Origin of the sequence: Nonomuraea sp. NPDC049784 (assembly GCF_040659615.1) — a bacterium.
GTDB lineage: Bacteria > Actinomycetota > Actinomycetes > Streptosporangiales > Streptosporangiaceae > Nonomuraea.
Window position 1 is genome coordinate 57,672 of record NZ_JBFAMX010000005.1, and the last position, 43,155, is coordinate 100,826.

Consider the following 43,155-nt stretch of genomic DNA (forward strand, 5'->3'; position numbering starts at 1 on the left):
CTCCTCGACCCGGACGTCGCGCTTACCGTGCCAGGTGACTGCCTTCATGGTGTCTCCTTACGAAGGGGGCACACAAATGCGGCATACCCCCACATAGCGCATCAAACGGCTCTCGCCGCGAACGCCCTCGCGACCCCGCGTCTCGACACACCCTGCCGTTGGGACTGCTGTGGCAAAAGAAGGCTCCAGCTACAAAAGACACTTTACACGCTGCGTATTGGATGAATAACTATTGGTAGTGAGCGTCTGACAGAAGGAGCCGCGCGGATGCCGGTGAGCTTCACTCAGCACAACGTCGGATCACGTGTTGACCGGCGCCTGGCCGGCTTCCTCGAGATCTGGCGAGCCCCCGTCGACGACCCCGACGTCAAGACGGCGTACCGGTTGCTGGCCGACTTCATCCTCTGCGGCGGCAAGCGCGTCAGGCCGCAGCTGTGTTACTGGGGCTGGCGCGGCGCCGGCGGCGGCGACAGCGAGGAGATCATCACCGCCGCAGCGGCCCTGGAGCTGTGCCACGCCGGTCTGCTCATCCATGACGACATCATGGACGGCAGCGAGGTGCGGCGCGGCCAGACCAGCGTGCACAGGAGCCTGGCGGGGCTGCACCGCGGTCCGGGCGCGGAGGCGTTCGGGCAGGCGGGCGGCATCCTGCTCGGCACGCTCAGCCTGGCCTGGTCCGACACGATGCTGGCGTCGTGCGCGGTGGAGCCTCACCGGCTGCGCGCCGCGCACCATGTGTTCGACGCCATGCGTACCGAGGTCATCAGCGGCCAGTACCTCGACATCCTCGCCCAGCTCCGCTCGGGCGCGAGCGTGGCCGAGGCCCTTACGGTGATCCGGTTCAAGACCGCCAAATACACCGTCGAGCGGCCGCTGCAGATCGGCGGCGCGCTGGCGGGGGCCTCGATGGAGCTGCTGGAGTCGTATTCCCGCTTCGGCCTGCCGCTGGGCGAGGCGTTCCAGCTCCGCGACGACGTGCTCGGCACGTTCGGCTCTGAGCCGGAGACCGGCAAGTCGGCGCTCGACGACCTGCGCGAGGGCAAGCACACGGTGCTCTTCGCGCATGCCGTGCGGAGTGCCTCACCCGCCCAGCTCATCCATCTCAAGAGCTGGCACGGCAACCCGGAGCTGACCGAGGAGCGCGCCGCGGAGGTGCGGGAGATCCTGCGCGACACGGGCGCGCTGGCCGAGGTCGAGGAAATGATCGAAGAACGCGTGCGCGAGGCCGTGACGGCACTGGCCGCGGCGCCGATCGAACCGGAGGCCGCCAAAGCGCTGGCCGTTCTGGCTGACCAGCTCGCGCACCGCACCAAGTAGGGGGTTCCCAGATGGGACGGGTACTTCTCGCGGCCCCGCGCGGCTTCTGCGCGGGCGTCGAACGCGCGATCAGCACCGTGGAAGAGGCGCTGAGACGCTTCGGCGCACCCGTTTACGTGCGCAAACAGATCGTCCACAACACCTACGTGGTCGACGACCTCACCCGGCGCGGCGCGGTCTTCGTCGAGGAACTCGACGAGGTGCCCGACGGATCGCTGGTCGTCTTCTCCGCCCACGGCGTCTCGCCGGCGGTCAAGGATGACGCGGGGCGGCGCGGCCTGCGGACGATCGACGCCACCTGCCCGCTGGTCACGAAGGTCCACAAGGAGGCCGTGCGCATGGCCGAGGCGGGCTACGAGATCGTGCTCATCGGCCATGCCGAGCACGAGGAGGTCGAGGGCACGTACGGCGAGGCCCCCGACCGCATCCACGTCGTGGACCCGGCCCGCCCCGGCGAGGTGTCGGCGAAGGGCCCGGTGAAGGGGCCGGTGAGCTGGCTGTCGCAGACCACGCTGGCCGTGGACGAGACCATGCGGGCCGTCACCGAGCTGCGCAAGCGCTTCCCCGACATGGTCGACCCGCCCAGCGACGACATCTGCTACGCCAGCCAGAACCGCCAGGAGGCGATCACCAGGATCGCCCCGCAGTGCGAGTTGGTCGTCGTCGTCGGCTCGGCCAACTCCTCCAACTCCCGGCGGCTGGTCGAGGTGGCGCTGGGCGCGGGCGCGGACACGGCGTACCTGGTCGACAGGGCCGCCGACGCCGACGAGCGGTGGCTCGACGGCGTGCGGACCGTCGGGGTCAGCTCCGGCGCCTCGGTCCCCGAGCGGCTGGTCGGGGAGTTACTCGACTGGCTCGCCGCCCGCGGATACACCGAGGTGGAGCCGGTGACCCTGGCCGAGGAGACCCGCACGTTCTCGCTTCCGCTCGAAGTCCGATCCACCCGCAAGCCCGGTTAGGTCCCATACCGAGATTGGTGGTGCAGCACGATGACCGAAACGACCAACTCAACAGCCCCTGAGACCCTCAACGGCCACGGACAGCTCAGCCTCAGCACCGAGGCCGCCAGGCAGCTCTCGACCACGACCAAGACGCCGCCGCAGATGCAGGAGATCACCTCGCGCTGGCTGCTGCGGCTGCTGCCGTGGGTGCAATGCTCGGGCGGCGTGTTCAGGGTCAACCGGCGGCTGACCTATGAGCTGGGCGACGGCCGCATCACGTTCAGCAACACCGGCTCGGATGTGCGGGTCATTCCCGCCGAGCTCACCGAGATTCCCATGCTGCGCGGCTATGACGACGCCGAGGTGCTGCAGGCCCTGGCCAACAGCTTCGCGCAGCGTGAGATCGAGGCGGGTGAGGAGATCGTCTCCGAGGGCCGTCCCATTGACCGGCTTGTGCTCATCGCCCACGGCCGTGTGGGCAAGGTGACCCGCGGCGCGTACGGCGACGAGCAGAGCCTCGGAGTCCTGGCCGACGGCGACTACCTCGGCGAGCAGGCGCTCACCGAGGGCGGGCGGTTCGCGTTCACCGCGCGGGCCAGGACGGCCACCACCGTGCTCACCCTGTCCAGGCAGGACTTCGAGCAGTTGGCCGAGCGGTCGCCCACGCTGCGCGAGCACCTGGACCGCTATCGTTCGAGCGAGGAGCACGCCCACAACGACTACGGCGAGGCGGCCATCGACATGGCGTCGGGCCACACCGGAGAGCCCGTGCTGCCCGGCACGTTCGTGGACTACGAGCTGAGCCCGCGTGAGTACGAGCTGAGCGTGGCCCAGACGGTCCTGCGCGTGCACACCCGGGTCTCCGACCTGTACAACCAGCCGATGAGCCAGCTCGACCAGCAGCTCCGCCTCACGATCGAGGCTCTACGCGAGCGGCAGGAGCACGAGCTGATCAACAACAGGGAGTTCGGCCTGCTCCACAACGCCGATCTCAGCCAGCGCATCCGCAGCCGCACGGGCCGGCCGACCCCCGACGACCTCGACGACCTGCTGGCCACCGTGTGGAAGGAGCCGGCGTTCTTCCTGGCGCATCCGCTGGCCATCGCCGCCTTCGGCAGGGAGTGCAGCAAGCGCGGCGTCTACCCGCAGTCCATCGACGCCTTCGGGCACAAGGTGCCGGCCTGGCGGGACATCCCGATCTTCCCGTGCAACAAGATCCCGATCTCGGACACGTACACGACGTCCTTCCTGCTCATGCGCACCGGGCAGGAGAACCAGGGCGTCGTCGGCCTGCACCAGACCGGCATTCCCGACGAGTACCAGCCCAGCCTGTCGGTCCGGTTCATGAACATCAACGAGAAGGCCGTCCTCTCCTACCTGGTCAGCGCCTACTACTCGGCGGCCGTCCTGGTGCCGGACGCGCTCGGCGTGCTGGAGGACGTCGAGGTCGGCAGGAACGGCTGACCGAGGGACCGCACACCTGAGGCCGGCACCACGCGCATCGGTGCCGGCCCGCGCACTGTGAAGGAGCGACCATGAGCCAGCCGTTCGAACTGCCGGACTTCTACATGCCGTACCCGGCGCGGCTGAATCCGCACCTCGAAGAGGCTCGCCTGCACTCCAAGCAGTGGGCGCGCGACATGGGCATGCTCGACGACCCCGGCGTCTGGGAGGAGGCCGACCTGGACGCCCACGACTACCCGCTGATGTGCGCCTACACCCATCCCGACTGCGACGGCGCCGAGCTGAGCCTGATCACCGACTGGTACGTGTGGGTCTTCTTCTTCGACGACCACTTCCTCGAGGTGTTCAAGCGCTCCGGCGACCTGCGGGGCGGCAAGGCGTACCTCGACCGGCTCGCCCGTTTCATGCCGATGGGCGATGACCTGAGCATGCCCGAGCCGACCAACCCGGTCGAGGCCGGCCTGGCCGACCTGTGGGTGCGTACGGTCCCGAGCAGGTCGGCGGACTGGCGGTCGCGGTTCGCCGAGAGCACCCGCAATCTGCTGAACGAGTCGCTCTGGGAGCTGGCCAACATCAACCGGGGGCGGGTGGCCAACCCGGTCGAGTACATCGAGATGCGCCGCAAGGTCGGCGGGGCGCCCTGGTCGGCCGGGCTCGTCGAGCACGCGGTGGGTGCCGAGGTGCCCGCGCGGATCGCGGGGACCCGTCCGATGCGGGTGTTGAAGGACGCCTTCGCGGACGCGGTGCACCTGCGTAACGACCTGTTCTCGTACGAGCGGGAGGTCGGGGACGAGGGCGAGCTGAGCAACGGCGTGCTGGTGCTGGAGACGTTCCTCGGCTGCGGCACGCAGGAGGCCGCCGACGCCGTCAACGACCTGCTGACCTCGCGGCTGCAGCAGTTCGAGCACACGGCACTCGCCGAGCTTGGCCCGCTGTTCGTGGAGTACGCGATCGACCCGATCAGCGCGGCCGGTGTGCTGGCCTACGTCAAGGGGCTGCAGGACTGGCAGTCGGGCGGGCACGAGTGGCACATGCGCTCCAGCCGGTACATGAACAAGCAGGCCGTCTCAGGCAGGCCGCTGGGCATGCCGTCGATCGTCAATCTGCTGGGGGCCAAGCGGCTGCGTAACTTCACGCACGTGCCGCACGAGCGGGTGGGGCCGTCGCGGATCCCCGACCTGTACGTACCCTTCCAGCTCAGGCTGTCCCCCCACCTCGACACGGCCCGGCGGCACACCGTGGCGTGGTGCAGGGCGATGGGGATGCTCGACTCGGGTTTGTGGGACGAGCGGCGGCTGACCGACATCGACCTGCCTCTGTGCGCCGCGGGCCTGCATCCCGACGCCACCCCTGAGGAGCTGGACCTGGCGTCGTACTGGCTGGCCTGGGGGACGTACGCGGACGACTACTTCCCGGCCGTCTTCGGCCGGTCGCACAACCTCGTGGCGGCCAAGATAGCGGTGGAGCGGTTCTCGGCGTTCATGCCGCTGGACGGCTCGCCCGCGCCGCCGCCCGCGAACGCGCTGGAGCGGGGCCTGGCCGACGTCTGGGCGCGTACGGCGGGGCCGATGCGGCTGGACGAGCGCCGCGAGCTGCGCGGCGCGGTGGAGAGCATGTGCGCGAGCTGGCTGTGGGAGCTGGCCGGCCACGTCGCCAACCACATCCCCGACCCCGTGGACTACGTGGAGATGCGCCGCCAGACCTTCGGCGCCGACCTGACGATGAGCCTGGCGCGGCTGCGGCACGGCAAGAGGATCAGCCAGGAGGTGTACGAGAGCGGCCCGATGCGGGCGCTGGTGAGCGCCATCGCCGACTGCGGAACGCTGATCAACGACATCTTCTCCTACCAGAAGGAGATCGAGTTCGAGGGCGAGCTGCACAACTGCGTGCTGGTGGTCCAGAACTTCTTCGACTGCGACTACGCGACGGCGCTCGGCATCGTCAACGACCTGCTGACCTCGCGGATGCGGCAGTTCCAGCACATCGTCGAGCACGAGCTGCCGGTCGTGTGCGACGACCTCGGCCTCGACGCGGACGACCGGCGAGACCTCGACGCGTTCGTGAACGAGCTGCGTGACTGGGTGAGCGGGATACTCAACTGGCACCGGCACTGCTTCCGGTACGACGAGGAGTCGCTGCGCCGCCACAACCGGCCGCCGCGGTTCCGGCTGGGCGGCCCGACGGGCCTGGGCACCTCGGCGGCCCTGCTCTCTACGCGGGCAGGTGATGCGCACGGGGCTCGTAGTACCAGCCCATCATGCGCAGCAGCCGGCGCTGGTACGGCGTGACGTTGTGCAGACGGATCCACCGCTGCGACGGCGGCAGCGTGGGCATAGCGAGCACGCGCAGGCCTGAGACGTCGATGAAGTTCAGCCTGCCGGTGTCGACGACGATGTACGCGCCCTGACGGCAACTCGCCAGGGCACCCGCGACCGCGGGGCTGTTGGTGGCGTCGATCTCCCCGATGAGCGCGACGGACGGCGGCCCGGGAATCGCGCACACCGTAATCATCAGCTGCCGGTCCTGGTAGAGCAGCCGGTCTTCGGCGCCGCTCACGCTTCTCGCACCCCCCAACACACACGCTCTGGGGGTCGTAATCCTGTCTCTGACGATTAACCAGAACCTAGGTTACACGAAGTATGTTTGGCTATGTTATTTTCGCCGGAAAATGACCGAATTACGGGGAAATTATGACGGCCCCGGCGTGGCCGTGCGCCTGGCGGGGCGGACCCGGATTCGGGCTCGCCGGCGCGGCTTGAGGGCGCTCCGGCAGGGTGGCCGCCACGGGGGGCGTCAGGCATGCGCACGCACTCCGAGGTGCAGGGACGGCCGCCGGGGCCTTCGCGCCAGGCGCGCCCAGGAGCTGCCGCCCTCCTCAACCGCTCAGTCGTCGAGGAGGCCCATCGTTGCGCGGGGTGGCGGCCGACGCCCTCGCGGCCGAGTACTCCGAGCAGGCCGTGGTAACACTCTCGCGGAGCGCACCAATTCCCGGCCATTGATCGCGACTCAGCCGGATATATACGACTAGTGCGGATTTGCCGCGAAATGACATAGCGACAACTGTCAGTTTACGGCCATATCGCCATCCCGTATGGCCAAAGCCCGTTTTATCGGCATAGGGGAGGAGGAATGCTGCCGATATCAATGGCCCAACGTGCACCAGCTTGACAGGAGCGCTGAATATTCCATGAATGGAGCACATCGGCTGCTGCCGATATCAATGGTCCTGGCGCAGGCGATTCTGCACGCCGTGCATTCCACGCCCGCGATGGCCGTGCGATCGGCCGGCGGAGACATCGCGGCGCGCTCGGCGATAGAGATGATCGGCGTCCCTTATTCGTGGGGCGGCGGCGGGGTGCACGGGCCCGGATTCGGGATCGGAAAGGGCGCCAAGACGTGGGGGTTCGACTGCTCGGGGCTCGCAGAATACGCGTGGGCGCGGGCCGGGGTGCGGATCGGCTCGACGACGCAGGAGCAGTGGCGTTCGGGGATCCGGATATCCAAGGAGGAAGTGGAGCCGGGGGATCTGGTCTTCTACGACAACGATTCAGGGAACCGGGGTCCTGAGCACGTCGGCCTCGTCGTGGACGCCACACGGATGGTGCACTCGCCGTACACCGGGGAGTCCGTACGGGTGGACCCGCTCGACCGGCGTACCTTCCTGGGCGCGGTCCGTCCGGGCGAGAAGGCCGTGAACAGCCACGGCCCCGCGGCCCAGGTGATCCTGCAGTGATCGACCCGGGTCACGGGGCGCGGATAGCTCAGTGCGCACCAAGCCCGTGCCGTGGCCTCGCGAATGTCCACGGCCCGTTCTTCTGGTTCACCTCAAAGTGCCAGGAAGGCGACCTTGGCCGGGCGGGCTCTGACTAGAGCGCCGCGATCGGCTTCCTGCCTACGCCACGTGAGGAGCCGTCAGTCGCTGTCGACCGTGGTGCCCAGGACGTTGGCGTTGATGTCGCTCACGTCGACCGGGAGGACCTGAATGTCCTTGACCGAGTCGTTCAGGAAGTTGTTCAGCGCGGTGAGGTCGTCGAGCGTGGACAGCTGGCTCAGGACGGTCCACCCACTGGTCTGCGGGTTGGGACCGACGTCGGCGGAGGCCGCGGCGGCGGAGAAGCCAAGAGCGGCGGCGGCGATTGCTGCACCGGCCAGAATGCGACGGATCATGTGTGCTTTCCTCCATGGATCGGCGCGGAAATTTCCAGCGCCATAGTCGTTTCTGCAGGGCTGTGAGGTGCCGGAAATAACAATCGCGGGAGGCGGCCAAAATCGCAACTCAAAAAGCTCTCGCGGAGGTCAAGGAGGTGCCTCGATTTCTTGGCACTCGGTTTTCACGCTCGTCAACGAAGCGCGGCGCATACACAACGAAACAATCCGGCGAACGAGCTTTGTTTTTACCGGCCGCACGCACGACGGGGTGGTCGTTCACCACTGTTTAGCAAATGATCAACCGAAAATGGAGAACCGCTCTTACGCCGGCGGGTGTAGTGGCGGTGCCCTCCGCGGGACGACGCCTGGAGCCGGCAAAGCGGTGAGGATGGCCGGCGAGTCGTCAATCCGGAGGAAGGTGAGCTCGGTGCGGGCGCGTATCCGCAAGACGGTCATGGTTGTCCACATCATCGTGTCCGTCGCGCTGCTCGGCGAGGTATGGGGCCTGGTCGTGCTGAATACGGCAGCGGCCCTGACAAAGGACACGGGACTGGCGCACGCGGCCTATCGGCTGATGCCCGACCTCGTCTTCGCGGGCGGCATACCGCTCAGCCTCACCGCATTGATCACCGGCATCGCACTGGGCCTGACCAGCCATTGGGGACTATTTCGCTATTACTGGGTGGCGGCCAAGCTCGTGCTGCTGGTGGCGGTGATCTGCGTGGGCATGTTCCTGTTCGATCCCGAGGGAATGGCGGCCGTCACCGCGGGCGGCGCCGCGGCCCCCGCCACTCGCCAGTGGGGCCAGATCGCCGCGCTCGCCACCCAGATCGCCATGTTGATGACCGCGACCACGCTGTCGGTGTTCAAACCCCGCCGCAAACTCCGGTGACGGCAGAGCGGGCGACGAGATACAAAAACGACTATGAACTCGGCCCCACCGCCCCTCGTCACCGCCACCCTGGACCGCGCCGCGGACTTCGCCTACTCCTGCGACCCCGCCGTCGGCCGCCTCCTCGCCACCCTGGCCGCCCACGTCCCTCCGCGTGGGCGCGTACTCGAGCTCGGGACCGGGGCGGGAGTGGGGCTCGCGTGGCTGGTGAGCGGGCTCGTGCCACGCACTGACGCGACGGTGACCACGGTGGAGTACGACGGTGAACGGGCTTCGCAGACCTCCTCCGGCGACTGGCCGCCCTTCGTGCGCTTCCTTACAGGGGACGCGCTGGAGTTGCTGCCCGGGCTGGGGACCTTCGACCTGATCTTCGCGGACGCGGTGGCGGGCAAGCAGACGGGCCTCGACCTGACGATCGCCGCACTCAACCCCCGGGGCATGCTGGTCGTGGACGACATGTCGCCGGCTCCGGGGACGGTCTGGGACTCGGAGTTCGCCGCCAAGCAGGACGCGGTCCGCCGGACCCTGCTCACCCACGAGCGGCTGGTCGCGGTGGAACTGCCGCACGGCTCCGGCGTCATCCTCGCCACGGCCCGCTAACGCACTCCACCCACACCGCCGCCTCGCCCCACCACACCCCACCGACGCGGCGCCCTGGGATGCGGGGTGCGGCCCGCGCCACCCCGAGGGCGCCAGGCTGAAAGAACGCCGCGCATGCCGCACACGCACCGCCACGCACCGTCGCGCCGACTGTCAATGGACAATCGTGGGAGGATACCCCTCATGGCAGAGATCGTCGGCGGGGGACGTCCGGTCAACGACGCCGAGCGGCGGGTGATCGCCTATCTGCGTGACCATGCGCCCGCCGACTGGCTGCTGCTGCACAACGTCGAGGTTCCGCGCGGCCACGACGTCTTCGAGTTGGACCTGATCGTGCTGACCGGCCACTCGATCGTGGCGGTCGACGTCAAGGGCACCAGGGGCCGCATCCAGGTGTCGGGCACGCGCTGGTTCCCGCCGCGCAGGGAGGCGTTCGGCTCTCCTGTGGCCAAGCTGCGCGGCACCGCCAAGGCGCTCAAGGGCCTGCTGGTGTCCAAGGCCACCCAGCTGGAGCGGGTCTACGTCGACAGTCTGGTCGTGCTCACCTCGCCCGACGCCGAGCTGGTCGACCCCGCGGGGCGCGACGCGGTCAACGTCACCGACCTGCCAGGGCTGCTGAAAACGCTGAGCGACGCCTCCAGGGTCAGGCGCGGGTGCAGCCCCGACGCGAAGCCGTACCGCACCGCGATTCTCGACGCGCTCAACCAGACGGTACGCCGCAGCACCGCACCGCCGAGGTTCGGCAACTGGGAGGTCGAGGAGCAGCTCGGCGGCGACACCAAAGTCACCGAATACCGTGCGTTCAACGTGACGCTGCCGGGCAGCGAGACCGTGCTGCTACGGGTCTACCAGGCCGACCCGCTGGCCGACAGCGAGGCGCGGGCGGCCGAGCGGCAGCGCATCGCCAACGCGTACCAGACGCTGGCCAGGATCCCGCCGCACCCATGCGTGGTGCGCTCGCGCGACTTCTTCGCCATCGACGACGAGAGCCGGTTCGTGCTGGTGCTGGACGACGTGCACGGCGAGGCGCTGCACCTGTCGGTGGGCACGGGCGCCCGGCTGAGCGTGATCCAGGACCTGCTGCGCGGGCTGGCGCACGCCCACGCCAACGGCGTCGTCCACCGCGCGCTGACCCCGGCCTCCGTGCTGGTCACGGACGACGGGCACGCGGTGCTGACCGGGTTCGACTATGCCAAGCCGGGGCCGCGTAACTACACCGTGGCCCACGAGCTGGGCAACGTGCTCGACGCACACTACGTGGCGCCGGAGTGCCAGGAGCGGCCCGACCGGATGACGACCGCCTCCGACGTCTACGCGGCCGGCGCCATCGCCTACCACCTGCTCACTGGGCGGCTCCCGGCCGGCCCCGACGCCCACGCCCCCGACGTGCCCGAGGTCGTACGCAGGATGCTCGACCACTCCCCGGCCAAGCGCCCGACCGCCGCCGAGGCCCTCGACGCCCTTGAGGGCGCGCCGCTCCAGGAGTCCCGCCTCAAGCGACTGGTACGTCGGCTAGTGTCCCGATCATGACCATACGCCTGCGTCCGGTCGAAGAGGATGATCTGCCCTTCTTGTACCGGCTCACGAGCGACCCCGGCAGCACGGGTGAGTTCCAGTGGTACGGCTTCCAGAACCCCCACCGCATGCGCGCGGGCTGGCAGGACAACGGAATGCTGGGCGACGACGGCGGCATCCTGATCATCGCGAACGGCGACGACAAGATCGGCTTCATGTCGTGGAGCAAACAGGTCGCCAACCGCGCCAGCTACTACTGGTCGATGGGGCTGATCGTGGCGCCGGAGCATCGCGGCCAGGGCCACGGCACCGAGGCGCAGCGGCTGCTCGTGCGCTACCTGTTCGACCACACGACGGCCAACAGGATCGAGGCGTCCACTGAGATCACCAATGTGGCCGAGCAACGGGCGCTGGAGAAGGCAGGGTTCACCCGCGAGGGCGTCATCCGCGGCAGCGGCTTCCGCGCCGGGGAGTGGCGCGACGGTGTGCGCTACAGCATGATCCGCTCCGACCTGGCGTCCTCAGGCGGGCAGGCTACGGCGTAGCGCGCCGGCGCCATCCCCGCTCTCGATCCGCCGGCCGATCAGCGCCTCGGCGGCGCGCAGGCGTGCCTGGTGGTCCGGCGCCGTCGCCGCGTAACAGCGAAGGGCCGGGGTCGCAGCGGAGCGAGCTGACGTACGTGCGGAGGTCGGCCTGGGCGGAGCGGGGCGGGCAACGCGGCCACAGCACCTCGACGAGCTGGTCGGAGCCGACCATGCGGCGCGAGCACATGGAAGGTGACCGACACGATCAAGCTCCTCGACGGAGATCCCGAGAGCTTCTGTATCGGTTCTGGACGATTCTTGTGCGGCTTCTCCAGACCCTGTTCTCAGAGATCCCACCGAAAGGATCACCCCATGAAGCTCAGCCGAGCAATGATCGCGGGCCTCGCGTTGGCACTCAGCCTCGGTACGGCCCCAGCCGCTGTGGCCGACCCCGTGCCGGAGTCGGATCAGGCACAGATCCTCGCGACGAATTTCCAGATGCCGTTCCCCTGCAACCAGACCTGGACAGGCAACTCCAACGCCAGCAGCGCGCACCAATCATGGGAGATCGACTTCAACCGGGGCAGCACCGCCGACGCCGACCTCGGCGACACGGTGGTGGCCGCCGCGGCGGGAACCGTGGTGATCTCCGCGCATCAGGGCTCGACGAACGGCTACGGCAACCTCGTCAAGATCGACCACGGTGGCGGCTGGGCCTCGTACTACGCCCACCTGAACACCCGTACGGTCAGCGAGGGCCAGTCAGTGTCGCAAGGCCAGCAGATCGGCACGGTCGGCAACACCAGCAAGCCGGGCAACAACATCTCGCCTCACCTGCACTATGAGGTACGGCTGGGGACCAGCTACCCCGGCAACATCCAGAAGGCCGTCTTCAACGGCGTCACGTTCGGCTACCCGCAGCAGACCATAACCTCGAAGAACTGCGGCAACCCCTACACCCCGTCGGCGGTCTGCGGCTCGGGCTACGACGTGATCGACTCGGCCACGCTCGGCAGCGACGGCGCCGTCTACCTGCTCTACAACAGCGCCAACGGCAACAACTGCGTCACCACGGTGAAGTACAAGAACGTCGGCACGGCCACCGCCACCACGGCCTACCTGGAAGTGCAGGGCAGCACGAGGAAGACGGACTCGGGCAACTACGGGTATTACGCGGGACCGGTCATCTCGTCGGCGGCCGGCAGCTGCGTCAAGTGGGGCGGCAAGGCCGGCTCCTCGACGTACGACAGCGCGTTCGAGCACTGCGGATAAGGAGGTAGGGGGCCGGGTGGGCACACCACTGTCACCCGGCCCCTTTACACGTGCGTGAACGTGTCCAATACGTCTATCACGTAGAGCGACGACTCGTCACCGAAACAGGAAACCGCGACCCTGCTGCCGACCCGCTGGCCCACGAGTGCCTCCAGCCAGCCATCGGGCACGGACCCCTCCTTCAGCGTGAACGCGCTGGGCCCGCCCTTCCGGTAGGAGGAGTCCACGACCGTCCGCGACGGCCAGGACGCTTTCACGTACTGGATCACCACTTTCGCGCCGGCCACGATCTCGTCCCCCGAGCCGTCGATGAGGACACGGGGCGGCGCGCCCGGCGCGAGGTCGGCCGGGATCACCGGCAGGGTGCGGCCGACGAGCCGGGCGTCGGGCGGGTAGCCGCCCAGGATGTCGAAGACCAGCACCAGCGTGTCCGCGGGCGCGAGGCCGGTCAGCGGCACGTTCGGGCCGAGCGCTTCGGACGCCGGGCTGACCAGCATGACCCGGCTGCCCGCCGGGCGGCCGATGAGCGACTGCCGCCAGGTCTCCGACACCTGCCTGCCGTCGAAGACGACCGCGGTGGGCTGGTTGCCGTCGTAGGTGCTCATGTACGGCCGGTTGCCCGACCACCGCCGGATGTCCACGTCGGCGAGCACCACGTCGCCTGGCAGCGTACGCCGGCCACTGCCCATCGACAGCACCGTGATCCGCGGCGTGCGGCCCGGCTGGCCCTTGGGTATGGCGACGACCGGCTTGGTGCCGAACGCACCCGTGACAACGGGCTGCGTGCCGTCCTCAGCCAGGCCACACGAGGTGGCGAGCATGAGCACGGCCGGCCAGAACAGACGCACGACTTCCTCCAGGCCCGGTTCATCAAGATCCATGTTCATCAAGGGCCGAACGTCTACTTGCCGCAATGGCCAAAAGGAAAGCTGCGGGACTCGCCATCTCACGACAAAGACGCGGGAGACTGGGGCCGTGAGCGAGCGCAGCGAGCGAACCAATAGACACAGCAGCTCGCTCACAGGGCCGACGCAGGAGGCCCTGTGAGCAAGCCGAGCCTGTCGCGCCGGGTCGCTGAGGCGGCCGAGATCGCGCTGACCACGCGGAAGTACGTGACGTTCATCGACGTCGTGACGGGCCTGCGCTGGCTGCACTCCAGGCATGTGGACACCTGGCGGCAGGGCCGGGTCGCCACGCTGTCCGAGCTGGCGGCCGTCGACGAGGACCGCCTGCTCACCACGGCCGCGCTGCTGAAGGAGTGGGCGCTGGCCAAGGGGCTCAAGCCGGTGGACGCGCCGTACATGGCCGGCACCCGCGACCGCCGCGAGCTGCGCTTCACCGCCGGGCACGGGCAGGAGCCGTTCCGCGTGCACTGGCTCTCCCCAGACCTCAGCGAGGCCAGGGTCCGCAAGCTCACCGAGCCCAAGGTGCCCGACCTGGTGGTGGTGGCCCCGCTCAACGCCTGGACGTGCGCCACGTGCGGCGACACAGGCCCTTACCTGATCATGGAGGACGACCAGCCCCACTGCCTGACCTGCGCGGACATGGACCATCTGGTGTTCCTGCCGTCCGGGAACGCGGCGCTCAGCCGCCGGGCCAAGCAGGAGAGCGGCCTGTCCGCGGTGGTCGTGCAGTACAACCGGCGGCGCAAGGTCTACCAGCGCATCGGCCTGCTGGTCGAGGAGGCCGCGCTGGCCGCCGCCGAGGAGCGGTGCCTGGCCGACGAGGAGGTACGCCTGCTCCGCCGCGAGCGCGACCGGGTCCGCAGGGCGGAGCAGGACGTCGAGTTCCAGGCCAGGATGGCGGCCGAGATCGCCAGGCTGTTCCCCGGCTGCCCCGAGCAGCGGGCCCAGGAGATCGCCGAGCACGCCGGACAGCGCGGCAGCGGCCGGGTGGGCAGGACGGCGGCGGCCAGGGCGCTCTCCGAGACCGTCATCACGCTGGCCGTCATAGCCTCGATCCGGCACCTCGACACCGACTACGACCACCTGCTCATGTCCGGCGTGCCCAGGATGGAGGCCAGGGACATGGTCAGGGGACGCATCGAGCGCAAGCTGGAGGAATTTCGCCGATGAGCGACTGGCACGACGTACGGGAAGAGCTGCGCGCATACGCGCTCGGGCTGCCCGAGACCCATGAGGACCACCCATGGGGCGAGACCGTCATCAAGGCGAACAAGAAGGTCTTCCTCTTCCTCGGCATCGAGGAGCAGACCGAGAAGTGGGACCCGAAGTTCAGCGTGAAGCTCCTGTCGGAGACACGCGGCCACGCGCTCACCGTCGAGGGCGCGGAGCCCACCAGCCACGGGCTGGGCAAGGCGGGGTGGGTGACCGTGCCGTTCCTGTCGGATCTGCCGGAGACGGACGTGCTGCTCGACTGGGTGGAGGAGAGCTACCGGGCCATCGCGCCCAAGAGGGCGGTCAAGGCGCTGGACGAGCGGCCGCCCAGGCTCAGGTGACCGCCAGGCGGGTGGCGTACCGCTCGTCGCGCCAGAGCTCCTTGTCCAGCACCTCGAGCAGCGTGGCCGCCGCGTCGTAGACGTCGGCGTAGCCGATGTAGAGCGGCGCGAAGCCGAACCTGAGGATGTCCGGCGCCCGGAAGTCCCCGTGCACGCCCCGGTCGATCAGCGCCCGCATCACCGGGTATCCGTCGGGGTGGCGGAAGCTCACCTGGCTGCCGCGTGCGGCGGGGTCAGCGGGCGAGACCAGCTCCAGCGCGTCGCCGACCAGGTCGATGAAGAGCGAGGTCAACGCCATGCTCTTGGCCCGCAGTTGGTCCATCGGCACCCGCTCCCACACGTCGAGCGCCGCCTCCAGCGCCGCGAACGACAGCACGTGCGGGGTGCCCACCGAGAACCGTCTGACGCCCTCCGCCGGGCGGTATCCGGGCTCGAACCCGAACGGTTCGGCGTGCCCGTGCCAGCCGGACAGCACGTTCTCGGCGGTGGCGTGGTGCCGGGGGTTGACGTAGAGAAACGCGGGCGCGCCCGGACCCGCGTTGAGGTACTTGTACGTGCATCCGACCGCGAAGTCCGCCCCCGAGACGTCCACCTCCAGGGCCCCCACGCTGTGGCACAGGTCCCAGACCATGAGCGCCCCGGCCTCATGGACTTGGGCGGTGACCGACGGCACGTCGTGGCGGGCGCCGGTGCGGTAGTCGACCTCCGACAGCAGCACCACGGCCGCGTCGTCGAACCGCCCCTCCGCGAAGTCGCGCACCTCGTAGCCGCCGAGCAGCCCGGCCAGGCCCTGGACCATGTAGTGGTCGGTGGGGAAGTTCCGCACGTCGGAGACGATCACCCGGCGCCCGGGACGCAGCCGCAGCGCCGCCGCCACCGCCTGGAAGATCGCGATCGAGGTCGTGTTGCCCACCACGACCTGGCCGGGGCCCGCGCCGATCAGCGGGGCCAGCCGGTCGCCCGTGGTCAGCGGCTGCGCGAACCAGCCGGAGTGGTTCCAGCCGCCGACGAGCTCCTTGCCCCACTCGTCCTCGACCGCCTGCCTCACCCGTTCGGCGGTACGGCGGGGCAGCGCGCCGAGCGAGTTGCCGACGAGGTAGACGACCCCCTCCGGCAGCACGAACTCGCCCCTGAAGCCCCTCAGCGGGTCGGCGGCGTCGAGGGCGAGGCACTGGTCCCGGTCCAAGGTCCACTCCTTTTGTGGTGGCATGGTGTCTATTACCCGATTCACGCCATTGTGCTACCCGGAGAACACCGCCCGCACGGAGCCCAGCCCCTCGACGCGTGCCTCGAACACGTCCCCGGGCCCGACGGGCACCACCGGGCCGAGTGCGCCGGTCATCACCACGTCTCCGGCCCGCAGCGCGTAGTCCGTGCGGCCCAGCCGGGAGGCGAGCCAGACGGCGGCGTTGAGCGGGTTGCCCAGGCACGCCTCCCCCGAGCCGGTCGAGACCTCCTGACCGCCCCGCGTCATCGTCATCGCCGCGGCCCGCAGGTCGAGCCCCATCAGCGAGACGGGCGTGCTGCCCAGCACGAAAGCGCCGGCCGAGGCGTTGTCCGCGACCGTGTCGGCCAGCGTGATGTCCCAGTCGGCGATCCGCGAGTCGGCGATCTCGATCGCGGGCAGCGCGAACTCCACCGCCCTGAGCACGTCGGCCACCGTGAACGGCCCGCCGGCCAGGTCCCTGCCGAGCACCAGCGCGACCTCGGCCTCGGCCCGCGGCTGCAGGAACCTGTCCACCGGCACGGGAAGCCCGTCGGAGTACGACATGTCCGCGAAGAGCATGCCGAAGTCCGGCTGGTCAATGCCGAACTGCTTCTGCAGCAACGGGTTCGTCACGCCGACCTTCCTGCCGGCCAGGCGCCGCCCCGCCTCGAGCGCCCGCCGCGTGTTGATCTCCTGCACGGCGTACGCGTCGGCCACCGTACTGACCAGGTCCCTGATCGGCCCGCATTGTTTGCCGGAACGCGTGGCCTCGGCCAGTCGGTCGGCGGCCTGGGTCCGCGTGTCCACGGCCTCGGACCATTCGTCATACATCGGGCTGCTCCAGTTTGATGGTGATCGTGGTGGGTTCGGAGTAGAAGTCGAGCGACTGGACGCCGCCTTCTCTGCCGATGCCCGACAGCTTCACGCCGCCGAACGGAGTGCGCAGGTCGCGCAGATACCAGGTGTTCACCCAGACGAGCCCGGCCTCCAGCCGCTGCGCCACCCGATGGGCGCGGTCGAGGTTGGCCGTCCAGAGCGTGGCGGCCAGGCCATAATCGCTGCCGTTGGCCAGGTCGATCGCCTCGGCCTCGCTGTCGAAGGGCGCGACGTGGCACACGGGACCGAAGATCTCCTCCCGGTTGAACCTGGACCATTCTGACAAGCCTGTCACTACCGTCGGTTCCACGAAAAATCCGGTATCGCGTGGATCGCCGAACGAGGGCACGCCGCCCCCTGTGAGCACCTTGGCTCCCTCCGAGCGGGCCAAGGAGTAGTAGGAGAGCACCTTCTCGCGGTGCTCCTTCGAGATCATCGGCTGCGGCTCGACTTCCTGGGCGCGGATCGCGAGCCGGGCGCAGAACTCCTCGAAGATCGGCCGCTGCACGTAGAGCCGCTCGGTGCACAGGCACACCTGTCCGCCATTGGTGAAGACCGACTTCACGGTGCCCTCGACGGCCCGGTCGAGATCGCAGTCCTCGAAGATCAGCCCGGCGTTCTTCCCGCCCAGCTCGAACGAGATCGGCTTGACCCGGTCGGCCGCCGTCCGCATGATCGCGCTGCCCGTCGCGGTGGACCCGGTGAACGTCACGGCGTCCACCCACGGGTGCTCGACCAGGAGCTGGCCGGCGGAGCCGTACCCGAAGATGATGTTGACGACGCCGGGGGGCAGTCCGGCGTCGGCGCAGATCCCGGCGAACACCGCCGCCGAGCCGGGCGTGTGCTCCGACGGCTTGACCACCACCGTGTTGCCCGCGACGAGCGCGGGCGCGAGCTTCCAGGTCATCAGCAGGAACGGCAGGTTCCACGGGACGATCACCGCGACCACGCCGAGCGGCCTGCGCACGGTGTAGCTGAGCATGCCGGACAGGTGGAAGGCGTCGTCCGGGCGCTGGGCGGCGATCTCGGCGAAGGCGCGGAAGTTCGCGATGCCGCGCGGGATGTCGAGCGTCCGGGTCTGGTCGAGCGGCTTGCCCGTGTCGGCGATCTCCGCCGTCACCAGGTCGTCGAAGCGGGACTCGATGCCCGCGGCCAGGCGCCGCATCCACCCGGCGCGCTCGCCGACGGGCATCGCCGCCCAGTCACGCGCCGCCTCCCTGGCCGCGCGCACGGCCCGGTCCACGACTTCGGGATCGGCCTCGTGCACCTGCCTGATCACCGCGCCCGTCACGGGGTCGTGGACCGCGAACGTCTTGCCCGCGCCCACCGGCTCGCCACCGATGAAATGGGTCAGCACGACACTCTCCTCTTCTCCCCCTGTATAGATCGCTGAGCGATTGGCGGACAACCGGGTGCTTCGGGACCTTTCACTCGTAATCGTCTCGCCGTAACGCGGCCCGCGCTATGAGCGAAGCTGTTGCACATGCGAACCAGAACCGATCAAGTCGCTGCCCCGGACGGCACCTTCGACGTCCATCTGTGGTTCCCCGACGCCGGGACCGGCCCCGGCATCCTCCTGGTCCAGGAGATCTACGGCGTCGGCCCCTACATCGAGAAGGTCGCTCTGGACCTGGCCTCGCGCGGCTACGTGGTGGCCGCGCCGGACCTCTTCTGGCGCCTCCACCCCCGCTGGCAGGGCGAGCACACCCCCGAGGGCACCGCGGCCTCGATCGAGCTGGCCGGCGGGTTCGACTTCGCGCAGGGCGTGGCCGACTGCGCGCTGACCGTCGCCCACCTGCGCTCGCTGCCCGAGGTGAGCGGTGGGGTGGGTGCGCTGGGGTTCTGCCTGGGCGGCTCGATCGACTACACGCTCGCCGCGCAGGTGGAGCTGGACGCCGTCCTGTCCTTCTACGGCTCCGCCGTGCCCGACTCGACCGGCCTCATGGACCGCATCGCGGCGCCCCTCCTGCTGGTCTTCGGCGGCAGCGACCCGTACATCAAGCGTGAGCGGGTGGCCGTCGTCGAGAAAGCCGCGGAAGGCAGGCGGAACGTGGTCGTGCACATCGAGGAGGTGGCCGGCCACGCCTTCCACAACAGCGAGGCTCCGATGTTCCACCACCCGGAGGCGGCCGGGCGCGCGTGGGAGGTGGCGCTCGCCTTCCTGTCCGGGCACCTGCCCGTGACCCTGTCCAGATAGACATCTTCCGGTACCCCTGGATGATCGCCATCATGGTCGGATGGCGCGCACGTGGGAATTGTGGGGAACCGTCATTATTGCTGGTACGTTTGCACTCCCCGTCGCCTTGCTAGCAATCTTGCTCCTCTCCCGCCACCGCGCCCGCACCGGCCATTCAGCACCCCTGCGCACGTCGATCGCCGACATCGGCATAGTGGTCGGCACGGCTCCGTGGATCTGGATGATCCTCACGCCGTCAAGTGGTCAGACAGGAGTCAGTCTCCTCCCGTTCACAGACCTGACGGACCTGGTCAGAGCGCCGTGGGAGGCGGTGTTCGTGCAGGTCGGGGGCAACCTGCTGGTGTTCGCCGCACTGGGCGCGCTGCTGCCGGTACGCAGCCGCGCAATGTCCTCGACGGCGCGCGTTGCGGCGGTCGCGGCCGCGTTTTCGGTCATCGTCGAGGTCCTCCAGTACGCCTTGCGTCTCGGCCGTTTCTCCTCCGTGGACGATGTCATCCTGAACACGGCAGGCGCCGTGATCTTCGCTTTGATTACTCGCCGCTGGTGGGCCGTTCGAATACCGGCCGAGACCGTTCCACAGTAACGGTCTGCTAAAACTCGGCTGAATTCACCACTGGGGCACGATCCGCTCAAAAGAAGCCCAGGACCAAGCTTTCTATCTGTGCGATCGTGGACAAGACGGGGCAAGTTCTCTGGAGACGCCACAACCTGGTTGGTGACAGAGGGTGATCAAAGTTGTCTGAATCCCCGGTACCCCACGAGCCCCCTATCTATCGCCGCATCGCCGACGGTCTCCGCGCCCGGATCCTGTCCGGCGAACTGCGCGACGGGGACCGACTACCGGGCGAGAACGCACTGATGGCCGAATACGCAATCGCACGAGCCACCGCCAGGCAGGCGCTTGCCGTACTGATCAACGAAGGGCTGGCGGTTCCCAAACGAGGTTCGGGGGTTTACGTGCGGCTGTTCAAACCGATACGCAGGCACGGCTCACGTCGCCTGTCACGAGAGCAGTGGGGTCAGGGCCGCGCCATCTGGGACGCGGACACACGGGGCCGGCCTTTCACGGTGGACCGGGTGGAGGTGGAGTTGGAGCGGGCCGGCGAGGAGGTGGCGGGCGTCCTGGAGAGCGGCGAGGTATGGGTACGCCGGCGCCGCTACTCGGTCGACGCCAGGCCCGTGCAGCTGGCCACCTCCTACTTCCCCGCGCACCTGGTAGAAGGCAGCGCGATCACCCTCGCGGACACCGGACCGGGCGGTGTCTACGCCAGGCTGAGCGACCTGGGCGTCCCCCCTGCCCACTTCACCGAGGAGGTGCGCGCCCGCATGCCGGGGCCGCGCGAGATCGCGCTGCTCGACCTGCCCGGCGGGACCCCGGTGATCGTGATCGCGAGGACCGCGTACACGTCCGGGGGGCTGCCGATCGAGCTCAACGAGATGGTGCTCGACTCGGCGGCGTACGTACTCCAGTACGACTTCGACGCCTAGTTCAAGACCATCTGTCAAGCGATAGGTTGACCTGACCGTCACGATCATTGAATTCTCTAGAGAGGTGCTCCATCTTCGAAGGAGATGGAACCTCGCCTGGGGGCCGGGAAAGGCGGACAGCGATGTCGTTTGATCGGCATCTTGCCGAGATCGCCCGGGAGTACCCCCAGTGGACCATCTGGCGGAGCGACGCGGGCCGCTGGTGGGCCACGAGACACCATCCGCTCAGCGCGGCGCAGCGCGCTGCCGGATGTGCGATGACCATCGACGCGGACGACCCGGACGGTCTGCGCGACCAGCTCCGGGATCAGGAGAGGCGGGCCCACGAGCGGCACCCGCGGCAAGCCGGGCCCGCACCTCCATGACGCGGGCCGTGGAGCGTTCCGCGGCCTGCGTCCACAAGCAGCCCGGTGCCGGGTCCAGCGTCTCGGCGGCTCCGGCACCGGGCCTCCAAAGCCAGGAGGGGCCACGAACGCGGAAGCCTCCGACCCTATCGGGGGCGGGGGCTTCCGCTCCGTGGCCCTCCAGGCGATTCCTCACCACGCGACCGCACAACCCGCTCTGCGCGCCCCCACGCCGCCCTCCCGGGCCGAACGCCGCTCTCCGGGACCGCGCGCCGCAAGAGCCGCGCCGCCCTCTCACGCGTGCGACCAACGCGCCGTCGCCTGTGCGCCCCCTCTAAGCGGCACCCACACGGGCGCCGGCTCGAGCTCGGGGTCCGCGCTCATGGCGAGGCGTGCAGCCCATATGTCCCCGGGTCGTGCGCGACGTGGGGTGGCCGGGCAGGGTTACTTGTGAACCTCGGACAGCCGAACGATGTGGACGTCGGTGTCGTCGGAGACGCCGCCCTCCTCCTTGGGCTTGTCCGCCTCGTCGTCCGTGTCCACGATGACCCGCACCTCGTCCTGGGGCGACACAGGAGACGTGGCCGTCTCGGGGATCAGCGGCCCGGCCGTCGACTCCTTGCGCATGAGGTCGCCGAGCACCGAGCTGACCTCGGTCAGCCGCCGCACGACCTCCGTGTGCGTGTTGGTCAGGTATTCGACCCGCCGCCCCGCCTGCTCGTCCAGCGCGGCGGTGCGCTGGCGCGCGGAGGCCAGCATGGCCTCGGAATCGCCACGCGCTCCCGACACCAGCTGGTCGGCCTGCGCGTTGGCGGACTGCAGGAGCTGCTCCGACTCGGCCTGGGCGGCCGCGATCAGCCGCTCCGACTCGCTGCGCGAGTCGCGCAGCAGGCCCTCGGACTCGCCGCGCGACTCGCGCAGCAGGTCCTCGGCCTCCGTGCGGGCGGCCGTGAGCTGCTCCTCCGCGTCCGTGCCCGCCTGGGCCAGCATCCGCTCCGCGGCCTGCGTCGCCTCGTTCACCCGCCGCTCCGCCTCCGCCTGGGCGGAGGTGAGGATCTTGTCGGCGGTCTCACGGGACGTGGTCACGAGCCGGTCGGCCTCCGACTTGGCCGCGTCGCGAACGCTGGCCGCCTCGGCCTCCGCGTCCTCCCGCTTGGCCGCGGCCTCCTCCTCGCCGAGCCGGAGAATCTGGGCGAGCCTGGGGCTGAGGTCCTCGTAGCTCTGCGGCGTCTCGACCATGCGCCGCCTGGCCTCCGCCAGCTCGATGCGGCCCTGCTCGGCCTGGTCGATGGCCCGGGCCAGCCGCTCTTCCAGGTCCCTTATCTGGTTACGGGTACGGATCATGTAGTCGTGGACCTGACGGCGGTTGTAACCGCGCATCACGACTTCGAAGGTGTCCTCTTGCATCAGATCAGGAATGCTCTCGTGCTGGTTCATCATGGGGGCTACCTAATGAGTGGTTTGCGTGAGGCGGGGGGAAAACTGCGGGTTGTGAGGGTCTGACGACGAGACGTCAGGAAACGACTTTCCTGCCATCTGCCCACGTCCGCAACCGGAACGCCACAGCCGGACCTGGAATTACGATGTCTCGGATGTACATTGCAGCATTGGATAACGGGGCAGTCCCAGACATACACCCCGAGGCGTACATAGCCCCTGGCGCCGTGGTGGTCGGCAGCGTTCGCGTGGGACGGGCGTCCAGCATCTGGTACGGCTCCGTTCTCAGAGGGGACGACGAGCGGATAGAGATCGGGGAAGAGTGCAACGTACAGGATCTGTCCTGCCTGCACGCCGATCCGGGCGAGCCCGCGATCCTGGAGGCCCGGGTCAGCCTGGGCCACAAGGCCATGGTCCACGGCGCCCATGTGGAGTCGGGCGCGCTGATCGGCATCGGCGCGATCGTGCTGGGCGGCGCCCGCATCGGCGCGGGCACGCTGGTGGCGGCCGGAGCGCTCGTCGGCCCGGGCAAGAGGATCCCGTCCGGCGTGCTGGTCGCCGGTGTGCCCGGGAAGATCGTGCGCGAGCTCACCGACGACGACCGGGCCTCCTTCGCCCGCACGCCGGACAACTACATGGCCAAGGCGCTCAGGCACCGGCAGGCGTCATCGCTTTGATCAGGACCTCGTCCGACACCGATGCGGTGTTGAGCGGGTCGGCGTACTCGGGCAGCTCCGGCCGGAAGAAGCGGACGAAGTCCACAGTCAGCTTCAGGTCGGGCATGCCCTTGATCTGCTTGGCGTTGGCCTTGGTCTCGTCCTTCTTGAGCAAGTTGTAGCTGTCCCAGTCGCTATAGGCGGTAACACCCCATTGGAGCACATCGGGGAGGTTGGACGGCCAGCGCCGGCCGACCTTCCACTTTCCGCCGTCCTCCCTGTAGAGGGCGACGAAGGCGCGGCCCACCCTGCCGAGCGCGAGGTCCACCCAGCCCGCCTTGACGGCCAGCTCCTGCGGCTTGGAGCTGCCGTCCTGGGTGTACTTCACCTCGACCTGGCCGCTCTCGTCGGCCGTGCCGGTGGTGACCGACACCCAGTTGGGCTTGGCGTACGAGCCCGGCTGGCGGGCCATCAGGCCGCCGAGCGAGAACTTCCGCTTGGGCTGCCCGCTCTTCTTGCCCTCGACCTTGACCCTGGCGTACATGAGGATGTCCCCTGCCAGCTCCTGGTAGACGAAGGGGCCGCGGAAGCCGTCGAACCAGGTCGAGGTCTTGGGCTCGAGATACAACGAGCCCTTCACGGTCTTGTTCACGTCGAGCTTGGCGATTCTGTCGACGTCCTTCTCCGTGTCGCTCAGCTTGGTCCACATCGACATGTCCGTGGCGTTCTGGAACTCCGTCGAGGCCCCGCCCACCTCACCCCCGGGCGTCGGCGGCTCGGCGTTGTCCAGCGTGAGCACGCCCGGCCCGGTCGGGGACGGTTGTGCGGACGTGGTCGTGCCGCAAGCGGAGAGCGCGCCGACGACCGCCAGCACCCCTGCTACCTTCGCCCTCATAGCCGACATTCTGCCGTGAAATACCGATGGATGATCGGAAGCTGCCCAGTACGATGACGCCCGTGCGACCTTGGGATGCGTTCACCTCCGCCGAGGCGGAGGTCCGAGCGATGGTCGCGGACCCGCGCTGGCAAGGGCTTTCCGTGCCCGATCGCGCCCACGTACTGGCGGCCAGAATTCTTGTGACCCCAGATGGCGACAGGTGGCTCTTCGGTGCTCACGCACGCTGGCACCTGCACGACCCGGCCGACGGCCGCTGGCACCTCGCGCCGCCTCCGAGGGGCGTACGGGCGCGCCAGGTACAGCACCCGGCGGCGGTGCTGCCCGACGTCGCGATCCCGCACGGGCCCGACTTCCACGCCGAGCCGGGCTCCACCCAGGCGTTCATCGGCCCTGACGTGTCGGAGGACCTCACCGAGCGGCTCAGGGTGCTGCTGCGGGCCAGTGGGCGCAAGTCGGAGCTGGACTACCCGCTGACGGCCTTCGACGAGATCTTCGCCTCCGACGTGCCGAGCACGGTGGCGGCCATCTGGGGCACGATCATGTGGTGCGCGTACGCGCCCGCGTTCGACGGCAACGAGCGGCTGATCACCGTGTTCGGCGAATATCTGCGCCGCTCGCTGCCCGGCGACGAGTGGGTGCGCTGGTTGCCCGCGCCGCCGCTGCTGGACCTCGTCACGCTCGTGTCCGAGCGGCAGGGGGCGGGCCGCCCGCGCGCCGCGCTGAGGCTCGCCGCCATCATGGCGGACACGGCCCAGATCCTGCTGTCCGACACCCGCTTCAGGCCGCGGGCGCTGGCACTCCTCACGATGGTGGAGCCCATGCTGCGCCAGCCGGACCATGGACACGACCTCACGGACGCGGAGGCGCTGCGCGCGGCGTGGCTGGAGCGTTGCCCGCGGCGGCTGTGCCGGGCCCTGCTCGTCGAGAACGACCCGGAGTCGCACTTCTCACACGCCGTCTACGACCTGATGGAGGCGCTGTCCTTCACGCCCGATCCGCCCATGGCCGCCGCCACGTTCCTGGCCGACCTGTCCGACTCCAGGGGGGCGCTGCCGGCCCGGCTGGACCACCGGCTCAGGCGCGCGTACGGGGAACTGGACCGCGCCGGACTCACCGGCACCTCCGCGAGCGAGTCGACCGAGCCCGACGGCTTCCCCGTGCAGGGCAGCGTGCTGACCAAGCCCGCGCCGGCGCTGGAGGTGGCGCCGCCCGATCGGACGAGCGCGGCGGCCGTGCTCGGGGCCGCGTACGCCACCGGCCTCGCGTGGGGCACGCTGACGGGGGCCAAGGTGCCGCAGGGTGGGCTGGCCGGGCAGACGGCACTGGTGCGCAGGCTCGTCCACGAACGCGACGACAACCACACAGACCACACCTAAACCACAAATAGCGTTATTTCACCCTTACTCCGCCTATATCGTTCTAACACTTGAGGTCACAGGTAATTCTCCGAATTGTGATCTCCGATTCGGAGAATGACCCCACTGGGGCCCCCGAGGATCGGAAAGGAATGACTCCGATGGGCCATGTCGCCGGAAGGGACATCGCCGTAACCTCGTAGAGGGTGTGGGCTGCGGAAGGAAGGACGACGCGGTGGGGCACGATGACCTGGACTCTCGGGTCCACGACCGTGTCGCGTTGGACGAGATTGCGCTCTACGCCGAGGTGCTCACGGCCGTGGCTGTCAGCGAGCGGCGGCTGACCTTGGACGAACTCGACGACGCGCTCGGATTGCGGACTTCAGCGAGCCGCTGAAGGATCAATCACGATTACTAGCCCCGGGAACCTAGTTAACTGGTTTCCGGGGTTTCCTATAACTAGTCAATCGCGCCGTACGGGTCCTTCTGAAGGAGGACTAAGAGCGGACGAGGCGCGCGATGGCCGCCGAGGCCTCCTTGACCTTCGCCTCGGCCTCCGGCCCGCCAGTGTTGATCGCGTCCGCCACACAGTGGGAGATGTGCTCCTCCAGCAGCCCCAGCGCAACCGCCTGGAGCGCCCGCGTGGCCGCGGAGACCTGAGTGAGCACGTCGATGCAGTAGGCATCGTCATCGACCATGCGCTGCAGGCCCCTGATCTGACCCTCAATCCGCCTGAGACGCGTCAGATATGCCTGCTTGTCTCCGCTATACCCATGCATGGCCTCTACGGTACCCGTAACCCGTTAGGGGTCCACAGGTAAGCGCTCAGCGGATGTCGGTGATGAGCTTCTCCCACTGCTCGGCCACCTCGCCGGCCGCGTGGCGCACCGCGGTGTCCAGCGCGCCCGCCGCGAGCGAGCGCCGCCTGCGCTCGTCGTCGATCAGCGCCAGCAGGGCCGCCGCGAACAGCTCCAGCTCGCCCTCGCTCTCGGGCACCAGCACGCCGTTGTAGCCCGTGGCCACGAACTCCTGCGGCCCCCTGGCCCCTTCGAAGGCCACCACGGGCACCCCGCAGCCCATGGCCTCGAGAACGGCCATGCCGAGGTCCTCGGTGCGCGAGGTGGTGGCCACGATCGACGCCTTGGCGAACTCGCCCGCCAGGTCGGAGGTCATGCCCATGAAGTAGACGTGGTTGTGCAGGTCGAGGTCGCGGACCAGCGCGCGCAGCCGCCGCTCCTCCGGGCCGCCGCCGTACAGCCGCAGCCGCCAGTCGGGCCGCTTGTCCGCCACGATCGCGAACGCCTGGATCAGGCGGTCGTACGCCTTGACCGGCACCCACCGCCCGCCGGCCGCCACGATCCTGTTGTCCATGCGCGAGCGCGGCCACGGGCCGCTGGGCAGCGCGTCCAGCACGGAGTGCACGGCGGGTCCGTCGGTGAGCAGCTTGCTCCACTCCTCGCCGGCCGACTCCGTGGCCGTCACGACGGCGTCCAGGCGCGGATAGAGACGCTTCACCGGCCCTGGCACGACGGGCCTGCCCCACTCCCTGGCGATCTTCAGGATCTCGCGCGGCGCATGCCTGGCGGCCTGGACGCCGAGCCCCGGCCTGGTCGTGATCAGCACGTCGGACTTGAGGTTACGCAGGAGTCGCCACAACGCCACCTCGGTGCGTACCTGCCCGCGCGGGAACAGGTGCCTGACGCCCGGCCTGGCGTCGATCACGCTGCGCATGGTCACCTTGGGCCCGACGGGGAAGAACGGCTTCTCCTTCTGCCGCCGGACGCTGATCACCTCGACGTCGTGCCGCTCGGACAGGGCGGTGGCGAGGTTCAGTGTTGCGCGTACGTCGCCCCGCATGGCGTACGCGGAGGCGAGGACCAGGCTGACCTTCATCCGCCCACCTCGATGCGCAGCTCGTCGTCCGCGGTGTAGCAGGGCCTGATGGGCACGCCGTCCACGGTGGCCGAGGGATAGTGCAGCCGGCGTCTCTTGCCGTCGACGTCGTCGAGCCGCGAGCCCATCTTGAGCGGCGTGGACAACCCCTCGACCTCCAGCGCGGGCTCCCAGGTGCCGGAGCCCACCTCGGCATCGGGGTCGGCCCCCACCACGTCCACGAGCGAAACGGCGGCGTGGAAGCGCACGCCCTGCACGGTGGCCGTGGCGCGGATCCGCGCGTTCGTCTGCCTGCGCTCCAGGGTCAGCATGGCCTCGTGGCGGGAGTCGTCGTCCTCGAGCCCCGTGTACGCCAGCAGGCCCGTCACCTCGAAACGCCCCTCCCTGAACCAGATCGCGCGCACCTCGGCCACCGGCTCGGCGTCTGAGATCTTCAGCGCCAGATAACCGTTGCGCGTTCGGTACGAGCGATAGGCGAGGGTCCGCCTGCACAAGGCGTACGCGTCGAGGTGGTCGAGCGAGAAGCCGGGATCGACGCTGCGCAGCCTGCTGCGCTTGCCGTCCCGGCGCAGGTAGGCGTCCCAGCGGCCAGTGGTGAGCTCCAGCGGCGCCAGCGAGACCGCGAGCGTGGCCTCACGGGCCCGTGCGCCTGGCGTGCCGAGTCGCACGTCGCGTTCCACCCCCGTGGTGCGATGCCTGAGCACGAGTTCGGTGCCGTCTTCCAGTGGTGCGTCGATGGCGAGCCGGAGGGCGAGGACGTCGGCCAAGGTGACTTCGGCGTCCGTGACGACGACGCCCATCACGAGCCCCCTCCCCGTCGAATAGAGCCATGCGACGTTGAGGTTACCGTGATTTTCCCGTTATGTGGATGCCGGATTACGGACACTTGGCTCGCTGACGTGGGAGATCCCCCACAGCAGCGGTGAGGGAGTCCGACAGCTGACGGTCAGGAAGCGCCCTTGACCGACTTGATCAACAGCTGGGCCACGTCCACGACTTCGAGGGACTCCTTGGCCTCGCCGTTGTTCTTCTTCTCGTTGATCGCGTCGCCGAGCATCACCATGCAGAACGGGCAGGCGGTGGAGACGGTGTCGGGGTTGGTGGTCAGGGCCTCGTCCACGCGCTCGGTGTTGATGCGCTTGCCGATGCGCTCCTCCATCCACATGCGCGCGCCGCCGGCGCCGCAGCAGAAGCCGCGGTCCTTGTGGCGGTGCATCTCCTGGGTCTGGACGCCCGGCACCTTCGACATGATGTCGCGGGGCTGGGAGTAGACCTTGTTGTGGCGGCCGAGGAAGCACGGGTCGTGGTAGGTGATCTTCTCCTCGATCGGCGTGATCGGGGTGAGCAGCCCCTCGTCCACGAGCTTCGACAGCAGCTGGGTGTGGTGCACCACCTCGTACATGCCGCCCAGCTGCGGGTACTCGTTGGCCAGGGTGTTGAAGCAGTGCGGGCAGGTGGCGACGATCTTCTTGACCCCGGCCTCGTTGAGCGTCTCGATGTTCTGCTGGGCCAGCATGTTGAACAGGTACTCCATGCCCAGGCGCCGGGCCGGGTCGCCGGTGCACGCCTCCATCGGGCCGAGCACCGCGAACTTCACGCCCGCGATGTGCAGCAGCTCCGCCACGGCCTTGGTGGTCTTCTTGGCCCGGTCTTCGAGCGCGCCCGCGCAGCCCACCCAGAACAGGTACTCGGTGTCCTCGGGCATCTTCTCGTCGACGACCTCGACCTCGAAGTCGAGCTCGGCGACCCAGTCCGCCCGCTTCATCTCGGACATGCCCCACGGGTTGCCCTTGTTCTCCAGGTTCTTCACCATCACTCCCGCCTCGGACGGGAACGACGACTCCACCATCACCTGGTAGCGGCGCATGTCGAGGATGTGGTCGATGTGCTCGATGTCCACCGGGCACTGCTCGACGCAGGCGCCGCAGTTGGTGCACGACCAGAGCACGTCAGGGTGGATCACGCCGTCCTCGCCGACCAGCGGCTTCTCCAGCAGCGCCAGCACGTCGGTGTCCTTGTGCTCGACGCCCTGCGAGGCCGCCAGCAGGTAAGGGGCAACCTGGAAGGCGTGGTCACGCTGGTCGAGGATGAGCATCTTCGGCGACAGCGGCTTGTCGGTGTTCCACGCCGGGCACTGCGACTGGCAGCGGCCGCACTCCGTACAGGAGTAGAAGTCCAGGAAGCCCTTCCACGTGGTGTCGGCGATCTTGCCGCGCCCGAGCCTCTCCGGGTCGAGGTCCTCGTCCTCGAAGTCGACCACCTTGCCGTCCACGCGCATCTCGGGCGCGCCGCCCAGGCCGTCGGGGCGGCGCGAGAAGAGCACGTTGAGCGGCGCGGTGAAGATGTGCAGGTGCTTGGAGTTCACCACGATGACCAGGAACACCAGCATGAAGCCGATGTGCAGCAGCAGCGCGATCTCCTCCAGCAGCGCGCTCTGCGGCAGCACGTTCCCCAGCCCCAGCGAGACGAACGCCCCGGAGAAGTAGGGGAAGTTGCCGTTGGCGGCCGCCGCGCCACGGGCGAGGAACAGCGTCCAGATGATGTTGAAGATCATGAACAGGACGAGCCACGCGCCACCCAGGTGCGAGCCGGAGAAGCGGGAGGTGCGGCCGAGCGTCTTGGGCGAGTTCTTGATCCGGATCACGGCGAACGCGATCAGGCCGAGCACACACGCGACCGCGATGAAGTCCTGCAGGAAGCCGAGCACACCCCACGTGCCGATCAGCGGGATGTGGAAGTCGGGCGTGCCGGTGATCGCGCCCTGGATGATCGCGCCGTACGCCTCGATGTAGACGGTGAGCAGGATGAAGAACGCCCACATGACGAAGAAGTGCGCGGTGCCCGACGGCGTCCACTTCAGCAGCTTCTTCTGCCCGAACACCTCGACGAGCTGCGCCTTGAGCTCGTCCGTGGCATGGGTCTTGGCGTACTCGATCCGCTCGGGCGCGGGAGGCCCCACTGTCGCGAGCTTGAACAGGAACAGCACCCTGCGGCCCGCGACGGCCACCGCCAGGACGGTCATCAAAAGCCCGATGATGGCTACCCAGACCACGGGTCCTCCCACAGACGACGTTGGCTGTCAGCGTACGGTCACCCGCTTCGCGGGTATCTCCCGAGAATCCTACCCGCGGGTAATATTTCCGGAATACGCGACATACCCTATGGTCACCGGGTTATGCAGAACAATGCTCTAGACGGCCAAGTACCTCTGAATGGTCGGCACGAGCAGCTCCACCAGCTCGTCATGGCTGGCGCTGGCCAGGGGCTCCAGCTTGATCACGTAACGCCCCATGATGACGCCGAACATCTGCGCGAACGCCGCCTCGATCCGCAGGTGCGGCACGCCGAGCCGGTCGGCCACCTGGTAGAGCAGCGCGTTGGTGATGAACTCACGGAACATCGTGACCGCCTGCTCGTTGGTCATGGCCGAGCGGATCAGGGCCACCATCGGCTCGCGCGTCTCCGGCGTGGCGGTGACCTTCAGTATCAGGTCTACGAGCCGCTCGGCGATCTCCTCGCGCGGCCCTTCGAGCAGCACCGCGATGACGGCGTCCGGAGTGATCGGCAGCTGCATGGCCGCCGCGAACATGCCCTCCTTGGTCTCGAAGTAGTGGTGTACGAGAGCGGGATCGACCTCGGCCTCGCGGGCGATGGCACGCACGGTGGCCTTGTCGAACCCCTTCTCCGCGAACACCTTCCTGGCCGCGGTGAGGATCTCCCCACGCGTGTCGGCCGCCCCCGGCCTGCGCCCGGGCTTGCGCTTGGTGGTCACCTGCCCACCGCCAGGTAGACCCGCATCGGCACGGGCAGCATGCCCTCGGGGAACTCCTCGCGCAGCTCCACGCGCTGCCGCTCGACCAGCTCGTCGGCGGACTCCGGCGAGAGCGCCGCCATGTAGGAGTGTGAGCGCAGGTCGAGCAGGAAGTGCTCGATGCCGACCAACCTGGTCCAGGGGATCCAGCGCTCCTCGATCACCTCGAAGGACGAGGCGATGGGCGGCACCGACCACTGCTCGACCGCGGGGCCGTAGTAAGTGGGCACGGCCTCCGCCAGGCGGGCCTCGTAGGCGGCCAGCCAGTCGGCCTGGGCCGCGTGGTTGAAGTTCCAGCAGCCCACGATGGCCCCCTCGGGCCGCAGCACCCGCCTGGCCTCGGCGATCGACGCCACCGGGTCGAGCCAGTGCCACGACTGCGCGTACGTCACCAGGTCGGCCACCCCGTCGGCCAGCGGAAGCGCGTTGCCGTCGGCCAGCACGGCCGCGACGGCGGGCGGACCGCTCTCCGAACGCGAGACCAGGCGGGCGAGCATCTCCGCGCCCGGGTCGACCGCGATGACGTGGGACCCGCGCGACCTGAGCGCACGCGTCATGATGCCGGTGCCCGCGCCGACGTCCACCGTGGTGGCGCCGGCGAGCTCGACGCCGGACACCTCGCCCAGCGCGCGGTACAGCTCGTCGGGGTAGCCGGGCCTGCCCGCGTCGTACGCGTCGGCCACCCGGTCGAACACCCTGGCCAGGTCCTTGATCGGCCCCATGTTCATGAGGAGGCCGCCAGGTGCAGCCGCGCGAACGCGAGCCCCTCCGCCAGATCGTCGATCCGTTCGGTACGGCTGGCCGCCTTGCGCGTGTTGACCTCCAGCACCACCAGCCCCGAGTAGGCGGTGTTGGCCAGGCGCTCCAGCAACTGGGCGCACGGCTGATTGCCCCTGCCGGGCACGAGGTGCTCGTCCTTGTTCGTCACGCCGAGGCCGTCGGCCAGGTGCACGTGGGCCAGCCTGTCGCCGAGCTTGACGGCCATCTCCATCGCGTCGGAGCCCGACACCGCCGTGTGCGACAGGTCGAGCGTGACCTGGGGGAAGTCGTAGTCGATCGGGTTCCAGTCGGGTGAGTAGGGCACCACGTCGTTGCCCCTGGCCCTGAGCGGGAACATGTTCTCGACCGCGAACGCGACATCCGTCTCATCACGCATCCTGGCCAGACCCGTCTCGAACTCCCGGGCGTAGTCACGCTGCCAGCGGAACGGCGGATGGACCACGACCGTCGAGGCGCCCAGGCGTTCGGCCGCCTTGTGCGCCTTGACCAGTTTGGCCCAGGGGTCGCGGCCCCAGACCCGCTGGGTGACCAGCAGGCAGGGCGCGTGAATGGCCAGGACAGGGACCTGGTAGTGCTCGGAGAGCCGCTCGATCACGTCGATGTCCTGGCTCACCGGGTCGGCGCCCACCATGATCTCCACGCCGTCGTAGCCAAGGCGCGCGGCCAGCTCGAACGCGTCAGGAGTGCGTTCCGGATATACCGAGGCGGTGGACAATGCGATCTTCGCATTGGGCACGCGGATGACATCAGCCACGCTGCCAGCCTAAGCCGGTGAAGCCGATCTGGCGCGAAAGCCCCTTTGGTGAGCCGCGTCCAACGGCTCGCCACACTGCGCTTACCGTTGGGGCATGCCACGGATAGCGAAGGGTGCGATCCCCAGCCCGAACATCTGGAACACGCCCCAGATCTACGAGCTGGAGAACCGCGCCGTCGATCCCGAAGGCGCGGCCGACGAGGCGATGCGCGCGCTGCGCCCCTGGGACGGCGGCACGGTGCTCGACATCGGCTGCGGCACCGGGTACCACCTGCCCGCGCTCTCCGCCACGGCGGCGACCGTGATCGGGGTGGAGCCGCACGAGGATCTCGCCATGCTCGCCCGCCGCCGCTGCGCCGGGCTGGCCAACGTGACCGTGCATGCCGTCGCGGCCCAGAACCTTCCCCTTCCCGACGCGAGCGTGGACGTGGCCGTCGCGCGCTGGGCGTACTTCTTCGGTCCCGGCTGCGAGCCCGGCCTGCGCGAACTGTCCCGCGTGGTACGCCGCGGCGGCGCTGCCTTCGTCCTCGACCTCGACGCCACGCGCGGGTCGTTCGGCCGCTGGTTCTCGCGCACGGTGCCGGCGTACTCCGCCCGAGAGGTCGAGTCGTTCTGGGTCCGCCAGGGGTGGCAGCGGCGGCCGCTCGACCTCAGGATGGCCTTCGAGCGGCGGGCGGACCTCGAGGCGGTGCTGCGTATCGAGTTCGCGCCCGAGGTGGCCGAGCAGGCCATCGCCGAGACGCCGGGCCTGGAGCTCGCCTATCCGAACGTGCTGCGGTGGCGTTACTACTGAGTTCATGGCCTCACTCCGTCCGGCGGCCTTGACTTTGACGTCAGTGTCAACGTTTACCGTGGTGGCATGCGCATCGGAGAGCTGGCGGAACGGACCGGAGTGAGCACCCGCTCGCTCCGCTACTACGAGCAGCACGGCCTGCTCAGAGCCCGTCGCACGGCCAACGGCTACCGTGACTACAGCGAGGACGACGTCCGGCTGGTGTCCGAGATCCGGGCGCTGCTCAAGGTGGGTTTCACACTGGAGGACACGCGGCCGTTCGTCGACTGCCTGCGCCGGGGGCACAGTACGGGCGGCTCGTGCGCGGAGTCGGTCGAGGTCTACGAGCGCAAGCTCAACGAGATCGACGAGGAGATCCGTGTCCTGCTCGCCCGCCGCGCCGAGGTGGCCACCCAGCTCGCGCAGTCATGCCCAGGTTGCTTCGTAAGGGGATAGACATGATCAAGCTGACCACGGAGAACTTCGAGGAGCAGGTGCTCAAGAGCGACAAGCCGGTGCTGGTCGACTTCTGGGCGGAGTGGTGCGGGCCGTGCCGCATGGTGGCGCCGGTGCTGGACCAGATCGAGGCAGAGCACGGGCTGACCATCGGCAAGCTCAACACCGACGAAAACCCGGAGATCATGGCCCGTTACGGCGTGATGGGCATTCCGACGCTGCTGCTGTTCGAGAACGGCGAGCCGGTCAAGCAGGTCGTCGGGGCCAAGCCCAAGCGCATGCTCGTCTCGGAGCTGGGCCTCGAGTAATCCACAGGGGCCGTGCCTGTCGAAGATTGTCAGTACGTGCCGCTAGCCTGCTCCGCATGGCCAAGACAGCCCAGAAGCCCGGATACCGCTGTGCCGAGTGCGGGTGGCGCACCACGAAATGGGTGGGCAGGTGCGGCGAGTGCCAGGCGTGGGGCACGGTCGACGAGGAGGGCGCGCGCGCCGGCGTCAACGTCGTCCAGGCGGGCGCCACCACCGCGCCCGCCGTGCCGATCGGGCAGGTCAAGGCCGAGGTGGCGGCCGCGCGCACGACCGGCGTCGGCGAGCTCGACCGGGTGCTCGGCGGCGGCCTGGTGCCGGGGGCGGTCGTGCTGCTGGCCGGCGAGCCGGGCATCGGCAAGTCCACGCTCCTGTTGCAGTCCGCGGCCAGCATCGCCGAGCGCGAGACGGTCCTCTATGTCACGGGCGAGGAGTCGGCGGCCCAGGTGCGGCTGCGCGCCGACCGCATCGGCGCGATCCGCGACCACCTCTACCTCGCCGCGGAAACCGAGCTGTCGGCCCTGGTCGCCCATGTGGAGAAGATCCAGCCCAGGCTGCTGGTGGTCGACTCGGTGCAGACGGTCGGCTCCGCGCAGGCCACCGGCGTGCCCGGCGGGGTGACGCAGGTCCGAGAGGTGGCCGCAAACCTGGTCCGCCTGGCCAAGGAGCGCAACATGGCCACCGTGCTCGTCGGCCACGTCACCAAGGAGGGCTCCATCGCGGGCCCGCGCACGCTGGAGCACCTGGTCGACGTGGTGCTCAACTTCGAGGGCGACCGCCACTCCAGGCTGCGCATGGTCCGCGCGATCAAAAACCGGTTCGGGCCCACCGACGAGGTCGGCTGCTTCGACCTGCACGAGCGGGGCATCGAGGGCATCACCGACCCGAGTGGCCTGTTCGTCTCCCGGCGCAGCGAGCCGGTGCCCGGCACCTGCGTCACCGTCACCGTCGAGGGCACGCGCCCGCTCCCCGCCGAGGTCCAGGCCCTGGTCGCCCGCACGGAGGCACAGCAGCCCAGGCGCACGTCATCGGGCCTCGACACATACCGCGTGCAGATGATCCTCGCCGTCCTGGAGCGCCGGCTCAATGCCCGGCTGGGCGGCTGCGACGTGTTCACCGCCACCGTGGGCGGCATCAAGCTGGCCGACCCGGCCGTGGACCTGTCGGTCATGCTGGCCGTCGCCAGCGCCGCCGGGGACAAGCCCCTGCCTCCTGGGCTGGTGGCGCTCGGCGAGGTGGGCCTGGCGGGCGAGCTGCGCCCGGTCAAGGACGTACGCAGGAGGCTGACGGAGGCGGCCAGACTCGGCTTCAAGCGGGCACTCGTACCCGCCGGATCCCTGGAAGAAGGCAGCCGAAGGCGCAACGGACAGCGCGCGTTGGTGCCGGTGGGGCCGGTGGCGTTCGCACCCGGGTTCGAGGTGGTGCAGGCGGAGAACGTTTGGGACGCCCTCACACACGTGACATAGCGCGGCTAAGCTGGGCGTGACCGATCGACACGGGGGTCATGTGGATAGGAGTCTGGACGACCGTCGTCGCGAGGCCCTGGCCGCGGTGGCCCCGGGCACACCTCTCCGCGACGGCCTGGAACGGATCCTGCGCGGGCAGACCGGCGGATTGATCGTGCTCGGCTACAACCAGGTCGTCGAAGAGGTCTGCAGCGGCGGTTTCGAGCTCGACGTCGACTTCTCTGCCACCAGGCTGCGCGAGCTGGCCAAGATGGACGGCGCCATCGTGCTGAGCGACGACCACAAGATCGTACGCGCCGCCGTGCACCTGGTGCCCGACCCCGCCATCCCCACCGACGAGTCCGGCACCCGCCACCGCACCGCCCAGCGCGTGGCCAGGCAGACGGGCCTGCCGATCATCGCCATCAGCAAGTCGATGCGCATCATCGCCCTCTACCTCGACGGCATCCGCTACGTCCTGGAGGAGTCGGCGGTCATCCTCTCCAAGGCCAACCAGGCCCTGGCCACCCTCGAGCGCTACAAACACCGCCTGGACGAGGTCTCGGGCACCCTTTCGGCCCTGGAGATCGAGGACCTGGTCACGGTCAGAGACGTGTCCGCGGTCGCCCAGCGCCTCGAGATGGTCCGCAGGATCGCCGACGAGATCAAGGGCTACGTGGTCGAGCTGGGCACGGACGGCCGCCTGCTGTCCTTGCAGTTGGACGAGCTGGTGGCGGGCGTCGACTCGGAGCGCGAGCTGGTCGTCCGCGACTACCTCCCGGCCCCCTCCGGCCGCCGCCAGAGGCGCCTGATCGACGCGATGCACGACCTGGACAAGCTGTCGGGCAACGAACTGCTGGACCTCGGGGCCGTCGCCCACGTCCTGGGCCACATCGGCACGGACAAGCTGGACAGCCCGGTCAGCCCCCGGGGCTTCCGCCTCCTGGCCAAGGTCCCCCGCCTGCCGGCCACGGTGGTGGAGCGCCTGGTGAACCATTTCGGCGGGCTGCAGAAGCTGCTGGCGGCCAGCATCGACGACCTGCAGGCGGTGGGAGGAGTCGGGGAGTCGCGCGCCCGCAGCGTCCGAGAGGGCCTCTCCCGCCTGGCCGAGTCCTCCATCCTCGAGCGCTACGTCTAGACCGCCCAGGATCGGCTGCGTGACAGGCGGCTAGGTCCTCGGGCCGTCCAGGACGTTGATGAGGGTAGTGGCGAACCCGGCCGGGTCGGACCAGTAGCCGGTGTGGTCGCCTGGGAAATCGATCATGCTTTTCCCCCAGCGGTCGGCCAGGGCAAGGCCGGCCCGGTAGGGAAAGTGCTGCCGGGAGTCCCGGCCGCCGGCCATCACGATCCGCTCCTGCTGAGCGTCCAGGGTCGCCAGATCGGGACGATGGCCGGGCGCCTGCCGCACTTCGTGATCAAGGAAGAAGCCGAGGTTGCCGGACAGGCGGCGGATCAGGTCAGGGTCGATGTCGGCTGGTCGCTGGAGTGAGTCCAGGCCGATGCCGGTCATGAACATCTGCATCGCCGGGCCCGCGCCGTCCCGCCGGTAGGTGTCGTACACCTGCTGGAAGAACGTCCGCCACCTGGCGGCATCGGTCAGTACCTCCGCCAGGGGCGGCTCGTGGGCGATCAGCCCGGTGACCAGGCCGGGGCTCTGGCTGATCAGAGCGAGTCCGATGACTGCGCCCGCGCTGCTGCCGAAGACATGCGCCGGGCCCTTCGCGACTGTCTGCAGCAGGCAACGCGCGTCGTTGACGTGGGTCTCGCCCCAGGCGTCGTCTTCGAACGATCCGTTGAGGGTGCTTCTGGAGAACCCGCGCCGGTCGTAGCTGATGACGGTGTAACGAGGGGCGAGTAATTCCGCGACGGTGTCGAACAGGTCGGCGTCGCCGTTGCTTCCGGGGATCAGCAGGAGTGCGGGCCCTTGCCCGCGCACCTGGTAGTGGAGGCGGGCGCCGGGCACGTCCAAGGTGTGGGCCTGCTTCATGGGCATGGCAATGATCCTTTCCGTACTTACCGGCCGTCAGGTAGATTGCATACTAACCGGCCGACAAGTAAGTTGCTCGGCCAATAGCAGCGGCCGTCAAGGCGCTCCACCCCTGACGTACCGGCGGCCGAAAAAACTTCCGGCTGGACGTAGAGAACGGACGCGCGACTCCGACCCCTCCACGAAAGCGAAAACAGCCGACATGAAGGAGCCGGACATGCGCAAGATCATCTACTGGGTGCACACCTCGGTCGACGGGCACATCGACGGGCCTCAGGGCGAGTTCGACTGGCCGGTGATGGGCGAGGAGCTCTCGGCGTACTCCGACGCGCTCACCGAGCGGGTCGACACCCTCATGTACGGGCGCGGCGTGTGGGAGGGCATGGTGAGCTTCTGGCCGACCGCCGAGTCGATGTCCGACCACCCGCACGTCCTGACGTACGCGCCGATCTGGCGTGGCACCCCGAAGATCGTCTTCTCGACCACCCTGGGCGAGACGGAGTGGGCCGCCGCCATCATCAGGGAGAACGTCGCCGAGGAGGTCGCCGAGCTCAAGCGGCAGCCCGGCAAGGACCTGCTGCTGACCGGCGGCTCCCGGCTGGCCGCCACGCTCACCGATCACGGCCTGATCGACGAGTACCACGTCGCCGTGCACCCGGTCGTGCTGGGCGGCGGCAAGCCGCTGTTCCTGCCCCGGGAGGACCGGCTCAACCTGCGGCTCGTCGAGTCACGCACCTGCGACTCGAACGTCGTGGTCATGCGCTACGACCGGGCCTAGACGGCCGTGGAGGGGAACCGGCCGGCGCTCAGCGGAGGTGGAAGACGCCCTTGGGGGTGCGGAGTTCGCCCATGTGCACCGTGGCCACGTACGTCCCCGGCAGCGCGGTGGCCGGGGTGGCGCGGCAGTCGGTGCTGGAGCGGTGCCGGTCCCATTCCAGCGACCGGACGTAGGGCACCCCGCGCTGCAGTTTCTTGAGCTCCGAGCCCACCCCGCTGACGCAGTCCGCGGTGGACCAGATGCGGTCCTCGCCCGAGGTGATGCGGACCTCCATGGCGCGCGGCCCGACGTCGGCCGTACACATCACGGGGCCGATGTTCACCAGCGTCACCATGAACGTCGGCCGGGCGCCGGCCGAGTAAATCTCCTCCTTGCCCCCCTGGAGACTGAGGACCAGGTCCTCCTTGGCGCAGGGGTCGCCCGGGCGCTTGGGAGCCGCCGCCACGGTGGCCGTGGGGGTGGTGGTCGGGGTCGGCGACGGGCTGGCCGTGCCCATGGCGAGCGTACGGAGCCCCGCCAGCAGCGGATCGACGACGGGCGTAGCGCTCGGTGATGTCTGCGCGCTGGACGCGCGTTCTGGCCCGCTGCCCCCGCTGGAGCACGCCCATGCCACGACGGCCACTACGACGAGCACCGCCACCAGGACGCTCATCCGGCGGCGCCAGTAAACATCACCGCCGTCGCCACGTATAGTATCCGGATCCATACGCACAGGATGGTTCCCGCAGTGGCTACGTTGAGTGACGACACGCCGAAGGCTTCATTCTCCGAATACGCTTGACCGCGTGGTTGAGCCGAACCTCCTACACGCCCCCGTTCTGGACTGGTACGAGGACAACGCCCGAGACCTCCCGTGGCGTGCCGCCGACGCGACCCCGTGGGGCGTACTGGTGAGCGAAATCATGCTCCAGCAGACCCCGGTCGTACGCGTCCTGCCCATCTGGCACGACTGGATGGCCCGCTGGCCCACCCCCAAGGCGCTGGCCGCCGAGCAGCCGGGCGAGGCCGTACGCCACTGGGGCCGGCTCGGCTACCCGCGCAGGGCGCTCCGGCTGCACGCCTGTGCGAGGGCCATCACCGACGAGTACGGCGGCGAGGTGCCCTCCGACCACGCGACCCTGCTGTCGCTGCCCGGCATCGGCGAGTACACCGCCGCCGCGGTCGCCAGCTTCGCGTACGGCGGGCGCCACGCCGTCCTGGACACCAACGTCCGCCGGGTCTTCGCCAGAGCCGTACGCGCCGAGGAGTACCCTCCCACGGCCACCTCAGCGGCCGAGCGGCGGCTCGCCGAGGCTCTCCTGCCCGAACTGGGCGCCGCCCGCTGGGGCGTGGCCGTGATGGAGCTGGGAGCGCTCGTCTGTACGGCCCGCGCCCCGCGCTGTGCCGACTGCCCGATCACTCACCTGTGCGCCTGGCGGCTGGCAGGCAAGCCGCCGCACGCCGGCCCCGCGCGCAAGGGCCAGACGTACGCGGGCACCGACCGCCAGTGCCGCGGCCGCCTCCTTGAGGTGCTGCGGTCGGCCCATGGTCCGGTGCCCAAGGCCGCCCTCGACGCGGTGTGGGACGACGCGGTGCAACGCGAGCGCGCCCTGGACGGCCTCATCTCCGACGGCCTGGCCGAGCACCTGGACGACGGCACGTACCGTCTGCCGGCTACCTGACCCACGGAGGCACGGTGCGCTCCGTGCCCTTGGGTGCGAGGTCGCACGCGTCCGGGTCGGAGACCCCGTCCGGGTTGTAGGCCTCGGCCCCGGGAGGCGCGACCACGATCGACACGAAGCCGCGTACCGGATCGGCGAACATCTGCCTGCTCACGTTCGCGGGCAGCACCATGGTGTCCCCCGCGCCGACCTCGACCCGCTCGCCGCCCAGCTCGACGACGGCGGTCCCGTCGAGCCAGGTCCACACCAGCTCGGCGTCGAACGCGTGCACCGGCCCCACCATGCCTGGCCTGGCGTCCACCCGCCACACTGCCTGTCCCGCCCCGCCCTGCGTCGGGGAGGCGAGTGTGGTCATGACACCGTTGGGCGTCTCGGTCCTACGGGAATCACCGGACAGAACAACAGACATCAGGATCTCCTTTCACGCGATCCACGGCGGGACGCCGTAGTCGGCCCCGTCCGCGGCCATGGCCCGCGCGCCGGCCGGTGCCGTGACGATGGCGGTGTAACCGGCGGCGGGGTCGGCGAGGACCCGCCGCACCGTATGGGCGGGCATGACGACGGTGTCCCCGGCGGCGACGCTGAACGTGTCACCGCCCAGCTCCACGGTCGCCGCCCCGGCCACCCAGCTCCACACCTGCTCGCTGTCGAAGTCGTGCACCGGCCCCTCGGCGCCGGGCCGGGCATCGACCCGCCACAGCGCCCGCGAGGCCCCTCCCTGCGTCGGCGAGGCGAACGTCGTCATGACCCCGGTGGGAGTCTCCGATCGCCGCGCCTCCGCCGAACGTACGACAGTCACTCCGTGAACCCCCTAAGATAGGAAACTACGTTGTCTATATAGTCAATCAGGTTGTCCATCATGTCAAGCGAAGGCTTCGAACTACCGCTCCGTCTGCTGCTCGCGTTCAGGGTGCTGATCGATGAACTCCACGCCGAGCTCGCCCGGCAGGGTCATCCGGACATGCGCCCCATGCACGGGTTCGTCATGCAGGCGATCGGCCCGCACGGCACGACGGCCGTCGAGCTGGGGCGTACGCTCGGGGTCTCCAAACAGGCCGCGGGCAAGACCATCGACACCCTGGAACGCGTGGGCTACGTGGAAAGAACCGCCGACCCCCACGACACCAGACGCAAGATCGTCCGGCTGACCCCGTACGGGATGGATGCCCTGAACCGCTCGGCCCGCATCTTCGACACCCTGCGCGCCCGCTGGGCCTCAGAGCTCGGAGAGGACCGCCTGCTCGCCCTGGAGTCCGACCTGCGCAGGATGACCCCGGCCAACCTCTGGCGCCTCGACACCCCCGGCTGGTTCGGCACCCTCTGAATCCGGAGGGTCAGGCGGCCAGCTGGAGGCCCAGGCTGGTGAGGTTCGTACGGGCCCAGTCCAGCTCGTCGGCCAGCAGCGACACCAGCGCCCCAGGCCCCTTGGCGCGCCCCGGCACGGTCAGGTTGTGCGTCTCGACCTCGATGTGCGCGCTCCCGCTGACCGCCCCCGACAGCATCGCCGTGAGCGTGTCGTGCAGCACGGCACCCGTGCTCGGCGTCTCCCCCGTGTGGTTGTGCACGTGCCCCAGCTTGACCACCGGCGCACCGGCCTCGGCCAGGCCCTTCAGCGCCGCACCGGGCTCCTCGGCCCCGCAGGCGAGGTGGCAGGCGTCCAGGCACACGCCCAGGTGCTCGGAGTCGATGCCGCACACCCGCTCCAGCGCCTGCTCGGTCGTCTCAAGCACGCACCCGGGCCACGGCTCGAACCCGACCCTGATCGTCTTGCCTGTCACGCTGTAGATGCCGCGCAGCTCGCGCGCCAGGCGCTCGAGGCGGCGCGTGGCGATCGTGTGCAGATCGGCGGGCCAGTCGCGGCGCCAGCCGATCGGGATCGTCGAGATGCTCCCGAACCGCACATCCTCCGGCAGCAGGAACGCCAGGATCTTGGCCAGGGCCATGGTGTAGCGGTAGCGCTCGGGCTTGGCCCAGTCGGGGCCGGGGACCTCCTGGTTGCGGCCGCCGGTGCCGTTGAGGCTCACGACCTCCAGGCCGCGCTCCTCCAGGGAGCGGCGCAGCCGTACGAGCTCGATGCGGTCGGCCGTGAGGTGGTCGGCGACGCTCGGCGAGAGCCACAGCCCGATGCCCATGCGCTCGACGCCCAGCCGCTTGCGCACCGGTACGGCGTAACGGGTCAGGTGGGCGATCAGGTTCTCCAGGTCCTCAGCGGGGTGGACGCCTGCGTTGTAGGCGAGGTGAACGAGCGTTCCGTCGGCGTGACGTAGGCGCATCGGTTTCCTCCACGGCTTGCTCTTTGTGTTCCGGTCGCTCGCCCTCGGACGTTCCGGCCCTTGCGAGCATGCCTGCTCGGTGATGGGCCGCGCGTCCGCCCTGAGTTGATTCCGCACTACTCCCCAGGGAGCAGGCGTCAGCCTAGGAACACGCTCTTGTGAGTCGCTTGGATGAGACTTGGCGAAGCTCTACGCAGTGTAGTACTACTCGCGGTGGTGGCGGTACACCCGGTACCTCAACAATTACGCAACGACCCGAGTGCGCGGACCGCCGGAATCCCTTGGGGATCGCCACAAGGCCCGAGACGGCCGCCATGCCCGCCTGTCAGCGGGGTCTCGAAGGAGACGGTGGTGGCGGGCGGGCGGAGCCTGGGCGTCACGTAGAACGTGCGAAAGCCCCCGTGTGAGGCATCTCACACGGGGGCTTTCGGAGATCCGTCAGTGCTGGATCGGCGCTGCGATGGCGGCGGCCGAGTCCGGGACCTTGGAGGCGGACTCGCCCTTGAAGAGGAACTTGGCGTTGTCGCCCTCGCCCTCGATCGTCACCTTGACGACCTGGCCCGGCCGGAGTTCGCCGTACAGGATCTTCTCCGACAGCGAGTCCTCGAGCTCGCGCTGGATCGTACGGCGCAGCGGACGGGCGCCCATGA

At 69.1% G+C, this 43,155-nt stretch carries 48 protein-coding genes (1 of these 48 cut by a window edge); 26 read left to right on the forward strand and 22 right to left on the reverse strand.

The window, feature by feature from the left end; all coding sequences use genetic code 11:
* Nucleotides 1–48, reverse strand: partial view of a zinc-dependent alcohol dehydrogenase gene (locus tag AB0J09_RS02430; RefSeq protein ID WP_360683815.1) — the start only. 1,134 nt of this gene lie to the left of the window's left edge; 48 of the gene's 1,182 nt are visible here — the first part of the coding sequence; it begins with the start codon at nucleotides 46–48; its stop codon lies beyond the left edge, outside the window.
* A 225-nt stretch (nucleotides 49–273) separates the two neighbouring features.
* Here AB0J09_RS02430 and AB0J09_RS02435 point away from each other — a divergent pair, with 225 nt between their 5' ends.
* The 4 genes from AB0J09_RS02435 to AB0J09_RS02450 all read left to right on the forward strand — a co-directional run bounded on the left by AB0J09_RS02435 (nucleotide 274) and on the right by AB0J09_RS02450 (nucleotide 6,010).
* Complete coding sequence (locus AB0J09_RS02435; protein WP_360683817.1) at nucleotides 274–1,317, forward strand: polyprenyl synthetase family protein; 1,044 nt, start codon at nucleotides 274–276, stop codon at nucleotides 1,315–1,317.
* 11 nt (nucleotides 1,318–1,328) lie between these two features.
* On the forward strand, nucleotides 1,329–2,276 hold the full coding sequence (locus tag AB0J09_RS02440; protein ID WP_360683820.1) for a 4-hydroxy-3-methylbut-2-enyl diphosphate reductase: 948 nt from the start codon (nucleotides 1,329–1,331) through the stop codon (nucleotides 2,274–2,276).
* 30 nt (nucleotides 2,277–2,306) lie between these two features.
* Nucleotides 2,307–3,722 carry a family 2B encapsulin nanocompartment shell protein gene (locus AB0J09_RS02445; protein WP_360683822.1) on the forward strand — a complete coding sequence of 472 codons (1,416 nt, stop codon included), beginning with the start codon at nucleotides 2,307–2,309 and terminating at the stop codon, nucleotides 3,720–3,722.
* Nucleotides 3,723–3,793: 71 nt separating this feature from the next.
* On the forward strand, nucleotides 3,794–6,010 hold the full coding sequence (locus tag AB0J09_RS02450) for a terpene synthase family protein (RefSeq protein ID WP_360683825.1): 2,217 nt from the start codon (nucleotides 3,794–3,796) through the stop codon (nucleotides 6,008–6,010).
* On the opposite strand, the gene AB0J09_RS02455 is transcribed toward AB0J09_RS02450, so the two are convergent.
* On the reverse strand, nucleotides 5,934–6,278 hold the full coding sequence (locus AB0J09_RS02455) for an STAS domain-containing protein (protein WP_360683828.1): 345 nt from the start codon (nucleotides 6,276–6,278) through the stop codon (nucleotides 5,934–5,936). The two genes, AB0J09_RS02450 and AB0J09_RS02455, sit on opposite strands and share 77 nt — an antisense overlap.
* Before the next feature lie 631 nt (nucleotides 6,279–6,909).
* Here AB0J09_RS02455 and AB0J09_RS02460 point away from each other — a divergent pair.
* Entirely contained in the window at nucleotides 6,910–7,455 is a 546-nt protein-coding gene (locus tag AB0J09_RS02460; RefSeq protein WP_360683831.1) for a C40 family peptidase, read from the forward strand.
* A 179-nt stretch (nucleotides 7,456–7,634) separates the two neighbouring features.
* On the opposite strand, the gene AB0J09_RS02465 is transcribed toward AB0J09_RS02460, so the two are convergent.
* Nucleotides 7,635–7,889: a hypothetical protein gene (locus tag AB0J09_RS02465; RefSeq protein WP_360683834.1), complete on the reverse strand. Its 255-nt coding sequence runs from the start codon at nucleotides 7,887–7,889 to the stop codon at nucleotides 7,635–7,637.
* Between the two features lie 409 nt (nucleotides 7,890–8,298).
* Here AB0J09_RS02465 and AB0J09_RS02470 point away from each other — a divergent pair, with 409 nt between their 5' ends.
* The 5 genes from AB0J09_RS02470 (at nucleotide 8,299) to AB0J09_RS02490 (ending at nucleotide 12,674) form a co-directional block, all read left to right on the forward strand.
* Nucleotides 8,299–8,763, forward strand: a complete 465-nt coding sequence (locus tag AB0J09_RS02470) for a hypothetical protein (RefSeq protein WP_360683837.1) — start codon at nucleotides 8,299–8,301, stop codon at nucleotides 8,761–8,763.
* Between the two features lie 33 nt (nucleotides 8,764–8,796).
* Nucleotides 8,797–9,363 carry a class I SAM-dependent methyltransferase gene (locus AB0J09_RS02475; protein ID WP_360683840.1) on the forward strand — a complete coding sequence of 189 codons (567 nt, stop codon included), beginning with the start codon at nucleotides 8,797–8,799 and terminating at the stop codon, nucleotides 9,361–9,363.
* Between the two features lie 183 nt (nucleotides 9,364–9,546).
* Complete coding sequence (locus AB0J09_RS02480; RefSeq protein ID WP_360683843.1) at nucleotides 9,547–10,893, forward strand: NERD domain-containing protein kinase family protein; 1,347 nt, start codon at nucleotides 9,547–9,549, stop codon at nucleotides 10,891–10,893.
* Complete coding sequence (locus AB0J09_RS02485) at nucleotides 10,890–11,423, forward strand: GNAT family protein (protein ID WP_360683846.1); 534 nt, start codon at nucleotides 10,890–10,892, stop codon at nucleotides 11,421–11,423. Before AB0J09_RS02480 ends, AB0J09_RS02485 begins: the two co-directional genes overlap by 4 nt.
* A 351-nt stretch (nucleotides 11,424–11,774) precedes the next feature.
* Nucleotides 11,775–12,674, forward strand: a complete 900-nt coding sequence (locus AB0J09_RS02490) for a M23 family metallopeptidase (RefSeq protein WP_360683849.1) — start codon at nucleotides 11,775–11,777, stop codon at nucleotides 12,672–12,674.
* A 44-nt stretch (nucleotides 12,675–12,718) separates the two neighbouring features.
* On the opposite strand, the gene AB0J09_RS02495 is transcribed toward AB0J09_RS02490, so the two are convergent.
* The gene (locus AB0J09_RS02495; RefSeq protein WP_360683852.1) at nucleotides 12,719–13,555 is read right to left on the reverse strand and encodes an FKBP-type peptidyl-prolyl cis-trans isomerase; all 837 of its coding nucleotides are present in this window, start codon (nucleotides 13,553–13,555) and stop codon (nucleotides 12,719–12,721) included.
* A 162-nt stretch (nucleotides 13,556–13,717) separates the two neighbouring features.
* Here AB0J09_RS02495 and AB0J09_RS02500 point away from each other — a divergent pair, with 162 nt between their 5' ends.
* Both AB0J09_RS02500 and AB0J09_RS02505 read left to right on the forward strand, forming a co-directional pair.
* On the forward strand, nucleotides 13,718–14,749 hold the full coding sequence (locus tag AB0J09_RS02500; RefSeq protein ID WP_360683855.1) for a DUF2293 domain-containing protein: 1,032 nt from the start codon (nucleotides 13,718–13,720) through the stop codon (nucleotides 14,747–14,749).
* The gene (locus tag AB0J09_RS02505) at nucleotides 14,746–15,132 is read left to right on the forward strand and encodes an MmcQ/YjbR family DNA-binding protein (protein WP_360683858.1); all 387 of its coding nucleotides are present in this window, start codon (nucleotides 14,746–14,748) and stop codon (nucleotides 15,130–15,132) included. The genes AB0J09_RS02500 and AB0J09_RS02505 overlap by 4 nt, the downstream gene beginning before the upstream one ends.
* Here the strand turns inward: AB0J09_RS02505 and kynU are convergent.
* Genes kynU through AB0J09_RS02520 form a run of 3 tightly spaced genes read right to left on the reverse strand, consistent with a single transcriptional unit; the run spans nucleotide 15,125 to nucleotide 18,572 of the window.
* Nucleotides 15,125–16,342 (reverse strand): kynureninase, encoded by a 1,218-nt coding sequence (kynU, locus tag AB0J09_RS02510; protein WP_360683861.1) that lies wholly within the window; start codon nucleotides 16,340–16,342, stop codon nucleotides 15,125–15,127. The two genes, AB0J09_RS02505 and kynU, sit on opposite strands and share 8 nt — an antisense overlap.
* A gap of 30 nt (nucleotides 16,343–16,372) precedes the next feature.
* The gene (locus AB0J09_RS02515) at nucleotides 16,373–17,170 is read right to left on the reverse strand and encodes a fumarylacetoacetate hydrolase family protein (protein WP_360683864.1); all 798 of its coding nucleotides are present in this window, start codon (nucleotides 17,168–17,170) and stop codon (nucleotides 16,373–16,375) included.
* Nucleotides 17,163–18,572, reverse strand: coding sequence for an aldehyde dehydrogenase family protein (locus AB0J09_RS02520; protein WP_360683867.1), 1,410 nt, complete (start codon nucleotides 18,570–18,572; stop codon nucleotides 17,163–17,165). Before AB0J09_RS02520 ends, AB0J09_RS02515 begins: the two co-directional genes overlap by 8 nt.
* 126 nt (nucleotides 18,573–18,698) lie before the next feature.
* On the opposite strand from AB0J09_RS02520, the gene AB0J09_RS02525 reads away from it, so the two are divergent.
* The 4 genes from AB0J09_RS02525 (at nucleotide 18,699) to AB0J09_RS02540 (ending at nucleotide 21,265) form a co-directional block, all read left to right on the forward strand.
* The gene (locus tag AB0J09_RS02525; protein ID WP_360683870.1) at nucleotides 18,699–19,412 is read left to right on the forward strand and encodes a dienelactone hydrolase family protein; all 714 of its coding nucleotides are present in this window, start codon (nucleotides 18,699–18,701) and stop codon (nucleotides 19,410–19,412) included.
* 40 nt (nucleotides 19,413–19,452) lie between these two features.
* Nucleotides 19,453–19,995, forward strand: a complete 543-nt coding sequence (locus AB0J09_RS02530) for a VanZ family protein (RefSeq protein WP_360683873.1) — start codon at nucleotides 19,453–19,455, stop codon at nucleotides 19,993–19,995.
* 152 nt (nucleotides 19,996–20,147) lie between these two features.
* Entirely contained in the window at nucleotides 20,148–20,900 is a 753-nt protein-coding gene (locus AB0J09_RS02535) for a GntR family transcriptional regulator (RefSeq protein WP_360683876.1), read from the forward strand.
* Between the two features lie 122 nt (nucleotides 20,901–21,022).
* Nucleotides 21,023–21,265: a hypothetical protein gene (locus tag AB0J09_RS02540; protein ID WP_360683879.1), complete on the forward strand. Its 243-nt coding sequence runs from the start codon at nucleotides 21,023–21,025 to the stop codon at nucleotides 21,263–21,265.
* 423 nt (nucleotides 21,266–21,688) lie between these two features.
* Here the strand turns inward: AB0J09_RS02540 and AB0J09_RS02545 are convergent, their stop codons facing one another.
* Entirely contained in the window at nucleotides 21,689–22,684 is a 996-nt protein-coding gene (locus AB0J09_RS02545) for a hypothetical protein (RefSeq protein WP_360683882.1), read from the reverse strand.
* A gap of 143 nt (nucleotides 22,685–22,827) precedes the next feature.
* Here AB0J09_RS02545 and AB0J09_RS02550 point away from each other — a divergent pair, with 143 nt between their 5' ends.
* Nucleotides 22,828–23,358, forward strand: a complete 531-nt coding sequence (locus tag AB0J09_RS02550; RefSeq protein WP_360683885.1) for a gamma carbonic anhydrase family protein — start codon at nucleotides 22,828–22,830, stop codon at nucleotides 23,356–23,358.
* Here the strand turns inward: AB0J09_RS02550 and AB0J09_RS02555 are convergent.
* A complete protein-coding gene (locus tag AB0J09_RS02555; protein ID WP_360683888.1) occupies nucleotides 23,330–24,232 on the reverse strand; it encodes a hypothetical protein in 903 nt (300 codons plus the stop codon). The genes AB0J09_RS02550 and AB0J09_RS02555 overlap by 29 nt on opposite strands.
* Before the next feature lie 53 nt (nucleotides 24,233–24,285).
* Between AB0J09_RS02555 and AB0J09_RS02560 the strand changes: the two genes are divergently transcribed.
* Nucleotides 24,286–25,611, forward strand: coding sequence for a hypothetical protein (locus AB0J09_RS02560; protein WP_360683948.1), 1,326 nt, complete (start codon nucleotides 24,286–24,288; stop codon nucleotides 25,609–25,611).
* Between the two features lie 476 nt (nucleotides 25,612–26,087).
* Here AB0J09_RS02560 and AB0J09_RS02565 read toward each other — a convergent pair whose 3' ends face one another.
* From AB0J09_RS02565 to AB0J09_RS02595, 7 genes are all read right to left on the reverse strand, one after another.
* The gene (locus AB0J09_RS02565) at nucleotides 26,088–26,369 is read right to left on the reverse strand and encodes a metal-sensitive transcriptional regulator (RefSeq protein ID WP_080044376.1); all 282 of its coding nucleotides are present in this window, start codon (nucleotides 26,367–26,369) and stop codon (nucleotides 26,088–26,090) included.
* A 46-nt stretch (nucleotides 26,370–26,415) separates the two neighbouring features.
* Entirely contained in the window at nucleotides 26,416–27,483 is a 1,068-nt protein-coding gene (locus AB0J09_RS02570) for a glycosyltransferase (RefSeq protein ID WP_360683891.1), read from the reverse strand.
* Entirely contained in the window at nucleotides 27,480–28,283 is an 804-nt protein-coding gene (locus AB0J09_RS02575; RefSeq protein ID WP_360683951.1) for a hypothetical protein, read from the reverse strand. Before AB0J09_RS02575 ends, AB0J09_RS02570 begins: the two co-directional genes overlap by 4 nt.
* A 146-nt stretch (nucleotides 28,284–28,429) precedes the next feature.
* Nucleotides 28,430–30,535 (reverse strand): (Fe-S)-binding protein, encoded by a 2,106-nt coding sequence (locus AB0J09_RS02580; RefSeq protein WP_360683894.1) that lies wholly within the window; start codon nucleotides 30,533–30,535, stop codon nucleotides 28,430–28,432.
* Between the two features lie 138 nt (nucleotides 30,536–30,673).
* Nucleotides 30,674–31,255 carry a TetR family transcriptional regulator gene (locus AB0J09_RS02585; protein ID WP_360683897.1) on the reverse strand — a complete coding sequence of 194 codons (582 nt, stop codon included), beginning with the start codon at nucleotides 31,253–31,255 and terminating at the stop codon, nucleotides 30,674–30,676.
* On the reverse strand, nucleotides 31,252–32,016 hold the full coding sequence (locus tag AB0J09_RS02590; protein WP_360683900.1) for a class I SAM-dependent methyltransferase: 765 nt from the start codon (nucleotides 32,014–32,016) through the stop codon (nucleotides 31,252–31,254). Before AB0J09_RS02590 ends, AB0J09_RS02585 begins: the two co-directional genes overlap by 4 nt.
* A gap of 2 nt (nucleotides 32,017–32,018) precedes the next feature.
* On the reverse strand, nucleotides 32,019–32,828 hold the full coding sequence (locus AB0J09_RS02595) for a sugar phosphate isomerase/epimerase (RefSeq protein WP_360683903.1): 810 nt from the start codon (nucleotides 32,826–32,828) through the stop codon (nucleotides 32,019–32,021).
* A gap of 94 nt (nucleotides 32,829–32,922) precedes the next feature.
* Here AB0J09_RS02595 and AB0J09_RS02600 point away from each other — a divergent pair, with 94 nt between their 5' ends.
* From AB0J09_RS02600 to disA, 5 genes are all read left to right on the forward strand, one after another.
* On the forward strand, nucleotides 32,923–33,621 hold the full coding sequence (locus AB0J09_RS02600) for a class I SAM-dependent methyltransferase (RefSeq protein WP_360683906.1): 699 nt from the start codon (nucleotides 32,923–32,925) through the stop codon (nucleotides 33,619–33,621).
* Between the two features lie 66 nt (nucleotides 33,622–33,687).
* Complete coding sequence (locus AB0J09_RS02605; RefSeq protein ID WP_360683909.1) at nucleotides 33,688–34,056, forward strand: MerR family transcriptional regulator; 369 nt, start codon at nucleotides 33,688–33,690, stop codon at nucleotides 34,054–34,056.
* Nucleotides 34,057–34,058: 2 nt separating this feature from the next.
* A complete protein-coding gene (gene trxA, locus AB0J09_RS02610) occupies nucleotides 34,059–34,364 on the forward strand; it encodes a thioredoxin (RefSeq protein ID WP_360683912.1) in 306 nt (101 codons plus the stop codon).
* A gap of 56 nt (nucleotides 34,365–34,420) precedes the next feature.
* On the forward strand, nucleotides 34,421–35,827 hold the full coding sequence (radA, locus tag AB0J09_RS02615) for a DNA repair protein RadA (protein ID WP_360683915.1): 1,407 nt from the start codon (nucleotides 34,421–34,423) through the stop codon (nucleotides 35,825–35,827).
* 40 nt (nucleotides 35,828–35,867) lie between these two features.
* A complete protein-coding gene (disA, locus tag AB0J09_RS02620) occupies nucleotides 35,868–36,944 on the forward strand; it encodes a DNA integrity scanning diadenylate cyclase DisA (RefSeq protein WP_360683918.1) in 1,077 nt (358 codons plus the stop codon).
* 30 nt (nucleotides 36,945–36,974) lie between these two features.
* Here the strand turns inward: disA and AB0J09_RS02625 are convergent, their stop codons facing one another.
* Nucleotides 36,975–37,799, reverse strand: a complete 825-nt coding sequence (locus tag AB0J09_RS02625) for an alpha/beta hydrolase (protein ID WP_360683921.1) — start codon at nucleotides 37,797–37,799, stop codon at nucleotides 36,975–36,977.
* Nucleotides 37,800–38,010: 211 nt separating this feature from the next.
* Between AB0J09_RS02625 and AB0J09_RS02630 the strand changes: the two genes are divergently transcribed.
* Nucleotides 38,011–38,571 (forward strand): dihydrofolate reductase family protein, encoded by a 561-nt coding sequence (locus tag AB0J09_RS02630; protein WP_360683924.1) that lies wholly within the window; start codon nucleotides 38,011–38,013, stop codon nucleotides 38,569–38,571.
* 28 nt (nucleotides 38,572–38,599) lie between these two features.
* On the opposite strand, the gene AB0J09_RS02635 is transcribed toward AB0J09_RS02630, so the two are convergent.
* The gene (locus AB0J09_RS02635) at nucleotides 38,600–39,277 is read right to left on the reverse strand and encodes a hypothetical protein (protein ID WP_360683927.1); all 678 of its coding nucleotides are present in this window, start codon (nucleotides 39,275–39,277) and stop codon (nucleotides 38,600–38,602) included.
* 79 nt (nucleotides 39,278–39,356) lie between these two features.
* Between AB0J09_RS02635 and AB0J09_RS02640 the strand changes: the two genes are divergently transcribed.
* Nucleotides 39,357–40,232: an A/G-specific adenine glycosylase gene (locus AB0J09_RS02640; RefSeq protein ID WP_360683930.1), complete on the forward strand. Its 876-nt coding sequence runs from the start codon at nucleotides 39,357–39,359 to the stop codon at nucleotides 40,230–40,232.
* On the opposite strand, the gene AB0J09_RS02645 is transcribed toward AB0J09_RS02640, so the two are convergent.
* Together AB0J09_RS02645 and AB0J09_RS02650 are read right to left on the reverse strand one after the other, a co-directional pair.
* Nucleotides 40,225–40,641: a cupin gene (locus AB0J09_RS02645; RefSeq protein ID WP_360683933.1), complete on the reverse strand. Its 417-nt coding sequence runs from the start codon at nucleotides 40,639–40,641 to the stop codon at nucleotides 40,225–40,227. The genes AB0J09_RS02640 and AB0J09_RS02645 overlap by 8 nt on opposite strands.
* Before the next feature lie 12 nt (nucleotides 40,642–40,653).
* Nucleotides 40,654–41,031, reverse strand: a complete 378-nt coding sequence (locus AB0J09_RS02650; RefSeq protein WP_360683936.1) for a cupin — start codon at nucleotides 41,029–41,031, stop codon at nucleotides 40,654–40,656.
* A 60-nt stretch (nucleotides 41,032–41,091) separates the two neighbouring features.
* Here AB0J09_RS02650 and AB0J09_RS02655 point away from each other — a divergent pair, with 60 nt between their 5' ends.
* The gene (locus AB0J09_RS02655; protein ID WP_360683939.1) at nucleotides 41,092–41,556 is read left to right on the forward strand and encodes a MarR family winged helix-turn-helix transcriptional regulator; all 465 of its coding nucleotides are present in this window, start codon (nucleotides 41,092–41,094) and stop codon (nucleotides 41,554–41,556) included.
* Nucleotides 41,557–41,566: 10 nt separating this feature from the next.
* On the opposite strand, the gene AB0J09_RS02660 is transcribed toward AB0J09_RS02655, so the two are convergent.
* Together AB0J09_RS02660 and AB0J09_RS02665 are read right to left on the reverse strand one after the other, a co-directional pair.
* The gene (locus AB0J09_RS02660; protein WP_360683942.1) at nucleotides 41,567–42,505 is read right to left on the reverse strand and encodes a TIM barrel protein; all 939 of its coding nucleotides are present in this window, start codon (nucleotides 42,503–42,505) and stop codon (nucleotides 41,567–41,569) included.
* Between the two features lie 438 nt (nucleotides 42,506–42,943).
* Nucleotides 42,944–43,155, reverse strand: a 212-nt coding sequence (locus tag AB0J09_RS02665; RefSeq protein ID WP_360683945.1) for a hypothetical protein, incomplete at its 5' end; no start/stop codon positions are given.

Coding starts and splice junctions, on each gene's coding strand:
- AB0J09_RS02445 (WP_360683822.1), top strand. CDS start 2,307: ATGACCGAAACGACCAACTCAACAGCCCCTGAGACCCTCAACGGCCAC.
- kynU (WP_360683861.1), bottom strand. CDS start 16,342: ATGCCACCACAAAAGGAGTGGACCTTGGACCGGGACCAGTGCCTCGCC.
- AB0J09_RS02605 (WP_360683909.1), top strand. CDS start 33,688: ATGCGCATCGGAGAGCTGGCGGAACGGACCGGAGTGAGCACCCGCTCG.
- AB0J09_RS02440 (WP_360683820.1), top strand. CDS start 1,329: ATGGGACGGGTACTTCTCGCGGCCCCGCGCGGCTTCTGCGCGGGCGTC.
- trxA (WP_360683912.1), top strand. CDS start 34,059: ATGATCAAGCTGACCACGGAGAACTTCGAGGAGCAGGTGCTCAAGAGC.
- AB0J09_RS02600 (WP_360683906.1), top strand. CDS start 32,923: ATGCCACGGATAGCGAAGGGTGCGATCCCCAGCCCGAACATCTGGAAC.
- AB0J09_RS02475 (WP_360683840.1), top strand. CDS start 8,797: ATGAACTCGGCCCCACCGCCCCTCGTCACCGCCACCCTGGACCGCGCC.
- AB0J09_RS02645 (WP_360683933.1), bottom strand. CDS start 40,641: ATGTCTGTTGTTCTGTCCGGTGATTCCCGTAGGACCGAGACGCCCAAC.
- AB0J09_RS02635 (WP_360683927.1), bottom strand. CDS start 39,277: ATGGATCCGGATACTATACGTGGCGACGGCGGTGATGTTTACTGGCGC.
- AB0J09_RS02485 (WP_360683846.1), top strand. CDS start 10,890: ATGACCATACGCCTGCGTCCGGTCGAAGAGGATGATCTGCCCTTCTTG.
- AB0J09_RS02625 (WP_360683921.1), bottom strand. CDS start 37,799: ATGCCCATGAAGCAGGCCCACACCTTGGACGTGCCCGGCGCCCGCCTC.
- AB0J09_RS02555 (WP_360683888.1), bottom strand. CDS start 24,232: ATGAGGGCGAAGGTAGCAGGGGTGCTGGCGGTCGTCGGCGCGCTCTCC.
- AB0J09_RS02545 (WP_360683882.1), bottom strand. CDS start 22,684: ATGATGAACCAGCACGAGAGCATTCCTGATCTGATGCAAGAGGACACC.
- AB0J09_RS02630 (WP_360683924.1), top strand. CDS start 38,011: ATGCGCAAGATCATCTACTGGGTGCACACCTCGGTCGACGGGCACATC.
- AB0J09_RS02450 (WP_360683825.1), top strand. CDS start 3,794: ATGAGCCAGCCGTTCGAACTGCCGGACTTCTACATGCCGTACCCGGCG.
- AB0J09_RS02660 (WP_360683942.1), bottom strand. CDS start 42,505: ATGCGCCTACGTCACGCCGACGGAACGCTCGTTCACCTCGCCTACAAC.
- AB0J09_RS02550 (WP_360683885.1), top strand. CDS start 22,828: ATGTCTCGGATGTACATTGCAGCATTGGATAACGGGGCAGTCCCAGAC.
- AB0J09_RS02515 (WP_360683864.1), bottom strand. CDS start 17,170: ATGTATGACGAATGGTCCGAGGCCGTGGACACGCGGACCCAGGCCGCC.
- AB0J09_RS02465 (WP_360683834.1), bottom strand. CDS start 7,889: ATGATCCGTCGCATTCTGGCCGGTGCAGCAATCGCCGCCGCCGCTCTT.
- AB0J09_RS02575 (WP_360683951.1), bottom strand. CDS start 28,283: ATGGGCGTCGTCGTCACGGACGCCGAAGTCACCTTGGCCGACGTCCTC.
- AB0J09_RS02490 (WP_360683849.1), top strand. CDS start 11,775: ATGAAGCTCAGCCGAGCAATGATCGCGGGCCTCGCGTTGGCACTCAGC.
- AB0J09_RS02560 (WP_360683948.1), top strand. CDS start 24,286: ATGACGCCCGTGCGACCTTGGGATGCGTTCACCTCCGCCGAGGCGGAG.
- AB0J09_RS02480 (WP_360683843.1), top strand. CDS start 9,547: ATGGCAGAGATCGTCGGCGGGGGACGTCCGGTCAACGACGCCGAGCGG.
- AB0J09_RS02460 (WP_360683831.1), top strand. CDS start 6,910: ATGAATGGAGCACATCGGCTGCTGCCGATATCAATGGTCCTGGCGCAG.
- radA (WP_360683915.1), top strand. CDS start 34,421: ATGGCCAAGACAGCCCAGAAGCCCGGATACCGCTGTGCCGAGTGCGGG.
- AB0J09_RS02655 (WP_360683939.1), top strand. CDS start 41,092: ATGTCAAGCGAAGGCTTCGAACTACCGCTCCGTCTGCTGCTCGCGTTC.
- AB0J09_RS02495 (WP_360683852.1), bottom strand. CDS start 13,555: ATGGATCTTGATGAACCGGGCCTGGAGGAAGTCGTGCGTCTGTTCTGG.
- AB0J09_RS02525 (WP_360683870.1), top strand. CDS start 18,699: ATGCGAACCAGAACCGATCAAGTCGCTGCCCCGGACGGCACCTTCGAC.
- AB0J09_RS02540 (WP_360683879.1), top strand. CDS start 21,023: ATGTCGTTTGATCGGCATCTTGCCGAGATCGCCCGGGAGTACCCCCAG.
- AB0J09_RS02570 (WP_360683891.1), bottom strand. CDS start 27,483: ATGAAGGTCAGCCTGGTCCTCGCCTCCGCGTACGCCATGCGGGGCGAC.
- AB0J09_RS02505 (WP_360683858.1), top strand. CDS start 14,746: ATGAGCGACTGGCACGACGTACGGGAAGAGCTGCGCGCATACGCGCTC.
- AB0J09_RS02565 (WP_080044376.1), bottom strand. CDS start 26,369: ATGCATGGGTATAGCGGAGACAAGCAGGCATATCTGACGCGTCTCAGG.
- AB0J09_RS02590 (WP_360683900.1), bottom strand. CDS start 32,016: ATGGGGCCGATCAAGGACCTGGCCAGGGTGTTCGACCGGGTGGCCGAC.
- AB0J09_RS02530 (WP_360683873.1), top strand. CDS start 19,453: ATGGCGCGCACGTGGGAATTGTGGGGAACCGTCATTATTGCTGGTACG.